Source organism: Oligosphaera ethanolica, from assembly GCF_030814695.1.
In the GTDB taxonomy this organism is placed as follows: domain Bacteria; phylum Verrucomicrobiota; class Lentisphaeria; order Oligosphaerales; family Oligosphaeraceae; genus Oligosphaera; species Oligosphaera ethanolica.
On record NZ_JAUSVL010000001.1, the window covers coordinates 4,840,921 to 4,898,591 of the forward strand.

A 57,671-nucleotide genomic window follows, 5' to 3' on the forward strand; every position below is an offset into this window, starting at 1 on the left:
TGACCATTGTGTTCACCGGCATCGCCGGCCGGGTGTTTTTTAGCGGCGAGGACATGGCGTCGATGGGCTTCAGCGTCGGCTGGATGTCGCCTTGGGCTTGCGCCGTACTGGGCATTTTGGCTGGCATCGTCATTGGCAAAATTGCGGAGTACTACACGAGTTTTGACTTTCGGCCGACCAAGGCGGTCGCCGAAGCGTCCCGCGAGGGTGCGGCGTTGACGATTACGCAGGGCATGGCTTGCGGCATGAATTCGGTGATCGGGCCAGTTCTGGTGCTGGGCACCACGATTATACTGGCGCATACCTTCGGTGGGCTCTATGGCGTGGCGATGGCCGCGATTGGCATGCTGTCCTTCGTGACCGTGACAGTGTCGGTCGATACCTACGGGCCGATTGCCGACAATGCCGGTGGTATCAGCGAGATGGCCCAGCTCAATCATCACGTGCGCGAGATTACCGACAATCTGGATGCCGTGGGCAATACCACGGCGGCCATCGGCAAGGGCTTCGCCATTGGTAGTGCGGCACTGGCGGCGTTGTCGCTGTTTGCGTCGTATATCTACGCCCAAGCCGGTGATCGAGCCGCAGCGCCGGATTTTTCGCTCATCCTGAACATGATTAACACCCTGACGCTTTCAGGCGCGGTAGTGGGGGCGGGCTTGCCCTATTTGTTTTCTGGCATACTGATTGAGGCGGTAGCCAAAGCCGCGCGACGCATGGTGCAGGAGGTCCGCGAGCAGTTCGCGCGCAATCCGGGAATCATGACCGGCGAAGTCTTGCCGAACTACCGCCAGTGCGTGGAGATATCGTCTGCCGGCGCCTTGCGGGAGATGAAGATACCGGCGCTGATTGCGGTGTTGTCGCCATTGGTCTTCGGCTTTATTTTCGGTGCGGAATTTGTGGGCGGGTTGTTGATTGGCACGACCTTGTCGGCGATCATGTTGGCCTTATACACGGCGAATGCCGGCGGCGCCTGGGACAACGGCAAGAAGTACATTGAAAGTGGACATTTTGGCGGCAAGGGCTCGGAAGCGCACAAGGCGGCGGTGATCGGCGACACAGTCGGCGATCCTTTGAAGGACACTGTTGGGCCCTCTCTGGACATCCTGATCAAGATCATGTCGGTGGTGTCGCTGATTTCGGTGTCGATTTTTGCCAAGTATAACATTTACGATTGGTTGACGTCATTCATGCGCTAAAGCCAGGAGGTGCCCCATGCAGACGAATCTGTATCTGACAGTATTTCCCATGGAGGCGCTGATTGCCTCGCAGCTGTCTCCGGAGGCCTTCGCCGCGTATATGTCGGTCGGTGCGCGCAAGGGGTCGGCTGAAGCGCTGATATTCATCTGCATCAATAAAGAAAATGGCCCGTTTTGCTGGGAGGAAGCGCGGCAGAAATGCGTACCGCATGCGGATGGGCGGCCCAAGCGCTCGTTTTATCTGTCCATTCATCGCGTACTGGAAAACCTCGATTTGGAGACCATGGGCGACTTATATTTGGTGACGCGCGATGGTCGTTGCCTGGCCTTGCAGCGGCCGGGCATTGGCGGTGGCGAATGCCAAATGCCGGAGGATTGGGACGGCATTGGCCTCTACAAGGAACTATGCCCAGTACATCCCCTGGTGGTGAGTTGTCGACCACCCGGTGACTTCGGCGCGTATATGACGTCGCCGGACAATCGCGTGTCGGTGCCGAGTCTGCTGTTTGCGGATTTGCGTATTGTCACAACGCCCGAACAAAGCCAGGTGGGCAGCCGCGTCGGTACGCTCTTCGACCGGCGCATGGAGCATCTGAAAAGTTGTATTGAAGAAGTGCAGCAGCGGCGGGACAAAGGCGCGAAGATTGTCGACCGCAGCTACGCATCGCGTTTTTCCTATGGCCTGATCAAGAACGGCGTCTACCTCTGTCGGGGCCAACAGTGTCTGTTCTGGCCTATGCCAAGCCGCGACAGCCTTAAGGAAACGGCTTACGACTGGGGGCGTTCCGCAGAAATTTTCTAAAGAAAAAGGCCCTGCTGGCGCTGAGTTGAGCAGCATGCCAGGCAGGGCGGCGGCGATGAAAACGCAGGGGGCGTTTTAGGCGAATCAGTCTTTGAGGCGGGCGCGGGCGCCGAAGGGGACAACGTATACCATTGTGTGACAGTGACTTAATATTTCGCTTGGAGAACGCCATATTGGCCGGGCACGTCGCGTCTCACCGTGCCCGACAGAGGCATGTCGTGCATCCAATAGCATTGACTCCTATGAAACCTGCTGCCGCAAAGGTCGGCGGAAATCAAGGTCGCATGGCTGGGCAGCGGCTGGCAGTGGGTGTCCTGCAAATTGTCCCCGCTGTTTTCCCCTCCGGGGTGGTTACTGACCGATGGCGTCTCGCGGCCGTGGAGTGGGCGTCTCGCCCACTCCGACAATACGGCTCATTAAACCATCCTCGTCATCCACGCCGACCGTACCCGGCCCGTCTCCCCCTCGCGCTCCTCCACCTATCCCATTTCGGCTCAGCGCCTTGCGGCAGAGGGCTCGTGTCGGGCTTTTTACCGCTGTTTTCGCAGAAGTCATGGCTATTTTGTGGCTAATGAAAGGCCGAAAGCACGCTTATGGCAGGCAAATATAGTTTTCGGATGACCTCGAGCCGTGCGCACAGTGGCTGGAGGCCGCTGCTATTCTGGGCCCGCTATGACTCCGCTGCCGCAAACATCGGCGGAAATCAGGGGCGGATGGTTGGGCGGCGGTTGGCCGTGGGTTTCCTGCAACTTGTCCCCGGTGTTTTCCCCTCCGGGGTGGTTACTCCTATGAAACACGCTGCCGCAAAGGTCAGCCATTGATATTGGATGCACGGCATGCCCCCTCCGACGCGGTGAGACGGGACGTGCCTAACCAATGTGGCGCCCTCCAGGCGCAATTCCAAGTTGTTGTCACACCCCTGGTTGCGGCGCCCTCCGGGCGCCTCACCAGGGTTTATGCATGGTACGGCCCTCCGGGCCGAACTTGGCCGATCAGACGACTTGCTTTGTCCGATTCGGGTCGAAAACCACCATCGTTTAATATCCATGTTTTTGCGCCGTAGGCGCATAACCATGCTTAACCCCAGGCTTTAGCCTGGGGACGCCGCCTGCCAACAGACAGTGCCTCGTAGAGGCACCACAGTTTTGGTTATCAATCACTCCTATGAAACCCGCTGCCGCAAACATCGGCGGAAATCAGGGTCGGATGGTTGGGTGGCGGTTGGCCGTGGGTTTCCTGCAAATTGTCCCCGGTGTTTTCCCCTCCGGGGTGGTTACTGATCGATTACCAGGCAAGGGTAATGCCTCACTCATACTCAGCTGCCACCGGGAAGTCCCGTGCTTTTTTGCCCAAAGTGGTGAAAACCGTCCCCTGTGGCATTTGTGCGTCGCAAAGTGGCTCCAGTTTGAACGAGGCTATCGCAAGCTAAGCCTGCAGCGCTCAAAATAGTGGTGGCGGCTACGGCTAGTGTCAATCACTGATACATATAGCCATGGCGTCGGTGCCTCTTTTTCACATTTGACTATCGGTAAAGATAGACTAGAATAGATTCGTTTAACTTAGCGTTAAATCAAAAAAAATAGAGTGGAGATTGTTTGTGGCTGGTAAGCATGGACAGGTTCGGTTGCAGGATATTGCTCTTGAGGTCGGGGTATCTGTTGTCACAGTTGCGAAAGTACTGAACAACACGGGTGGTAAGAACACTCGGGTCAGCGACCGGGTAGCGGAGAAGATACGTGCTTGCGAGCGTCGTTTGGGCTATCAGCCCAACCAATTAGCGCGGCAGTTGGCGGGTAAATCCAGTGACATCATCGGGGTTGCCATGGACAGCTACGCACCGGCGATATTTCATACGCGGCTGGCGATGATGGAGCAGGTCGCGTCGTCACTGGGCTATCGTTTTTTGGTTGGTCAGGCGCATGATACGATTGACAAAATGGTATCCTTTGCGCGTGATTTTGAATCTTACAATGTAGCTGGGATCATCTGCCTAGCGCATAATTATCCCGGCTATTCATCTTGCATTGCCAGTGCCTATCCAGCGGACAAGACGGTGTTTATGGAGAAGCCGGAGGGTATGGCGCGTCCTTGTTATGTCAGTTTAGCGGTAGAGGACGCCTTTTGCGATGCCGTACAGCACATGGCTGCTCGTGGGCGCACGCGTCCGGTTTTGTTTTTGAAAGGCAATTTGCAGACGAATTATGGCATGGATCTTCGGCAACAAGGGTATCTATCCGGTTTAGCGGGGAGTGGCCTGAATTATTCACGAGTGATCATGCTTCAACCGGAGGACGAGGCGTGTTCGCTTGTGCTACAGGAACGTGTCCGCAGCCTGCTGTGCACTGATCGCCCTGACGCGTTTATTGCCGCTAACGATCATATTGCCGGTGCCTTGCTTCGGGCCTTGTTGAAGCTGAAAGTGAGGGTGCCGGAAGACGTGGCGCTTATGGGTTTTGACAATGTCGATTTTGCGAAATTATTGACGCCTTCCCTGACCACCTTTGATGACCGCAGTGACGTCATTGCGGAGTCACTAGTTACCATGCTGGTAGCTTTGATTCAAGACCCCGATTTGCCGATTGAGTGTCGGCAAAAAAGGGTACGCCCGAAATTGATCGTTCGTGAGTCTACTTGAGTGTCCGTCGACGAATGGGATTCAGTAAGGATGCTAGAAAGGATCATTGGCTGAGAGTATGACGAGGCGTTTCTGTTCACCAGCCATGTAGGCATGGAAACGTTCGTGCTGGGTAAGAAGCACCGACGGCAACAGTAACAGAAACGATTGCTTGCTTGAGAGCAAGATTGCCAATGAGATGATAGCCCGGGGTGTCGATCAAGTCACATGCATGAAGCCAAGGAGGAAAGAGCCATGAAGAAATCCGCTGCGAGAAAAACCGATGTATCGCCATTCACGCTCATTGAGTTGCTGGTTGTGATCGCAATCATTGCAATACTGGCGGCGATGTTGCTGCCGGCATTAAGCAAGGCACGAGAGAAAGCAATGGCTACGCAATGCGTCAACAACATGAAGCAGAACATGATGTGTATCATGTTCTACAATGATGACAATGATGAATGGGCGTGTTACGGCATTAACGTCGCCAACTACCTGCCAACGGCGAGTGATAGTGGATATGGCGCATATTTAGGAGCTGCAAACAAATACGCGCTGGCCCCTGTTATGACCTGCCCAAATGGCCGTCGCTGCTGGGCGGATGGCTACGAAAGAACCAACACGACCCCTAGTGGGGGCATGCCAAATTTCAGCTATGGCGGCAATGGTTATTATCTAAAGGAAAACGGCAAGATATTGCGCTTCACATCCATCAAGAAAGCGTCTGGCCGGGGTATTTTGTTTGAGATTGGCAAGCCGCTTGTTGAGAGTTCGAGCAGCGAGAAGTTGGCGTACGGGGGCAGCAAACGCCATCGTGAAAACATTGCCTTTCGCCATGGCACTGACGCGACTAACATCGCTTTTGCCGACGGTCATGTCGAGAGCAGGCGTTATTTCGCCGTTCCTTCGTGTCCCCCGCAAAACAACTGGGCCTACCGTACATACGATAAGGAAGAATTATTTGCTGATCACAGTGAGATTCCAGACAGTTTCTAAGGCACACAGAAAAAGGGGCGTGGCATGCGTTTTTATGAACTGCTGGGTCGTTTTTTGTTTCTTGCTCTTACTTGTTCAGGTCTTATCGGCGAGGACGTGCATCGCCTGCGCAACCCGACCTTTGCTGCTGGCGCCGACGGCTGGCAGATACATCTTGGTGAGGTTGATGCCGGGGTGTCCCGCGAAGGCGGCGGCGGCAGTTTGCGTCTGCGTTTTCCCGGACCGCCCGCCACTGGGCAAGCCATAGCGCATCAGACGCTCACGCTGAATCAGGACACCCCGAAAGCGATTGTCTTTGGTTGTGCCAGCAAGGCCGAGGGACTCCGAGCCGACGTTGCGCCTTCGCATGCCTTGTATGGGGTGGAACTCTGCGTTGACTTTCAGGATGGTTCGCGGGCCTGGATTTCTCCAGAGGAGAAATTTTCATATGGGACCCATTCGTGGGAGGAGTTATCGTCGGCTTATGTTCCTCCGCGAGCCATCAAGGCGGTGACTTTTTACTGCCGTTTGCGTCACGAAGGCACGGTGTGGTTTGACGATTTTATATTGTACGAGGTTGGTTCACTTGTCGGCGAGGCGATGGCGGGTTGTTCTGTGCAAGAGATTGGTGACGAGATAGTGCTGGAGAATGACTTTGTGCGCCTGGTTTTGGACCCCGGCCGCGGCGGCACCTGCCGTGATTTTGTCGTCAAGGCCGATAGCAGTCGTTTTAGTGGCGAGCAGCATCACGATTATCGCATGTTTACGGATCGTCTGCGGGTAGGTGGCTCTTGTTTCGACCGCGTGTACACGGCGGAGATAATCAAGAACACGGCGGCGGCGGCGGAATTGCGCTTGACTGTTGCTGGTCCCGATGGCTATCCTTTTCTAGACATTATCAAGACTCTGCGCCTGACGAAATATTCCAGTGCGCTGGAGGTTCGCTACGAGTATTACAATCGTCCCGAAGCCATGGGGGACTTAATCATTGAGCCTTATTTTCGCAATGGCTGGAATCTTCAGAGTAGCCCAGGGCAGCAGTATTTGGTGCCGTTGGCCGACGGCGTTCAGGCCTATGGCTGCCAGGGAGGCGATACCTACTTGGCGGAGCCGGTCGCTGGCTGGATTGCCGCGGTGGATGGCCAAGGCCGGGGCATGGTGTGCGAATTTGACTATACTCGCGCCGCGATGTTTTATCTCTGGCGTGGCGGGCAGGACAAGACGACCGCTGAATGGGCTTTTTCGCCAGTGAGCATTCCAGCGGGCCAGCGTTTTTCGACGTTGCTCACGTTTTATCCCGTGACGCCCTTGACTGCGGTTGGCAATGCTGAGAATGGCATTGCCTCGGAGGTCATACTGGGTGAGGGTGACCAATATCGACTTGATTTTGTGGCTTCGCGCTCCTATCTACTGCGTTGCCAAGCTGCTATCGTAGCCCAGGACGGCAGCCAGCAGACCTTGACAGCCTACATAAATCTCCTGCCAGGCAAGCGCACATCGCTGACATTGCCGGCTGCCGGGCCCAAACCAGCGATGATCCGCTACGCGCTTTACGATGGCAAGACAATGGTCTATGAGTCGGAGCACCCCCTGATAGCGGGGTATGTCTTCAGGCCCAAACAGCCCAAGGCTAAGCCGGCCGAAATTCTCCCTTTCAGCATTGAGTTGACAGACTCCGTGCCCAGCAGGCACACGGCTTGGGCGCGACCTTACACGGGAGGAAAGCTGCGGGCCTTGCTTCTTGTTGATATCCTGCACCAGCGCGAAGTCGTCGAACTCAGTCAGAGACTGGACATGGAATGCCGGGTGATTCGAATCAGCATGAATGAGAATATCATGAAGTGGGGCATGTGTGATCGCTACAATGTGTTTTCCTATGCTGACGCCAATCTGAGCTTGAAAAAAGAGCTTGCCACGCCCTATGATGTGATTGTTGTCAGCGGCGGCTTATGGAAACACCTTGATGCTGGCAACACCGCCACTCTGCTATCGCAGCTGGCTCGGGGGACTGGCCTGGTGCTGATTGAACCGGGTGCCCTGCCGGCCGACGTCATGACCGCTGCCGGCATGATGTCGGGCCATGACGCTGAGGTGTCCGAGTATAGCCCGCATTACATCTGCACCGGCATACCTTTGTCGTTGCTGCCACACCGGCTTTCCGGGGGGCTGCGGTTGGCGCCATGGATGCGGACGATATCCCCTCTCGCTGCGGCCGGCGAGAATGCATCACATCGCTGCGTGGTATTTTCTTATGTTGCGTCCGCAGGCCTGACGCCAGTGATACCTTGGTCTGACCCGGAACCCCCGCACCGTTATCAGGATTACTCACTGGGCTTGCTGGCCAGAGCCATGATCTGGGCGTCACGCAGAGAGCCTCAGGTTGTCATGCGTGACTTGGCCTGCGACGGTCATCGCGTCGTCTTTTTCCTAAGCGGCGAGTTGCCTGGAGCCAAAGTCAGGCTGATCATGTCCAATCCAGCCCTAGGCCATCGTCAGGAATGGGAAAGTGCCTTGTCGCTTGGACCCGAAATCAGCCTACCCTTGCCTGAGCACTTCTGGCCTGGTGAATGCATCATCGATGTCATGCTTGTGGGAGAAAATGGTGTCATTGACTGGGGCAGCACGTGTTTCACCGAGGAGCAGCCGGCGAAGTGGACGTCCCTGACGCTTGCCGATGAAATGGTTGCTGTCGGCGGCAGCATTAGTGGCCACGCCACGCATTCCGGTGAGAAGAACTACCAGATGCGTTTTGAGCTGACAGACGCCTATGGCCGCCTGATCGACGCCGTTGCCGCCGAGGGCATGGGAACGACTACTTTCAGCCTGCGGGTGCGCGAGGCCGCCACCGGCATCCTCTCTGTCACGGCAAAACTTTTTGCCGGCAACATCCTGCTTGACCGCAAACAGGTCGATGTGCTGTCGCCGTCCCTGCGTATTCACAACGCCATGCCTTTTGCCACGGGCGACATGGGCTACAAATATAATCTCCGACGATATCTCAATCCCCTGCGCTTTGCCCAATTTCGCGCTGCCGGGGTCAACGAAATACGCTTTTGGCACAATAGTGTTGATGCCGCCTATCGGGACCACTTGCGTTATGCCTTTCCTTTCGACTTTCCGCTGGCCGGCCATCACCTGTGGAGCTTCACCAAAGATTTTGCCGAGCCCTATTCGGCAACCAGGGACAAACGCTATCTCTGCCGGCGTCCTTGTCTGAATGATCCTGACTATCTGGCGAGCTACCGCGAAGGCATTGCCGCCTCAGTGGACAGACTGCTACGCTATTCGCCCGGCAGTTTTGACGTCGGAGATGAAAACTCTTTGACATTGTGGAGCACGCCCTTTGATTTTTGCTTTTCAGAGCACACATTGCGGGCCTTTAGGCAATGGTTGCAGGAGGACTATAGGACTCTTGAGCGTCTCAATCATGAATGGGGTACTGCCTTTGCTGACTGGTCTGAGGTGACGCCGGATACGACATTGGAAAGCCGCCAGCGCGCCAGCATTACGCGTCGATACGCAGCCTGGGCGGATCACCGACGTTTTATGGAATTGACCTTCTGTGGCGCATTTCAGATCGTCAAGGACATCATCCATGAGAAGGCCCCGGGCATTCCTCTTGACATGTCAGGCACCCAGCCTCCCAATGGTTATACAGGCATGGACATGTGGCTGCTTAGCAAGGTAATTGACATCCCAGCGGCATATGACCGGGAGAATTTGGCTGAAATCATCCGTTCGTTTGGTCGTCCTCTGATCAAGCCGTGGTATGGTTATGGCAATGACGGCATAGGCGTTGCCTACCGTGTGTGGTATGACGCTTTCCGCTTCAAAAACTACGGCATATCCTACTACACCTCGACGAACTTGCTGTTACCGGATTATCGTCTGCCGCGGCAGGTTCAGGAGCTTGGCGAGCACGCACGCGATCTCCGGGAGGGCGGCGCGTTGTTGCTGAAACACCTGGAAGACACGCCGGAGGTGCTGATTCATTATTCGCACCATTCCATACATGCTGCGGTGATTGAAGACCGCTATGCTGATTTCACGGCTGCGCGTGAGCTTTGGTGTCAGCTTTTGGATGACATGGCGATACACTACCGTTTTGTGTCCTACGAGGAAATTGAGAACGGCGAGTTAAGCCGCAACAGCGCCCGGATATTGATTTTGCCGCACTCGTCGGCACTATCGGTGGCGGAGGCCGAAGCCATTGAGCGCTTTGCGCGGGAAGGCGGTCTGGTAGTGGCGGACCGGTATGTGGGTATCATGAACAAGCATTGCAGTATGCAGAGCCAGGGACTTTTGGACGGTCTTTTTGGTTTGGTGCGACCCGATCGTGACAAAGGCGAAAATGTTGAGATGGAGATAAGTCGCACGAATATTCTGGGTACTGTCGGCATGACGTCAGGTCCCAATCCTCAGCTTGCGGGTCGGGCGCTGTATCTCAACCCAGTAGGGAAGGGCAAGGCGCTTTATCTCAACCTACATTGGCCGCAGTACACCACTGTTCGCTCGCAGTCGGGGAAAAATGCCGGTGCGCTGGCCTACCGGCGTTTGCTTGAGGGGCTTTTTAAGCCTTTTCGCGTGTTACCCGGGGTGGAAATTCATGGTGATGCCTTCACATATGTTCGCAGCTTTGTCTATCATCAGCTAGCCAGTGATGGCGGCGCCCGCTTTGTCGGGCTTGTTCGTGAGGTGGCTGCGCCAGGGGCAGCAACGACAGTGGCTATCAGGTCGGCGTCCCCCGCACACCTCTACGACATGCGACAGAAAGCTTATATTGGCAAAAGTGATAGTTTCAAGGTGACGTTGGCTAATGCCGAAGCGGTTTTTTTTGCCCTCATGCCCTATGAGATTACAGGAGTCAGCATCACCGGGTCATCATGGTGTCGGTCTGGTGATGAGTTGCGTTTCACGGTTGCCGTGGAAAAACACGGTACAGCTTCCTGTGGTCACTCATTTCAGGTCGATGTTTTCGATCCGGATGGCGTCAAGAACGAGTTGTATTCCGATGTTATCTATGGGCATGAGGGATTGGCGACGCTGGTTTTTCGGACGGCATTGAATGATAAAACGGGAATTTGGCAGGTGACGGCTGCAGACTTTATTTCTGGAAAGACTAGCACTACTGCTTTCACGGTGCAGTAACGCAAGTGCCGAGGTATGGTATCAGACATCAGATCGTAGCAGTAAACATGCAGGCGATCGTTGGATTTGTTGGAAGTACTGTCCGTGGATGCATATGCATCGGGCATGGCCAGCACGTATTTTTCGGTCACGTGCTTGATGGCACAGATGGCACCAACGCCGACACATGAGGTAACAGTACAAACGAATAACGATGGTGATAGCACAAAAAGCGTTATGGCGAATCAGTCTTTGAGGCGGGCGCGGGCGCCGAAGGGGCCGCCGTCGGAGGCGCCGCTGTGGCCGATGGAGTCCGGTGCCAGGCGGTAGTCGCGCTTGGCGGCGTCCATGAATACCGGCAGGCCGAATTGCGAGTGGACATCGACCGGGAATTGCTTCTGCAGTTCGGGGAGCTGTTCGAGCATGATACGGTTGTTCTTGGCGAGGCGGTAGAGTGGCTTGTCGCCGACGTACCAGAGATTGTGGTCCATGGTGATCGTGTCGAGCCAGTCAATGTCCATGCGCATACCGGCTTCCGTTGTCTGCACGAAGAGATTGTCTCTGACGACGAAGTTGCGGGTTTCGGCGCGATTTGAGTAGAACATCAAGTGGGCGCCATTGGGGTTGGGGCGTTGGGCATGGGCCCAACCGTAGCCGGAGTCGACGCAGGTGTTGTTGATGAAGGCGATATTTTCGGTAAGTTGGCGGTTCCAGTATTCGAAGGAGAACTCCGAGTTCCAGATGACATTGTTGCGGTAGGTGATGTTGGTCTGTATGGAGTGGACCGGATTGCCGTCGCCGCGGCCCTGGTTGGTGAGCGCCGCGTCGTAAATTTCCCAGACGCGGCAGTTTTCGACCAGGCAGTCCTTGGCGTTATTCCAGAATTCGATGCCGTTGCCGAAGCGTACGGGGACCCCATTGGGGTGAGTGAACTGGTGGGCGCCGCCGATGAAGTAGATGTCGCAGCCGCGAATGGTGACGCCCTCGGCGGAGCCGCCGCCGAAGCCATGGCTGGCGCCGTAGCGGATGGCGAAGTTTTCGAAGAGGATGTTCTTGCGGCCACCGTGTTCGACGACGTGGCCCTTCATGGCCAGTTCGATGCTCTGGTGGAGTTCCGCGGGGTTGCCGTCGTAGCGCAGATAGACGCACTGCTCGTCGGGGGCGTAATAGTAGTCGCCGACCTTGTCAAGGCTGTCCACGGACCACTTTTTCCAGCCGCAGGTTTTGCCGTGGTCGAAGATGATGTTGCCGACATCGACGGGCAGTTCGAGCCCGCCGACTTTCGTGGCGACTTCGGCGCGAACGACCTGCAGTTGGATTTCCTCGCCGTCGCGGAACTGGTCGCCGAGACCAAAGTGGAGTTTCATGGGTTCGGGGGCGATTTCGCTGATGCGATTGAGGACGATTTCGATGTCCTGCCATTCGTCGCGCAGTTCGGCATCGCAGCGGCCATTGGCGAAGCGGCGCCATGGCGTCTGTTCCTGGAGGACATCGATGTTTTTGAGGCGGATGGGCATTTTGCTGCGACCGCGGAGGGTGATGATCAGCGTGTCGTCAAAGCTGGGGATGACCGGTCCCCACAGTTGGATGTGATTGCGGTGGGTGCCGGCTTTGCTGACATTGAGGGTGACGACCACATGGCCTTTGTCGCCGCCGTGGTTGAAGGCGTGGGCGCGGGCGTCGGCCTCGAAGTAGCAGGCCCAATGTCCGGTGCGGAATTCGCGGTCGAGGGGCTCGCGGGCGCCGATGGTTGGTGTTGTAGTACGCCAGAGGCCCGGCCGGATCTGCTCCCAGAGCGCCGGGTTGTCGGCGGCGATGGAGCCTTGGAAGATGGGTAGCGGGCCGTCGCCGTAGTCGGCATAGCGCAGGGGCTGCTCGTCGTCGCCCGTGCCAGGCTGCAGCGTGCCGCGCCAGAGGCCGCCGCGTTTGAACAGCACCTGATCGCCCGGCTGGGCCGGGTTTTTGTTAACTTTTTCCAGGCTTTTCCAGGCTGCCTGCGGGCTCAGGCCGTCAGCGTCGTCATTGCCGCCATGAGAATCGACGTAGTAGGTCGCCGCCGATGCGGCCACGGACAGGGCGAGGAACAGGAACGGCATCTTCATGAAGGCACCTCATGCTGACAGTTGTGCGACATTTCGTGGCTGGAGAGCCGCCGTGCTTCCGCAGTTGATACACCGGCGACATGCACAAGACGGTAACGCCTTGCCCTGGCGAATAATGGCGCGACAGCGAAAGAAGACCGGTGCTGGCTGCAGCTCACGCGATGGCCGCGGTGGGTCGAGGGCATGCGGAGGAAGCTATGCTGGTGGCGTTGATTATCCCATTGGCCGCAGATAATATGGCCGCAGATACTATTTGCGGTGTTGGCAGCCGTTCCATCTGCGTCACCGCTGTTTCCACTGGTTCTTTTGCACGTCCTGAAAAGCTTGGAACTGCATGATTATGGAAAGAGTCTGAGGAACGAGTGGTTGGCATTTGCGAATAGTGTAGCAGCAAAAAACACTGAGAACAGAGCAGCCCGGCAAGGAGCGACGATGAACAACGATAGCAGGTGCTATGGTAAGAGACGTAAGGTATCCCAATCGCTTAGGCGTTGGCTGCTTCTTTTCACCGGTATGGGAGTCATGGCCATGGACAAACAAGACAAGCAGGAACCGCAGGAATTGAGCTCGCCATATGGCGCGCTTGCCGATTTTGAACGCGAGGTGATACTGAATAAAGGCACGGAACGGCCCTTCACCGGCAAGTACTACAAAAGTAGTGAGCAGGGTGTCTATGCCTGCCGGAATTGCGGTGCGCCGCTCTACAGCGCTGATGACAAATTTCAGTCTGAATGCGGTTGGCCGGCCTTTGACGACGAGATACCTGGCCAAGTGCGCCGCAGCCGTGACGCCGATGGCCGCCGCGTGGAGATCACCTGTGTGCGTTGTGGCGGCCACCTCGGCCACGTTTTCACGGGCGAAGCCATGACGGCCAAGGACACGCGTCATTGTGTCAACTCGGTGTCGCTGGTCCACGAGGGCGCTGACAGTGTGCGGATTCGCCGGGCGGTATTCGCCGGCGGCTGTTTCTGGGGCGTTGAGACGCTGCTGGCGTCTCAGCCGGGCGTACTGGCGGCAGTGAGCGGCTACACGGGCGGCGCTCTGGCCAATCCGAGTTACCGACAGGTCTGCGCCGGCAACACGGGCCATGCCGAGGCCGTGCAGGTCTTCTATGATCCCGCGCGGACGGACTTTCTTAGCCTCTGCCGATATTTTCTGGAAATACACGACCCGACGCAATTCGAACGGCAGGGACCAGACATTGGCTCGCAATACCGTTCGGCGATCTTTTATGCGGACGAAGAGCAGAAACGCACCGCTGCTGCGCTGCTGAGTGTACTGAAGAAGCGCGGCGTCGCCGTGCAAACTGCCCTGGAGCCGCTGGGGCGTTTCTGGAATGCCGAGACCTACCACCAGGACTACTACGCAAAAAACGGCAAACAACCGTACTGCCACGCGTGGCAGCAGCGCTTCAGCAATGATGAGATTGTGGCGCTGGCGGCGGAACTGGGCCTGAAAAGCAAAACTCGCGCCGGCGGCACCGGCGCAGAAACAGCAAAGGGCGAGACCATGTCCATATACGATTATACGGTGAAAACGGCTGCGGGCGAAGATGAATCACTGGGTATTTACAAGGGCAAGGTGCTGCTCATTGTCAACGTGGCCAGCAAATGCGGTTTCACGCCCCAGTACCAAGGGCTGGAAGAACTCTACAAGATCTACGGCGAGCGCGGACTGGTGGTACTGGGCTTTCCCTGCAACCAGTTCAAGTCGCAGGAACCCGGCAGTGACGCCGATATTCAGGAGTTCTGCCGGCTGAATTACGGCGTGAGTTTCCCGGTCTACGCCAAGATTGACGTCAATGGCGACTCTGCGCATCCGCTGTTCAAGTACCTCAAGGAACAGAAAGGCGGCGTCCTCGGCCGGGCCATCAAATGGAATTTCACCAAATTCCTGGTGGGGGCTGATGGGACAGTCATTGACCGCTATGCGCCGACAACCAAGCCGCAGGACATCGCTAAGGACATTGAAAAGGCACTGGCGGCCGTGGTGAAGTAAGTGTTGGGGCCAGCGCGGTGACAAGCGTATGCTGTCATCGGCCAGCCATTGATATTGGATGCACGACATGTCTCTGTCCGGCGCATTGGAGCGCGATGTGCCTGACCAATGTGGTGCCCTCCTGGAGCATTTCTAGTTTGTTGCCACACCCCCTGGTTGCGGCGCCCTTCGGGTGCCTCACCCAGAGTTATGCATAGTGCAGCCCTTTGGGGCGAAAACCGCCGTCACGGCGGCATTTATCCTGGGTGCGCATCGCCCCAGCGGCAATTGCGCGCATGCAGGTGTCGACGCCAAGTTGAAAGTATACCATTAGCGACATTTTTTCTGGCCCCCACTCGACACGTCTTCTTCTCGGCTTTCTGAGGTAAAAAAGCCGTTACTTCCTCTTCTTCCAATGCCACTCAGCCGGGGCCAAGCGAATGCCACATATGGGCACTTTTCCCATTGCCATTCACATTAGGCTTCTGCCGCTTCGCGGTCAGGGATGCCGGGCGCGCCTGGGTCTGCTTGATGCGCTCCGGTTGGTATCAATGAGTGAGGGGGCACATGAAGACGGTGGAGGATTGTTACGGCCGTTTTCAATTCCGGGGTATGGGGGCTATCTTTGAGTATTCCGGCAATGACGGCTGCCTGGCGCGGTCTTCTGTCGGAGCGAGAGAACGAATTGTGGAATAGGGATAATCCCTGCATTAAGAAGGAGAAACACGATGAAGACATTACTCGCATCGCTAGCCGCAATTTTGGTATCGACCTGCGTCATGGCTGAGACCAAGCCAATCAATCTCAGTCTCACCCCGGAAATTGCCGTGCATGACAGCAGCACATTCATCAAGGGCCTGACCTTGAGCATCTGGGGTGAGAATGAGCAGTCCTCTTTGGCGCTGGGTATCGTCAACGGGACGAAGGGCAGCAGTTCTGGCTTCAGCTGGGCGTTTATGCTCAATTACGCCGACAATTACACGGGCGTGCAGTGGGCGCCGGTTAATTACACCAAGGGGAATTTCATTGGCTGGCAGGACGGCTGGGTCAACTACACTGGCGGCAGGATGAAGGGACTGCAGTCGGGCATTGTGAACTACGCGGTGACTGTCACGGGACTGCAATTAGGGATAGTGAATATTGCTGAAACCGCCGATTCCAGTGTGCAGATCGGCTTGGTGAACATCATCCACAGCAACGACGAGTGGTTCAAGGCCCTGCCCGAGGAGTTGGCGCCTGGCATGATCTTCGTCAACTGGGGCTTCTGAGAGACGTTTTGTGCTCCCTTGGCAGCATTGCCGGGAAGCGCATGCACCCATACTCAAACTCTCATGTAATGAGGTGATGGGTTCATAATCGCCAACGCCCGCCGCAGGTAACAGACTTGCGGCGGGCGTTGGTCATTATATCAGTTGATGGACTTCAGGGCGAATGCACTGTGTCCATAGCGGTTGGGCGACTACCGAGTCAGCTGTGCAGACGTACTGCGTTGATCGGCGCGCCTGGCAGGTGACTACAAACCAAGGCAAACAAACGTGGCGGGCACTTAGGTGTCCGCCACGGGGGGAATGCGTGATGCGCAAAGGATAATCATCACGCGGAGTTATTGCTGGTCAAAGCCGGTTATTTTTCCAACGGTTCGCCGGCTTCTTTCCAGCCTGAGAGACCACCGGAGAAGTGCTTGATGTTGGTGTAGCCGAGTTTGCGTGCGGCGTTGACGCCACCGCGGTAGGCCAGGCAGCGGGGGCTGCCGCAATAGGCGACGATCAGCGCGCCTTTGTCTGCTGGCAGAAGGGTCGCCAGCTTCTCTACTGATGCTTCGAAGTCGATGGCACCGGGCAGATGGCCCTTGGCGTAGGTCTGACTGCCGTTGCAATCAAGAAGGACCACGGCTTTGTCGGCGATGGCTTTTTTGAGATCGGCAAGGCTAATGTCTTCGGTCTTGTTTTGTGCTTGGTCGGCTTCCTGGGCATAGAGCGCAACCGAGAGAAGACAGGTCATGACGAGTAATCCACATAATGTTGCTTTCATGATGCACCTCCAAGATGACTTTTTTCGTAACCGGGAGTCCATTCGCGGCCGACGTTCTTGCGTAGAGCGTAGTAGCGGCCATGAAAAGAACGTGCTATTAAGAACCGTCTGCGGGCGACTTGCTCCAAGAATATTTCTTTCGTTGCTCAGCGGTATCAACGCCGCCGTCGCAGCGGCGTCGGCCGGCGGCGCATCATCGTGATGGTACCAGCTCTTATCGGCTGGCGGTCATTGCAAAGCGCCTGCGGGCCTTTACCTTAATCGGGTTGCAGCGCGAGCAGGGGGCGGCAGGCCGCGCGGGGTGGCACTATGCAAGCGGCAAACGCCTTAGGGCAGGCAAGTGGACTGACACGATTATGAAGAGCCTTTTTGATCACGTCCGTGAAAAAAAGATGAAAGACGAGCAGCCCTTGGCTGCCCGGATGCGCCCGCGGACGCTGGATGAGTACATCGGCCAGGAGCACATCTTGGCCCCGGGGCGGCTGCTGCGGCGGGCGATCCAGGCCGATCAGATGTCGTCACTGATTTTCTACGGGCCGCCGGGTACGGGCAAGACCACGCTGGCCAGCGTGATTGCCAACACGACCCGCAGCAGCTTCGTGACTCTCAACGCCGTCATGGCGGGCATCGCCGACCTGCGGGATATCACCACTGCCGCGCAGCGGCGGCTAGGCGAGTTTCAGCAGCGGACCATCTTGTTCATTGACGAAGTTCACCGCTGGAACAAGGCGCAGCAGGACGCGCTGTTGCCGTGGGTGGAAAATGGCACGGTGATCCTCATTGGCGCGACCACTGAGAACCCGTATTTCACCGTCAATCGGGCACTGGTCAGCCGGAGCCGGATTTTTCAGCTCAAGCCGCTGACCGAGGAGCACATCAAAGCGATTGTCCACCAGGCGCTGCTTGATCCCGAACGCGGCTATGGCACTAGGCGGGTCGATATAGCCGAGGAAGCGCTGGCGCATCTGGCCGGTGTCGCCAATGGCGATGCGCGGGCGGCGTTGAACGCCATTGAGTTGGCCGTGGAGACTACCGAGCCTGACGCCGAGGGCAAGGTGCATATTGACATGGCCGTTGCTGAAGAGTCCATCCAGCGCCGGGCGGTGCTGTATGACAAAGAGGGCGACTATCATTTTGACACCATCAGCGCCTTCATCAAATCCATGCGCGGATCGGATCCCGATGCGACGCTGTACTGGCTGGCCAAGATGGTCTATGCCGGTGAAGACCCGCGTTTCATCTTCCGGCGCATGATCATCTTCGCCAGTGAGGACATCGGCCTGGCTGATCCACACGCGTTGCCTTTTGTGATGGCGGCGGCGGAGTCCTTCGACCGCATTGGCCTGCCGGAGGGCCATTTCCCGCTTTCGCATGCCGCGCTGTACTGCGCGACGGCGCCGAAGTCCAATTCCGTGATGGGCTTTTTTGACGCCATGAAGATGGTCGCCAACGAGCGCGAGGGCGAAGTGCCCAATCACCTGCGTGATGCCAGCCGGGACAAGGAGGGCTTCGGTCATGGCGTCGGCTATCAGTATCCCCATGCCTACCGCGATCACTGGGTAGCCCAGCAGTACCTGCCCAGTTCGCTGCAGGGGAAGATCTTCTACGAGCCCGGCGTCATCGGTTTTGAAAAGGACCTGGCGGACGTCGTGCGCCGGCGCCGGGAGATTCAGCTGGCGGCCCTCCGTGAAAATGAGCAGTCGCTGGCGCCGCCGGAAATCCTCAGCTTTAGTCCGGTGGACAAGGCGACCGAGCGCTGGCTGGCTCGGGCAGTGGACGCCCTGGGGCCGCAGTTGGCGGGCATCCGCGAACGGCTTTTCGCCGTGCGGCGACTGCAGCGCCACGAGTTGGTGCTGGATATCACGGCTGACAGCGGCGCCTTCACCTGGGAGGCCTTGCGGCAGGTGCCCGAGGGCGGGGTGTGGTCGCTGGTAGGCAACGAGCAGGCCGCCGGCGTGCTTCGGGATCAAGCGGACAACCTGCCGGATCTGCTGCGGCCCCAGATCGTAGTCGGTCAGCCCATGGTCTTGCCGGCGATGCTCGCTGCCAGCACCGGCGAGGCGATCACCTTCGATTTCGTGGTTGGGCGGAATCTCTTCGCCAATGTGTCCGAACGCGAAGCGCTGGCAAGTGTTTTGGCGGGCCTGCTGCGGTCCGCTGGCAGTATCAGCCTCTGCGAGAATTTGCCGCGGCGCAGCCAGCGCCTGAGCGAGTTTCTCGTGGGGGGCGTCGCGGGCGCGGGCGCTGTGCCCGGTGCTGTCGTTCCGGCGGCTCTTGTGGAACGCTATCGCCGGGCCGAGGAGGCCGTGTACAACGACGCGCAGGACCCCGTGGTGAATTGGGACGTTGCTGAACTCGAAGCGGCATTGGCGGCGGCCGGACTGAAAGTGCATGTGGAACTGACACATTTCCATCGCGAGCAGCCCGTCAGTATGCAGCAACTTGCGCGCTGGTTTGACGGGACGCCTGGCAGCTACGGCGACCGTCTGCAGCGGCATGGCCTGAGCGACGACGATCTGCTGACTAGCCGGCAGCTACTGCAGCGAGTCTTTGTGGCTGGACCAGTGACTTGGACGACTACCGCAGCCTATATCGTGGCCAGCCGGGGCAGTGTGACGCAGCCATGAGCGACGCCATTGAGACAGAGTATCTGGTGCTGCGGAAAGTCCCCTTTGGCGAGGGCGATCTCATCGTCAACGGCATAACGCCAGGGCAGGGCAAAGTGGCCTTTCTGATCTACCATGCCCTGGACAGCGGCAAACGCCGCTTCCCGCATTTCGATCTTTTCCGGTGCCTACAGGTGCGCTATGCGCCGGGTAAAAACGAGCTGCAGAAATGCCAGGACAGCGACTTGCTGGAGGATTTCAGCGGGGTGTCGGCCGACTATGGCAATTTCCAGGCGGCGTGTTGGCTGGCGCGCTTCGCGCTGGACAATGTCCTGCCTGGTGTTCCCCACGAGCATTTTTTTCGGGCGTCGTGCAATGCCTGCCGGGCTTTGGCGGCGCGGGCGCTGCCGCCGGCGGCGATACTCAGCGGGGCCTGTCTGGTGTATCTCTATGAAGCGGGCTGGCTAAGCGACTACCAGGACTCGCCGCAGACCGTCCAACAATGCCAGCGGCTGATCGACATGGCCATGGGCGAAGCTGAGGCGCCGGCGCTGACCGAACGCAACTGGCAGGATATTTTTGCCTGGTGCAAGGGCCTGCTCCTGCAGAGCGACTGCGCGGTCCCTCAGGATTAAGCGTAATAGGTCAGTGTACACCCCGGTGGGGAAAACACCGGGGACAATTTGCAGGAAACCCACGGCCCGCCGCCGCCCAGCCATTCGACCTTGATTTCCGCCGACCTTCGCGGCAGCGGGTTTCATAGGAGTCATTGATATTGGATGCCAGATATGTTGCCGCCGTTACCCCCAGGTAAGCAAGTGAGTTCCATTGCCCCTTTGGCCCCAGTCAGCTTCGCCGACTGGGGCCAAAGGGGCCGAGGAACACGAGCGTAGAGGGCGCGCTTCCCAGGGCGGCGCGCGCCTTCGGCGCCGCTTGCCCTGGGCTGGTATGTTTCGCGCTTTCAGCGCTTCTGCCGCTTCGCGGCGGAAATGCACGACGAGAAAAGGTTGCTTGGTTGAACAAGTGCCATGGATACCGTTAAATGAAGAGCATCGGTTTCATAGGAGCCATTGATAATGTCGGTACGACTGCCTCACTCTGGCTCAGTAAGACGTGACGTGTCAAGCAAATGTGGCGCCCTTCAGGCGCAATTCCAAGTTGCTGTCACACCCCGGGTTGCGGCGCCCTCCGGGCGCCTCACCCGGGGCTATGCATGGTACGGCCCTCCGGGCCGAACTTGGCTGACCAGGCGACTTACTTTGTCTGATCCGGGCCGAAAGCCACCTTTATTCAATGGCTATCTTTTTGCGCCGTAGGCGCTTAACTATGCTTAACCTCAGGCTTTAGCCTGGGGACGCATCCTGCCAACAGGCAGTGCCTCGTAGAGGCACTACTGCTATGGTTATCAATGATTGACCGGATACGACTATGCGAAGGTTTGTGAACACAGGGCCTTGACGGCTTCTGGATCATTGCAGAGATTGGCCAGCAGCTTCTGCAGGGTGTGAATGTCGTTGCTGCGCACCGTCTCATTCGGGCTGTGGTTGCCCGTGGTCGGCAACAGGATGGGATACACCGGTGTGTCGCAGCCCTGCTGGGGAAAGGCCCGGGCGTCCGTGCCGCTGTAGTTGTAGACTTCGGTTTGCAGAGGCAAGCACCAGCGCCGGCATAGCTCAAGGATGCATTCGGCCTGCTGCTGGCCGAGGATGACCGACTTGTCGCTGATGGTCAAGACCGGGCCGTTGCCGAGGAGAACGCCTTGTTCTTCGTCGGCATAGGTGGCATCGAGGCAGATCACCAGGTCGGCTTTGCAGGCATTGGCCAGCACGGCGGCGCCAAAGCCGGTGAACTCCTCCTGGGCTGTCGCTGCCAGGACGATATTGACTGCCTGCGGGCTATTGGCAGACGCCATGCTGGAAAAAGCCTCGGCCAGCAAAACGAGCTGATGACAGCCCAGGCGGTTGTCGAGAAAGGGCGCCGTAATGTCCTCCGGCGTTGCCTTGAACGACGGCGTGAAACAGATGCGGTCGCCGCGGGAGATCGGGGGGTGGCATATCACCTGGAAGTTGCCGGGACGATCGGGCATTGCCCACACCCGCGCCGGGACGGTCCCAGACGCCGTCTTGACGGTGACGGCTGCCCCGTCGGCGCTATCGGCGCTGATGCCGCCGAGAGTGACGGCGACAATCCTGCCGGCATTGACACTTTGGACGATGAATCCCGGCGAGTCCATGTGGGCGCAGATCATCACGGTAAGCCAGTCGTCATGCCATTTTGGCGATGTAGCGCTGATGGCGTAGCGGCCGTGGTGTTGGCAGGTCCAGCCGGCTTGTGACCATTGGCCAAGCAGCAGCTTGGCGACGTCGTCTTCATCGCCGGGCGTGCTGTGGCAGGCGACCAGATTTTTCAGCATATGGCAACAAAATGGCATGGCGAATGGCTCCGTGTCAGTGCAGGGCACAGACGGTGTTGTGGTCTTTGCCGGCGGCGTCTTGCCAGCTGAGGCGGTAGTTGCCGCGGAAGCCGCGGAAGGCCACGTGGCCGTCCTTGTCGGCCTTGACAACCAGGTTACTGCGCCATTCGTGGTTGATCAGATCGTCCAGCACGAAGTACGCCAGCTTGGGCTCCATGTCCCGTGAGAAGATGCCGGACACGGACGGTTCGCCGGGTGCGCCGCAGTCATCGACGGTGTTCCACCAGGTGACGCCCATCATGGCCTTGATGCTGAACCACAGGCGGTAGAGATTGCGGGTGATGACGGCCTGGATGGCCTGGCCCTGCGCGTCGTTGTTGGGCGCGGTGATGGTGATTTCGCTCAGATGGAGGGGCCGGCCGGGTTCGCTGATGGTCTTCATGGTGTCCCACACGGCCTGCGGTGCCTGGATCGGCTTGCCGGCGGCGATGTCCAGGCACTGCTGGGGGTTGAAGAGGTGCATCTGGGCACCAACGATGTCAATCTTGCAGCCGCGGGCCAGCAGGTCTTGCACCTGGTCGCGGTAGTGCTGATTGAGGAAATAGTCGTTGATGTTCAGTTTGACGCCTTTGGGGAAGACGCCGTCGGCGACCTTGAAGGAACGGTAGGTGTAGTCACCGGGCATGAGGCCGTAGGTACTTTTGCAGAGACCACTGTTGGGCTGCATCAGGCCCTTGCTGAAATCCGTGGCGCTTTCATTGACCACGTCCCAGCTGTGGAGGCGGCCTTTGTAGCGCAGAGCGATGTCCATGATGCGCTTGGCAAAAGCGCTGTTGATTTCGCTGGTGAATTCCGGCAGCAGCACTTCGAGTTGTTCGGCGCTGAAGTCCTTGAAGATTTCCGTCGTGGGATTGCGGTCGCTGTTGCCGTCATTGGCGAGAGCGCCGTGATAGCGCGCCGGGAGCTTCTTGAGCAGCCAGGCGGGGAATTGCCACTTGTAATTACCCCAGCTGAGGGTGTGGCCGTGCAGGCGGATGCCCTTGCCCTCGCAGAATGCCACGATGGGGTCTGTGGCTGGCCGGCGCCAATGCGGCTCGTTCTTCGGGTCGCTGATGCTGTTCCAGTACTCCGCGCTGTCGCGGTATTCGGCCGCAAAACGCGGATGGCCCTCTTCCAGCTCAAATTTTTTCCAGTAAAAAGGTATGGTGGCCGAATTGAAGAGCTCGCCGAAGAGGTCCTGGTGGCGGCGGTTGCGTTCGTCACTACCGAGCTGATTGAAGTTGAAGATATGGGCGCCGAAGATGAAGTCGTGGCTGAGCTGCTCGACCTTGACGTCGCAGCCGGGGCAGAGGCCCTGCGGGGCGAAATCGGCATTGGCTTTGCGGTGGGCGTCGATATCACGGTCAATCTGGCGCTGCACGTCGTCATTCCAGAGCTGCCAGTAGGCGTCGCTCATGACCTGGTTGAGATTGTCGAGGCTGGTGGTGGGGCGGGGGTAATTCATGGTTGCTCGCAGAATGGGGTGGTGGACTACATACACTCAATAAAAGCGCGATGATCGCGGCACGGAATGAAGGTACTATAGTGCCGCTGGCCTGAGGCGAAAAAGCCACTGCTGGTAATTTGGACTGCCTAGACAAAAAAAAGAACGCCGCCATCGGAAATGGCGGCGTTCTTTTCAGTCACAAGACGTGATGATAAATCATCACTCCTTGGGCAGTTCGACTTTGATCTTCTCAGCGTCTTTTTTGAGGTCTTCGCCGGCCTTCTGCGCGTCAGCAGCGATGGATTCCAAGGTGGGTTCTTTTTTCTTGCAGCCAACAACGGGGAGAACCAGGGCGGCGATGAGAGCGAGGAACATCAGTTTTTTCATGTGTCCATTCCTTAATTCTAAGACTGTATTTCTGGGACCAACAGGGAGGGAATTCTCTCCCAAACGTGCAGTTAATGTAGAATAGGAATAAGTGGGTTCAAGCGGTTTGAGCGAAAATAAATGCAAGTGGGTGAAACTGTTATGCATCAGTGGGAAGAAACAACGCTCAGGAGGCGGCAAGGTATTGTGAATGATGTTGTGTTAATGGCTCCGGTTTCAGGCGTCATGGCATTGGTTTCAGCAGCAGAATGGTGGTGAGGTCGGCGATAGCGCGTTGCTCTTCGCCTGCGGCGGCCAGTATGCGCAGATCGTATGCTGAGACGGCGTCGATATTCATGGTGAGGGCCTTGCCGGCCGGCGTGTCTGGGCAGGGCGCCAGCTCGGTCCAGTGGGCGTTGCGGAATTCGCCGATGGCGCCTGAGAGACCTGCCGCGTCGTTTTGGCGGTTCAGGGTGGCGTTGCCGGTGGCAAAGGGCAGGCAGAGGATGCGTTGCGACCCGGTGAGGTCGATATTGTCCAGAGCGACGAAGGCCACGTCGCCTTCGCCGTGGCAGATTTGCCGGTCGGCGACGCTGATGTTGCCTTGTGCGGCCGCGGCGATGACCGCGCCATCACGGTTCAGCATCACAAATGCCGTGCGGTCGCCAGCGACGGCGACCGCGATTTCGGGCGTGCCGTCTTGCGCGGGCACAACGATTGTGCGACGTTCGGGGGACATATTGACCACGGTGAGCGCCTGGCCATTGCGCAAGGGCACGTACGACGCCAGGACGGTGCCGTCGTCAATATTGAGGACGAGGCGTTTGACTGTGCTCTGCGAGTCGAGGAAATCGCGGTAGGCGTCGCGGATGGCGTCTGGCGCTTTCATATTGTTCAGTTCGAAGGCGCCGGGAAGCCAGGCGACCTTGCGGTCCTGGCTGAAGACGAGTTTCGTGGCAGCCGGGCCGTCGTCGGTGAGTGGGACGGGCATCGTCGAGCTGAGGATGCCCAGTTGCTCAAGGCGCTCCAGCCGGTTGGCCTGGCGGTCGTAACCGTAGCGGACATCACCGCTGAAGAGGAGTTGCCCGCCATTGCGGACGAAGTCGCGCACTTGTGCGAAACTCTCGTCCTTGGCGGCATAGGCCATCGGCCAGATCAGCGCCGTGGCTTCTTTGGGGAGTCGCGCCAGGTCCCACTCGTGGATGACGGAGAAGGGCACGTTGAGCGTCAGGAGGGCATCGACAGCGAGGCGCAGGGCTTCGTGGATGTCGTTCTGACGATAACCGTAGCGGCAGCCGTCAGGCACGAGCAGGTAGAGTTTGGGCGCGGTATAGACTGGTTCTGCATTGCGGCAGAGCAATGCGAAGTTGCGGTAGGCCTGCAGGACGGGTTTGGCGGTGAGGTCGGCGTGGGTGATGCCCCAGGGGAAGACGCAGTCTTGGAAGTCCTTCCACGACCAGTTGGCGATGAAAGCCGCGCCCATGCCGAAGGCACAGTGTCCCACCGCGAGAAAATGCTTGACTGACGCGTCGGCGGGGTCGCCCCACTGGCCGGTAGTGCGCGCGCTATGGGCCACCCGCGAACCGAACTCGCCGAGGGAGAAGCTTTTGCCGGCGTAGCGCCGGTCCATCATTTTGAGGACGGAGCGGAGGTTTGCCAGGGCGCCGTAGTGATGGACGTTGGTGAAGTCCTGCTCCTGGGAGCCCCAGTATTTGTCTGACGAGGTGAGATTCTGCAGATAGCCCACTGTGTTGAGTGCGTCACCGTCGCCGGCCTTGACGCCGTCGCGGTTTTTGGCGACCCAGCGGCGGAAGATATGGGCGCGGAAGATTTCATTATCGCGGGCGCGAAGATCGTCCCAACCGCTGGCCTTGGCGGCGAAATCGATACCGTCTTCGCCGCCGCGTTGCCGCCATGCCTCCTGTGCCTTGGCGAAAGACCCGTATTGCTCGGCGAGCCACTGGCGGAAAAGCGGCTGAAGGACGTCGTTGTTGGTGAGGCGGGTGCTGGGCTCGTTCTGGGTGTCGTAGAAAATGCCGGGCACATCGCGATAACGGCGGGTCCAGAACGCATTCCAGTCTTGCTGGACAGCGAGTTCTTCGTCGGAGAGGTCCAGGCCCTGCCAGTCATGGAGGGTGAGGAAGACCGTGACCTGCTTGGTCTGGGCGATCTGGACGATGGCGTCGGTCTGGCGCTGGGTCCGTTCCGGGCGTTCGCGCAAGTCCAGTGGGCCGTGGCTGTGCGCGCCGGGGACTTTGCAGAAGGGTGAGAAGTGCAGAATGCGCAGAGTGTTGAGTGCGTAGTCGCGCATGCCTTGAAAGTCCTGTTGCCAGACGAGGGGATTCTCGTTGTCCGAGAACCACATCATGCCGGTGGTGTTAGTGCCGGTGAAGAAGCAGGGCCGGTCATTGAGGTAGAAGTAGTTGTCTTTCTGGCTGACGCTGAGGCCCTGCTTGATGCTTTCTTCCTGCCAGACTGCCAAACCGTTGCTGACGCGGTCGAGGGTTTGGCCATTGCGGCGGAGGACGACCTCGAAGCGATGGAAGTCCTGCGTGCTGTCGGCCGGAACGGTCCAGGTCGCACTCTGGTCGGCCGCGCCATAGGCGGGCAGGGTGTCAATGGGCGTGATGGCGCTTAACGCAGCTTCGTGGATGGCCTTGCCGTCAAGCAGCCATTGGACGCTTAGGCCGTCCTTGAGACTATCGTGAATGCGGAAGTGCGCCGTGAGCTCCACGGTTTCGCCGGGGCGGGCGCAGGGCTTGTCGCAGTCGCTGTGGACGACGTAGGCGGCAGCCAGCAGGCGTTCGCAGGTGGCGACAAAGAGCTCGTCGAGCGCGGGCTGCGTGCCATCGAAGAGATTGCGGTTGGTGGCGGTCACAAAGGCCCAGTTGGAGCCGTTCCAGGGATTGCCGTGATTGAAGACGGCCGCCGCGACTGGGCCGCGATTGCGGCCGTAGATATCCCGCGCCTGCAGCAGCGGCAGGTAGCGGCCGTGGACGCGGGGAAAGACGGGGTTGTTCGAGCCCGTCATGGCGACGGCTGCCGGGCCTGCCAGCGGACCGATGTTGTCCCAGGTCGTGGACACCAGCTCCTGCTCCGGCGACAGGCGCAGGCTGTGGACATGCTCAAGGATGAAGGACGGGTCGCAGACGCCGATCTGATAGGGTGAGAGCTTCATGGTGTCGCCGGCCTGGCCATAGCGCGTGTTGAGGCCGAAAGCGGCTGCGCTGTTCGCCAGCGTGTCGATCTGCGCGGCTAACACGGCCCTGGGTAGCGGCTGCCACTGACCGGGGCCGTAGTAGCTCAAGAGGGTGTCGAAGGGATAGCCGCCAATGGAGAAGAAGGCGCCGCCCTGACGCAGGTAGTTGCGGAACGAATCGGCGGCTTCACGCGGGAAATACGGCGCTTGGGGAAGAATAAGCAGATCGATGGTGCCTTTGGCGAGAGTCTTTTCCTCGGCTAATTCGCTGTCGCTGATGATGACGGGTTGGAAGCCGCGGCGGCGGAGGAGTTCGGCGAGGCGCTGCGGGTCGGCGTGGCCGGGTTCGCGCGGGAAGGCGTCGTCGCTGAAGATGGCGATGCGCCGGCCAGGCGGGTCGACTGGCGTGGCGATAGCTTGGCGGGGAAGTTCTACAGCTGGCCCGGCGCTGATAATCTGCCGCATATTGCGCAGGCGGACGACCTGGTCGCCGAAATTGAAGTTCATGACCACATGGGCCGTACTCAAAAAGCCCCGCTGGCCATTGCCGCGCGGCTGAAAGCTCAGCTGTGCCAGTGACACCGTGACGTCTCGCCATTGGTTCTGAATGGCTGGGATGTTCTTTTGGTCTTCCGGTACGATCCGGGTCATCCAGGCATCGCCATCCTCCTCAAAGAACCAGATGTGCATGACTGCCGCTGGCGCGGCGGATTCCACGAAAAGCTCGAAGGCCAGCGCCGTGGCATTGGGGTCGATGCGGAAAGGCTTGAGGCTGGCGCTGCCCCAGTTGTTGCCGGGCTTACTCGTATAGGCGAAACGCATGACTGGCTGCTTCTGCTCGTCATTGACGACGCTCATGGCCGGAGCGGCGCCACCATCGTTGTGTGGCGCCCACAGGGCCAAGTCGCCGGTGGGGACGGGTAGTTCGGCACAGCAGGCAAGCAGAGCCAGGCACAAGGGGAGGGCAGTCAGGCGGGTAAGCATCGGCGTGTTCTCCTGGTGGTGCCGGCGGCCACACGATGACGGTCGGATAAGTGCCGTCGTTGTCGCGTGGCCGCCATGCTGGATGTGGACCTGTACTGGATGCGTTTCGGATTGTTTTATGGGGGAAGCGTTGCCGGGTGCGGCTCTGCGTGGACTGCGCAGCTTGTTGTTCAGGCCATGACGGGCTTATGCCAGCGCTGGTCTTTGGCGCTGGCATACATGGCTTCCATGACGGCGCTGCGCAACGCGGCCTCGCTAGCGCTGACCAGCGCGGTCTTCTTACCATTGACGGCGTCGAGGAAGAGATCGAAGGCGTGCGGCTGCGCCTCGGGCAGGGCGGTCCACGGCGACTTACCATCGGCGCCTTCGACGTGCTTGCTGGTGAAAAAGAGCTGGCCGTTGCTGATGTGGGCGTGGCCCTCGGTGCCGCTGACCAGGAAGGTGACGGGGTTGGCCACGTCCACCCAGCCGGCGGCGAGGGTGGCGGTGCAGCCGTCGGGGAAGCGCAGCAGGCCTTCGCCGGATTCGTCGCAGTCGCCGTAACGCTTGGTGACGACTTCGATATTGGCGGTGACGCGGTCGGGGGCGACGCCTAACCACCAGAGGATAATGTCCAGCGAGTGGGTGCCGAGGTCGCCAAAGGCGCCGCAGCCGGCGATGGCCGGGTCGGCCATCCAGCGCCAGTCCTTGTCAAACCAGCCGCCAAGAGAGCCGCCGTGGCAATTGGAATGGCGGATGCGGGTGACTTTACCGAAAGCGCCGGCCTGGAGTTGCTGTTTGATGAATTGGTGAATGGGCAGGCCACGCATGAAATAGCCCGTCTGGAACAGCACGCCGGCCTTTTTGATAGCCGCCGCCATGGCCCAGCCATCGGCAGCCGAAAAGCCCAGGGGCTTTTCCACGAAGAGATGTTTGCCGGCTTGGGCGGCCTGAATGACCAGATCGCCGTGGCGGTTGGTCTCCGAGCAGATCACGACGGCGTCGATGCTCTTGTCCTGCCAGATGGCGTCTGGCGTGGCCACGCAGCTGCTCTTGAGCTCGGCGGCGTTCTTCTGCGCGCGGGCGTCGTCGTGATCCCACACCGATACGACTTGGATGTCCGGCCGTGCGACGAGTTTCTTGACGAAATTGGGCGTGTGGATGTGTGCGCAACCGACGAGGGCGATCTTTTTCATGGTCTCTCCTGTATTTGCTGATGACGTGACTGGCAGCACTGACAAGCAGGCTCGGTTTGGGATTGAAGCTCAGAAAGTAAGTCCAGCTGCTCTTCCGCGAACAGCGACAGATCTGGCAGAATGAGATCGGCGTCCTTAAGCACCTGCGGTGGGCATTCCGGGCGCCGCAGGGCGACGCAGAACATGCCGGCGGCTTTGGCGGCGCGCACGCCAGCCGTGGCGTCTTCGAAGACCACGCAGCGCGCCGGCTCGACACCGAGGCGTTCGGCGCCAAGCAGGAAACAGTCCGGCGCCGGCTTGCCGCGGTGGTAGTCTTCGCAGCCGACAAAATGGCCGATGGCGTCCTGCAGCCCCGACTGCTCGATGAACTCGTTTATGCGTCGGCGCGTCGATCCAGAGACGATAGTCACCACCCGCCCGGCGTCAACCAGCCGCCGCAGCAGGGCGATGGAGCCTGGGATGCGGATGTCACGCGCGGCGGTGATTTCGTTGTAGCGCTTTTCGGTGACGGCTTCCATCGCCTGACGGTCGGCATAGGCGTCGGGCCAGCGCGCCTTGACGTCCGTATAGATGTCTTGCCACGACCGGCCGTATTCCAGACGTTCGACTTCGGCAAAAGCAACCGGCACGCCCCGGGCGCGCAGCGCGTCATGAATGGCCTCAATCCACACCCGCTCCGAGTCGATGAGCGTGCCGTCCATGTCGAAGATAAAAGCGCGATTCTGGGCCATGTGAAAGGTACTTCGCTGTTCTGTTGCGGTGGCTTTGCGGCAGATAATGTAGATTGTGAGCTGCGCGTGTCGGCGCGGCCAAACATCCGACTAGTCGTGCGTGGGTTCACGTCGGCAGTCGTGGTTTTGGCAGAATTCTTACACGACGGCCAATATACCGCCCGGAGCCATCGCTGCCAACGCCTAGCAAAGCAAAGGGCCACTGGGGGGCGGTGAGCGTTACCAGTTCAGTGGCAGGGGGTGGTTTTGGGCATTACATTCCGGGGTCGTGTTTTTCGTGGCTACATCGGCGCCGGGCGTGATGTTTTTGTGCGGTGTCGGTAATGCCAGTCAGCCCTTAGCATGTCCGCGAGGAAGGCAGGACTTGATGACTCACAAAACGACGTTGATGGGAATGTGTCTGTTGGCGATGTGGTCGGGCCAAGCTGGCGCGCTGACGCTGCACGTGGCGGTGGATGGCGATGACGCGTGGAGCGGTCGGTTGGAACGGCCCAACGCTGCGCGCAGCGACGGGCCATTGGCGAGTTTGGACGGCGCGCGGCGGGCGGTGGCTGCGGCGCGGGCAGGTGGTCTGTCGCGCAGCGATGCCGTCGACGTGCTGTTTCAGGACGGGCGCTATCCATTGACTGAGCCGGTGCGGTTTATGCCGGCGGACAGCGGCACGCCCGACGCGCCGGTGACTTACGCGGCGGCGGCAGGCGCGAAGCCGCATTTCTGCGCGGGGCGCGAGCTCAGCGGCTTCGTGGTGGATGATCGCGGCGTGTGGCGTCTACGACTGCCTGAGGTCGCTTCCGGCGCGTGGTATTTTGAGCAGCTGTACGTTAATGACCGTCATGCAGTGCGGGCGCGGACGCCTAACGTGGCGTTGCAGCACGAGTATTTTTACATGGTGCGGCCGCTGAAATACGCGATGGATCCACGTAGTGGCAAGATGGACAGTTTGGCCAGTCGCTCTTTTCAAGCCGAGAAGGACGACGTGGCGGTGTTGGCCGGTCGGTCGGCGACGGAGCTGCAGGACGTGGTCGCGGTAGCCTATCACGCTTGGGAATCAAGCCGGCACCGTCTTTACGCAGTTGAGGGCGACAGCGGCAATGTGCACACAACTGGCAATGCCCGCTGGCCCTTTATGCGTTGGAATGCCCGGCAGCGCTACCATCTGGAGAATTACGCCGAGGCGCTGGATGCGCCGGGCGAGTGGTTTCTGAGTCGTGATGGACTGTTGAGCTACATTCCCCTGCTGGGACAGACGCCGGACAATACCAAGGTGGTCGCGCCGCTGGGCACGGCATTCCTGCGTTTTCGGGGCGACGCCGAAGTCGGGCAGTGGGTCGGTAATATCCATTTCCGTGGCCTGCGTTTCGGCCATAGCGGCTACACCTTGCCGCCGGAAGGGCACAGCTCCGGACAAGCTGAAACGGACATTGGCGCGGCGATTGAGGCCGATGGTGCGGAGGGTATCCGCTTTGTCGACTGCGAAGTGTCGTCCATTGGCGGCTATGCGTTCTGGTGGCGCGACCGCTGTTTCCGCAATGAGCTGTCCCGCTGTTATATTCACGATTTGGGCGCTGGCGGCGTGAAGATCGGTTTGGCGCAAGCCAATGCGGATTTCCGGCCGGGCGACGTCACCCAGTTCACGGTAGTGGACAACTGCATCATCCAGCGTGGCGGGCGCATTCACCACGGCGCCATTGGCGTGTGGATCGGCCATGCCAGTGACAACCGCGTGACCCACAATGACATCGGTGACTTCATCTACACCGGCGTGTCGGTGGGCTGGACCTGGGGCTATCGTCCGACGGTCGCACATCGCAACGTCATTGACTTCAACCACATTCACCATATTGGCCAGGGTATTCTCAGCGATCTTGGTGGCGTCTATTCGCTCGGGCATTCGCCCGGCACGACGGTGAGCAACAACCACATCCACCACATTTATTCCTACGACTACTATGGCGCCGGCAGTTCGGGGCTGTACACGGACGAGGGCAGCGCCGAGATGGTCATGGAGAACAACCTGGTGCACCACACGCGCAAGAGCGGCTTCCATCAGCATTACGGTCGGGACAACATCCTGCGCAACAACATCTTCGCATTCGGTCTCGATGGCCAGATTCAGCGGTCGCGCAAGGAAGACCACCGCAGCTTCCTCTTCAGCAACAACATTGTCTACTGGGACAATGACAGCCCGCTGTTCACTCGGCCGACGCTGGACGATATGGTGGAATTCCGCAGCAACCTCTACTGGAACACCGCTGGCGACGTGACCTTCAATGGCAAGAGCTTTGCGGAATGGCAAGCGCTGGGACGCGGGGAGGGCGATGTCATCGCCGACCCGCTCTTTGTCGATCCCGCTGCTGGCGATTATCGCTTGCGACCGGGTTCGCCAGCGGCGAAGATCGGCTTCAAGCCCTTTGACTACACGCGTGCGGGAGTCTATGGCGATGATGCCTGGAAAGCCATCGCGGCGTCTCTAGAGGTGGCTCCCTTCGAGTTCACGGCGCGGCCGCCGGAACGCCTTAGTCCCGCTGTTCACGACTTCGAGGATGTGGCGCCGGGGGCCGAGCCCGACGGGCAGGTTTTCACGGAGAATCGCGGTGACTCGATCGTAGTAACCACTGAGCGCGCGAAATACGGGCGGCATTGCCTGAAGATACAGGACGTGCCGGGATTGAAGCACCGCTTCAATCCCCACTGGTGTTTGCTGGACCGCTGGCAGAGCGGCACGTTGCTGCTGTCTTTTGACATCAATCTGGAGGCGACGATGGTGCTCTATGTGGAGCTGCGTGACAACGAGCAGCCCTATCGCACGGGACCGAGTCTGCAGTTCCGCGAGGGCGTGCTGTCCGTGCGCGAAGCCGGCGCAGCGGAAGGCGAATATCGCGAACTGACGACACTGCCGATTGATAGCTGGTTCCGCATACAACTGGAAACGCCCCTGGGTAATGCGGCTGCGCAGGGCAGCACGCTGGTGATGATCGGGCCGGATGGCCAGGAGCAGCGTTGGCATGTTCGGCATGTCGATGACGATTGGCAGGCTGTGACCTGGCTAGGCTTCGTCGCTGACGGCGATGTCAAGGCGGCGTGCTGGCTGGACAATGTGCGCGCCAGTAAACGCGAATGAGGCCGGCGCGCCGCGCCATGTGCGGCGGCGCTCTGGCAGGGTAATTGAGAGCAGGATACTAACGAGGACGAGCTTATGATCGTAGTAACAGGCGGCGCAGGGCTGATTGGCAGTGCACTGGTGTGGACATTGAATCAGCAGGGCCGGGATGACATCGTCATTGTTGACCATCTCGGCGAGAGCGAGAAATGGCAGAATCTGCGCGCGTTGCGCTTTCAGGACTACCTGGAGAAGGATGAGTTCAGACAGCTGTTGCTCAGCGGGCGCTGGCAGCGGCCCGTCGAGGCGATTGTGCATCTCGGCGCCTGCTCAGATACCACGGAAGTCAACGCCAGCTATCTGGCCGACAATAACTTCGCGTATGGGAAGCTCCTGGCTGAATATGCGGTGGCCAAGGGCAGCCGCATGGTCTACGCGTCCAGTGCGGCGACCTACGGCGATGGCGAAAGCGGGTTTAAGGATGACGAAGCCGGCATGTTTGCGCTGCGCCCACTGAACAAATACGGCTATTCGAAGCTGTTGTTCGATCAGTGGCTGTATCAACGGGGCTGGCTGGGCAAGTTCACGGGCAATGGCGCGTCCTTTGTTGGGCTGAAGTACTCTAACGTATTCGGGCCCAACGAGTACCATAAGGCTCACATGCGCAGCATGATCCTGCGCGCCTATGAGCAGATCAGCGCGACGGGGCGCGTCGGGCTCTTCAAGTCCTACCGGCCGGATTATGCCGATGGCGAACAGGTGCGGGATTTTCTCTACGTCAAAGACGCCGCGTTGATGACGCTGTTCTTTTTGCAGGACGGCCGCGACACCTGCGGCATCTTCAATATCGGCTTTGGGGCGACCCGGTCGTGGAACGACTTGGCCCGGGCGGTCTTTGCGGCCATGGCGCTGCCAGAGGACATCCACTACATCGACATGCCCGAGGCCCTGCGCGCGCGCTACCAGTACTACACTTGTCTGGAGATCGACAAGATCCGCCAGGCCGGCTACAAGCGGCCCATGCTGAGCCTGGAAGACGCCGTGGCCGACTACGTGGCGTACCTGCGCGACGGCCGGCACCTCGGGGACTGACTCTTTTCTATCCGCAGATGGCGCCGATTAACGCCGCCGGTAGAAAGACGATGCAGATTATATCTCACGCGAAGGCGCGAAGGCGCGATGAAAGGGCGGACCCATGTGTCCGCCCCATAGATGGCGCCGATTAACGCCGCCGGTAGAAAGACGATGAGATTATATCTCACGCGAAGGCGCGAAGGCGCGATGTAGGGGCGGACCCATGTGTCCGCCCCTTGAATTATCTCACGCGAGGCGCGACGAAGGCCATTTTCTCGGCGGATAGTATTGACTTATTTGCGGAGGGCGCCGGGGTGGCAGCCGTAGGCGGCTTTGAAGAGACGGTAGAAGAAGCTGAGGTCATTGAAGCCGCAGGCGTAGCAGATTTCGGAAATGGTCAGCGACTGGTCGTGGATGATCAGCTGGCGGGCGACGCCGAGGCGTTGATTGCGCATGGCCTCGCCGAGCGAGCAGTGGTAATGCCGATTGAAGACCCGGCTGAGATATTGCCGGCTGACACCGAGGCGGTTGGCGAGGGCGTCGCCGCTGATGTCGTCGCGAAAATGTTCGCGGATGAATTGCGCGGCCTGGTCGGCGATGGCCTTGCCGTGGCCACGGTGGCTTTTCTGGTCGCTCTGTCTGGCGATGAGACAGAGCAGTTCCAGCAACTGCAAGCGCAGAACGGCTTGGTAGTTGGTCTTGGCCTGGTTGAATTCCTTGAGCATGGCACGGATAAGCGCGGCGGTACTGCTGTCGGCTTTCTGGATGTAGAGCCGTTCGCGCAGTTCGCGTTGGGCAGCGGGTTTGGCGTCGGGCTGGAGAATTTGCAGGAAATCCGCCGGTTTATCGAGCAGGTCGGTACCGAAGGCGATAAGCTCGGGCAGGAAGATGATATTGCAGATTTCGATGCAGTCGCTGGGGGCGATGCTGAAGCTGGTGACGTCGTCGGGATGGATGACAAAGAGCGTGTCGGGCTGGAGGTCGTAGGCGACACCGTCGATGACTTCGGCGCCATGGCCGGCGATGACGTAGATGATCTTCCAGAAATTCCGGCAGTACTGATGGGGGTAGCTCTCGCTGTTGTGCCGGATAGTGAAGATGCTGAAGGGAAAGTCGTCTTTCCAGAATTGACTGGCAGTCAGGCGGACAATGGGCAGGTCGATGGGCGATGACATGGGCGGGACTCCGCGATGAACTCGAGGTTAACCGAAAAGCATAGTTAGGTTTTCGAGGGGGAGGAAAGAGGCATTGCCCCTTTTCGCCCCCTCGCGCTCTCCTACCTATCCCTTTTCGGCTCCGAGCATGGCCTGAACTTTTCACCACCGTTTATGCGGCGAATATGTCTATATTTAAAGCCAAAAGATAGCTTGGTGAAAGCGATTACGACAGACATAAATCGCCTGGGGCTTTTCGGATGGCCTCGAACTTGGACAACAGGACGGCGTAACCCGCGCGGGAGCGTGGCCGGTTACGCCGTCCTGGCAGGGCGCGGTGCCCCTGGGCTGGTTCGTGTCGTTATTTACTGGCGGCGGGCGCGGCGGAAGCGGCGGGAGCGGCAGCGGCCTTTGCTTCGGCGGCAACCTTTGCCTCGGCCTCAACTTTGGCTTGTTCGATGACCTCTACTTTTGCTTTTGCTTCGGCCTCGATTTGGGCGGCCTTTTCGCGTTCAGCGGCCTGTTGTTTACGGACATTGCGGTAGTGGCAGCCGCCGGCGCAGAGGAGGATGATGAGGATGGCGATCAGGGTATTGCGCAGCCAGAAGCTGCGGGGCGTGCCTACGGCGTCTTTGGGGAAGATACCGAAGTTACTGAACTGATTGCGCAGTTTGGAGTCCAGGCGCATGCGCAGGTTGATGGCCCAGCCGCAGCCTTCGAGGATGGAGCTGAGGTCCTGGCGGTTCAGTTTGATGACGGCGATGAGGATCACCGGCAGCATCAGCGCCAGAATGGCGCAGAGCACGCCAATCCAGATTTGCAGGCCGGTCATGCCGGACACTGTTTTGGTGATGAAGGCCAGTGCCGACCCCAAGGCAGCGAAGGCAACGCTGGCGCCAATGAGCATCGTACCGCCGGGCATCTTGCTGTCACTTTTGGGCGTCGTCGCCGCCGGTGCGGGGGCGGGCGCGGCGCCAGGGGTGAGCGCCTTGTTGAGGCTGCCTTGGAGATTTTTTTCCGCAGCGCCTGACAAGCCTTCGATCTTGCCTTCGATTAGTCCCCACAGACGACTGAAGGGCGCGTACATTGCTTCGCGGATACAGACGGGATTTTCGACCACCTGGAGGACCTTGGCGTCGTAGTCTTTTTTGTTGATATCGTAGAAGACGCCGCGTTTACCGGCGACGAGATTGCCCTTGCTGCCGGAGGTGACAGGGACGACCACGATCATCTTGTCGGTCGGGCTCTTTTCGACTTCAACGTAGAGAGTAAACATCTGGCTGCTCTTGGCCAGCAGCTGGTGGTTAGCGATGGTGTCGATCTTCAAGGCGACATTGAACCAGCGACCATCAATGACCAGCGACCCGCACTCAAAGAGCGCGTGGCTGTTTTCAGCGTAGAGATCGCGGAAGCAGACGAAGTTGTTGACGAAACGGATGAGGTAGCTGCGATAGAGCAGGAGTTTCTCGACTTCCTTGGCGGCGCGGACGGTTTCGGCCACGGCCTTGTCCATCACCAGGAGTTTACGGACTTCCGCGATGAGGGCGTCGTTCGCGAGGTAGGCGCGGAGCTTGTCCGCAGGAATTTTCTCGACGATGCCGCCTTTTTTTGCGGCGAGGTAGGCCATATAAGGCGCGAAGAGGTCTTTGATTTTCTGCCAGTCGGCGGGAGTGAGGGTCGTGGTCTGATCGCCGAGAAGCGGCTTGATGATCTTGTTGACGACGTCTTGCCACCAGCCTTGGTAGAGCGGGTTGATCTTGGTTATATCGAGGGGCAGCAGCGATTCGGCGTTGGGTGGCGCGAAGGGCAGTGCCTGGAGGTAGGCGTTGACCTCGTCTTGATTGGCCGGGTCGAAGGCGGCAACCTTGGCGTCGGGGGCCATGGCCTTGGTTTGCAGGCGGCCGTCAAAAGCCAGCAGGCGGCTGAGTTCGAAGACCTTGTCGATCTTGGCGCTGTGAGTCTGCAGCAGGGCGCTGAGGGCGGGCGTGTCGGCGCCGCAGGTCATGATGGCCGTGGTATCGCAGCCGGCGGGAATCTCGCCTTGGGCGAGCCATTCGAGGAAGGGCGGGATGGCCGCCAGGAAGTCGTTGAGTTCTTTCTCGCTGGCGCCCATGGAGCCGTCGATGTCTTTGGTGCCGCCGGTGGCGGCGACGATATCGGCGAGGATTTCCTTGACCGCGGCGTTGTCGCCGGCGGATTTGGCGGTGAGGACGCCGTCGCCATTGAGGGCGCGAGCCTGCACAGTACTGAGGAAGGAGCGAATTTGCGCCAGGGAGATGGTGCTGGCGTCGCTGCTGGCCAGTTCTTTGTGAATGTACTTGGCTGATGCGGTGAGGGCCTTGCCGCTGTCATCACCGGCGTTGATGTCGGCCAAAGCGAGCTTGCCGTCGAAGTCGCTGGTGATTTTGCTCTTGTCGGGGAGTTGTTTGAGCAGCCAGGTAATGGCGGCCTTGATGTCTTCGCAGGTGACGCGGCCCTTGGCGCCCTGGTCCAGGGCGGTGATGAGTTGCGGGTCGCAGTGGAAGACATGGGACGGGGCGCTGGTGGCGCCCCAGAGGGCCTCGTCAAGTTGGAGGACTTCGGACAGGTCTTGGCCATTTTCAATGACCATCTGGTACGATTTGCCGTAGCGTGCGAACTTCATGGTTGGACTCTCCCCTCTGCAAATGTTTTTGTGTTTTTATAATACACCGTGTTTTTGCCCGGTTAATCAATCCAGTTTGACGGTCGTGTTGTATTGGGGCACGACGCTGTTCCAGCCGAAATCGTCTTTGAGCAGCTTGGCGAAGGTTTTGGACGCGTTGACTTCGCCGTGAGTCACGAAGACTTTGCGGGGTTTATTGCTGAGGGTTTTCAGCCAGCGGCAGAGTTCCTGCTGGTCGGCATGGGCGGAGAAGCCGGTGATCTTGGTGATACGGGCTTTGACGTCGTATTCTTCGCCGAGGATGCGGACCTTCGGGGCGCCATCAAGGATGATGCGGCCGAGGGTGCCTTCGGCTTGATAGCCCACAAAGAGCACGGTGCTTTCGGGCCGGGAGATATTATGGCCGAGGTGGTGTTTGATACGGCCGCCGGTGCACATGCCCGAGCCGGCGATGACGATGGCCGAGCCGCGGATGTGGTTGATGGATTTGGACTCGGCTACCGAGCGGACCATGGTGACGCCGGGCATACGGAAGGAACGCATCAGCTTGGTGGTGTCGGTATCAAAGAGGTACGGGTGACGCTTGAAGACTTCGGTGACTTTGATCGCCATGGGGCTGTCCACGAAGATGCGCAGGTGCGGGATGCGGTTGGCTTTGAGTAGCTGGGCCAGATAGTAGATCAGTTCTTGGGTGCGTTCGACGGCGAAGCTGGGAATGATGATGTTACCGCCGCGTTGGTCGGTGTCATTGATGACCTCGGCGAGTTCTTCGGGGATGTCCGCCTGTTCGCCGTGGCGACGGTCGCCGTAGGTTGATTCGCAGACGACGTAGTCGGCGGGTCCGAGGGCCTCCGGGTCGCGCAGGATTGGCATATCCCAGCGGCCGACGTCGCCGGAAAAGATGACGCTGCGGCTTTCCTGGCCCTGGGTGACGGTGAAGCGCACGCAAGCGGCGCCGAGGATGTGGCCGACTTCGAGGAATTCGGCCTGGATGCCCTCGTCGAGATCAATGGGCTTGTTGAAATCCCATGGCACGAGTTTGGGGAAGACGGCTTCGGCGTCTTCGACGGTGTAGAGCGGCACATCGGGAAAGGGGCCTTGGCGGCCTTCGCGCAGATGGCGTTTGCGTTTGAATTCGGCGTCTTCCTCGTTGATCTTGGCGCAGTCAAGCATGATGATCTTAGCGATATCGACGCTGGCGCGGGTGGCGTAGATGCTGCCGGTGAAGCCGGCTTTGACCAGTCGCGGGAGCAGTCCACAGTGGTCAAGATGGGCGTGGGTGAGGACGACCGCATCGACCTTTGCCGGCGGGAAGGGGAAGTCCTGCCAGTTCCGCTCTTTCAGTGATCGTTCCTGGTAGAGACCGCAGTCGATCATGATGTTTTTATTGTTTGCCCGCAGCAGATAACGCGAGCCGGTGACATTTTGCGTGGCGCCATAAAAACTGATGGCAAATTCCATGATGAAGAACTCCTTCAACGGTTATGGTTGGCAGACTTCACGGTTGGGGAGCGCCGAGCAGGCCCTCGTGGAACCACACGGGCTCGTAACCGTGGTCGGTGAGAAAACGCAGGGCGCAGTCCAGGCGTTCAGCGTGATCAGGAACGAAATGATGGTAGAAGGGCCAAAAGTACTGTTCGTGGGTCAACAGGTCAATGACCTCCGAGCGGGATCCGGCGGCGATGGCGGCCGACAGGCAAGGAAGAATGTCGGCCAGTGGTGTGCTGTTGAGGACCAGGTCGATTTGGCTGAGCATGATGCCGCTGGCGAATTCCATGAGGCGGCCGCGGCTTTCGACCTGGGCACAGCGCCAGTCGTCTAAGCCGTAGCTGACTGCGTAGTGCTGCTCCTGGCGGCGGAAGTAGCCGCTGAGGGCAGTCGTGCCGCGTTTGGCTATAGCGGGCAGGACTGACGGGAGCAGCTCGCCCCAATGCACGATGGTTGGCGGGCACCAGCTGGCCGGGCCGGCGAAGCGCACAATTTCGTCGTGGATGAGATCGATGTCGGCCAGGACTTTTTCCGCGCGGGCGTATTGGTAGGGGCGATCGGGGAATTCCGCGTAGGCGTGCCACGTCATGCGCAGCCAGGGGCTGGCGGCTGCGAATTGCGCGCGCCAGCGATCGGGCAGCATCTTCAGGGTGAAGTCTTTTTCCGGGCTTTCGTAGAAGAGATTGAGGCTGAAGCGGGTGCCGTAGTTGTCATGCAGGCGTTTGAGGATGGCCAGATAGTGGTTGCTGAAGATGTCCGCAGGCTGTTGCCGGCAGAGCTCGCGCAGGAAAAAACAGTTGTCGTCAATGGCGAAGCGGTAGCGCTTTTGCGTTGACTGGTCCCAGATGACGCTGATGCGCTGTTCGCTCTGGCCTTGGTGGCCGCTGGCGGTGGCGACAATGTCGTTGCAGCGCTGGCGTAGTGGTATCTGCGCCGTAAAGCCATCGCCTTGGCGTTGCGCGGCGACGCCGTTTACTGTCACGTTGCATGCTAAGGGCGCCGTGCCCCGGACGGTGATAAGCAACGCGTCGCCAGCGGCAACGCCGTCGCGATGGTTAAGCAACGCGCCATGTACCGGCTCATGTATGTTCAGCATAGACACCTGGGTGATTGAGGTGAACAATAATGTTGTTAGCTGGCCAAATATACACCGGAAACTAGGAATAAAACGCAGGTGGGGAAAAATCTGCCTGGGTCTGGTCGTCTGTCTTCTGTCGCGGACCGATCGGACCGATCGGACCGATCGGACCGATCAATCGTCGGATCAGTCGGATCAGTCGGATCAGTCGGATCCGTCTGATCCGTCCGATCATCATTGGTCACGGCACTTCGCCGGCGATGGCGAAGCGTCGGATAGCTTCGGCGAGGCCGTCGTGTTCGTTATCGGCGACTTGAGTGAGGGCGGCATTGCGGGCGTTGTCGGTGGCGTTGCCCATAGCGACGCCGAGGCCGACACCGGCGAGGAGCTCAGCGTCGTTGTCGCCATCGCCTATGGCCATAGCGTCGGCCAGCGAGCAGCCGAGGTAATCGCAGGCGATTTTGGCGGCGATGATTTTGGACGCCTGGGGGTTGGAGACATTGAGGATGCCGCGTTCTGAGAAGGCGGCGATGATGTCGATGCCGGCGCGTTTGGCTTCTTGGGCGAGGTGATCGCGAAAGACGACGAGTTCATCGGCGCGGGTGTCGGCGAGGAAAATAAGTTTATCGACGACGAGTTCGGGACAGCGCAGTTCTGCCTCTGGCCTGGTATTTACCCACTCGTTATTGCGTTCGATGAGCCACGCGGCCTGCGGTTGGGTATGGCAGAGCACGTGGTCGGCCGAGAAGAGCACGGGTTCGAAGCCGGCCTGCAAGCCCTGGTCCATGAGCCAGTTAACGAGATCGGGGCTGAGGCGCTGATGGGACAGATGGCGCCGCCCCGCCGGCAGGATGACTTCGGCGCCATTGTTGACGACTTGCGGCGCGCTCAGGCCGAGGTCGTCAATCCAGCCGGCGATGGCGCTGTACATGCGGCCGCTGGCAAAGAGGAAGGGAATACCTGCAGACAGGGCACCGCGTACCGCGTCAATGACGGGCTGCTGCAGCTGTTTTTGATTGTTGAGGAAGGTGCCATCAATATCGGAGATGATCACGCGGCAATGACCGCTGTAGGCAAGGGCGCGGCCCTTGGAGGAAGAAAGTGACATGAAGGGGCCTTTTCTGTGCTTGAGCTGGTAGCCGCCAGCGTTTGGCGGTTTATCTTGATGAGGTTGTGGTAGAACTGGGTAAGAGGGGAGTGTTTCCGGAAACAGCGTGCGGGACAATGTAATGCGGATCGAAGACATCGACAAGAATTTTGCGAGTGAGTCCATTGACGGCGTCGATCTGTTTTTTCTGGATGCGTTTACGGCGCCGATGGAACTCGGTGGTTTTCCGTTTTGGGCTCATGACCGGGTGTATTGCCGGTTGCCGGTGTCGTCGCTGCCGGAGCAGAGTGCCGGTGTGCGTGGGCTGGCCTGGCATTGTTCAGGCGGGCAGGTGCGTTTTCGCACGGACTCGTCGGCGTTGGCGGTGCGGGTTGAGCTCAGCTCGGTGGCGCACATGAATCACATGCCATCCAGCGGCCATTCGGGGGTGGACATGTACATCGGCGCTGGCGCGGCTAAGCATTATGCGAAGACGGCGATGCCGGTGGCTGGCCAGAGCCGCTACTGCGCATTGCTGGCGAAGGGCGTTGCGGGTGGCGAGCGGGACGTGACCCTGAATTTTCCGCTCTATAACGGCGTCAAGCGCCTGGAGGTCGGTTTCAGTCCGCAGTCGCGGGTCAGTGCGCCGACGCCGTTCAAGGTCGGCAAACCGGTGTTGTTTTATGGGTCGTCGATCACCCAGGGCGGTTGTGCTAGTCGTCCCGGCAACTGCTATTGCCACCACTTGGGTCGGCGCCTTGACGCGCCGATCATCAACTTCGGTTTCAGCGGCAATGCCCGCGGTGAGCTGCCGATGGCAGCGATCATTGCCAGCCTGGATTTGAGCGCGCTGGTTCTTGACTACGACCACAACGCGCCGAATGTAGACCATCTGGTCGCGACGCACCAGTCCTTTTTCCGCACTATTCGCGAACGCCGGCCGGATTTGCCGGTGGTGCTGGTCACTCGGCCGGATGTCGATTTGGCGCCGCAGGAGTCCGAACGCCGGCGGGCCGTTGTGCGGCAGACCTATGATGAAGCTTGCGCGGCGGGTGATAGCCGCGTGTATTTTGTGGACGGCTTTACGCTTTTTGGCCGCAGCGACCGTGACGCCTGTACGGTTGACGGCTGCCACCCCAACGACCTCGGCTTTGTGCGCATGGCCGACGGTATTGAACCGGCACTGCGCGCGGCTCTGGGCGCGTCCTGAAAAGTCCATCCGCACCGTATTGAACAGCAATCACCGCCATCGTTGAATATGAGCGGCTGGCCATCGGGCCGAAGAAGACAGCAACAGAAAGGTACGACTATGCACCATCTGCGTTTCCGCCAAGTTCACCTGGACTTTCACACCTCGCCGGTCATTCCCTGTATTGGCCTGGGTTTTGACAAGGATGAATGGCAGGCGACGCTGCGTGCCGGCCATGTCGATTCTATCACGCTCTTCGCCAAATGCCACCACGGCTGGCACTACCACCTCACGCAGGTCGGCAAGCTGCACCCGAACCTCAGCTTCGATCTGCTGCGGGCGCAATTCGACGCCTGCAAGGAAATCAACATCAACGCACCGATTTACCTCTCGGCTGGGCTGGACGATGCGATCCTCGAAGATCACCCCGAATGGCAGTGCCAGTATGTGGACGGCACGACGCTGTCGGCTTCCGTGGCCAGCCCTCTGCGGCCGGGCTTCCATCGGGTGTGTTTCAACTCGCCCTACACGGACTACCTGGTGGAGCAGATCAAGGAGACGCTCAGTCTTTTCCCGAACTGCGACGGCATCTTCCTTGATATCATCTCGCAACCGGATTGCTGCTGCGTGAATTGCATGCGGATCATGCATGAAAACGGCCTCAATCCCCTGGTGGCGGCTGATCGGCAGAAGTGCTCGCGCATGGCTCTGGAGCACTATTATCAGCTGACGACGCAGGCTGTTACGGCGGACAATCCCGACATGCCGGTGTTTCACAATTCCGGGCACATCACGCCTGGGCGCCGCGAGCAGCTCAAGAAGTACTTCTCGCACCTGGAGCTGGAGTCGCTGCCGACGGGCGGCTGGGGCTACGATCACTTCCCGCTGTCCGCCAAGTACGTGCAGACCCTCGATTTCGATTTTCTGGGCATGACGGGCAAATTCCACACCACCTGGGGCGAGTTTGGCGGCTTCAAGCATCCCAACGCCCTGCGCTACGAATGCGCCGCGATGATGGCCTTCGGGGCGAAGTGCAGCGTCGGCGACCAGCTGCATCCGTCAGGAAAGCTTGACGAGAGCACCTACGATCTTATTGGCGCCGCTTACGCCGAAGTAGAGGCGAAAGAGCCGTGGTGCGACAATGTGAGCAATGTGGCGGAAATCGGCCTACTCACGGCGGCGGCCGTCAACGGCTCCAGCGCGCGGGACATCCCCGGCGACATTGGCGCCGGCCGGATACTCCTTGAAGGTCACTTCCTTTTTGACGTGATTGACGGCGATGCCGATTTCAAGAAATACCGCGTACTGATTTTGCCTGACGAAGTTGCCATCACCCCGGCTTTGAAGAAGCGGCTGGATACCTATTTGGCCAAGGGCGGCAAGCTCCTGCTGTCCGGCGCCAGCGGTGTCGACGCCGATGGCGCGTTTATGTTCGATATCGGCGCCAAGACGGACGGTATCAGTCCCTACCGGCCGGATTATGTGTTGCTGAACGACTTGGTTCGTCCGGCGAGCGTGCGTTCGCCGATGGTGATGTATCTGCCGAGCCGCCGTTTGAAAGTCACCGAAGGCACGAGCTTGGGCGATATCTACGATCCCTATTTCAACCGCACGGACCACGGACATTTCTGTAGCCACCAGCACACGCCGAATCAGCCGCAGGAGTCGGGCTATGCGGCTGGTGTCAAGCACGGCAACATCCTGTATTTGGCGCATCCGGTGTTCAGTATCTACCGCGGCTGGGGCAACGTCCCGCTGGCGGAGTACGCGCGCAATGCCATTCGGCTGCTGTTGGGCGAGACCCAGCTGGAGACCAATTTGCCGTCGACAGCGCGGGTGAGCTTGATGGAGCAGCCAGCAGAGAAACGCGCTGTGCTGCATTTGCTCTACGCTAACACCATCAATCGTGGCGGTCCCCTCAATGTCAATGGCGTGACCAGCCGTGGTGCCATTGAGGTGATTGAGGAACTGCTGCCGTTGCATGATGTGAAAGTCACCATCAAGCCCCGCAAGTCGGTGAAGAAGCTGACCTTGGAGCCGCAGGGCACGGGCGTGCTTTTCAGCGTCGCCGAAGATGGCCGCATCAGTTTCAAACTGGATCAGTTCACCTGCCACCAGATGGTGGTCATGCACTATTAATCCCGCCGTGGCGCGTATGCGGCAAACAGAAGGACCGGCAATGATTCGTGTAGCACAATGTTGGGATGACGGCGTCCTCAATGACGCCCGACTGGCTGATATCTTCCGCAAATACCAGGCCAAGGCAACCTTCAATATCAACCCCGGTCTGCGGGAACCAAATACGCGGACCAACAAGTGGAAATATCAGGACTTCGAGGTACAGGGGCTGTCGCTGGCGGAAATGCCGTCGGTCTACAAGGGTTTCAAGGTCGCGTCGCATACCATGCGTCATCCGAATGCCGACAAAATCCCCGTGGCCGATTTCGTCCGCGAAGCGGTGGACGCCCGCAAATACATCGAAGATCATTTCCAGCAGGAAGCGCCCGGCTTCGCCTGGCCCTGTGGCGTGACGACGGACGACACGGTCAAGGCCCTGAGCGATTGCGGCTTTGCCTATGGCCGCACCACCAAAAACGTCGAGTCAGTACTGCCCGTGGCGGAACCGCTGCGACTGCACTCCAACTGCCATTTCCTCAACCCGAACTTCTGGGACATCTTTGCCAAAGCCCGTCCCAGCGGCGTCTTTTACTTCTGGGGACACAGCTATGAGCTGAAGAACGACGAGGCCAAGTGGGCCGATTTTGATGCGAAAATAGCCCGCTTGTCCGCCGAACCCGACGTGCAGTGGATCGACGTCATCGACATCGTGCGCTGAGCGGACGGAGTGGTCTGATCGACAGTCTTTTATCGCGGACGGATCGGACGGATCGGACGGATCGGACGGATCGGACGGATCGGATAGCTGATCGGTCTGATCGGTCAGATCGGTCTGATCGGTCTGATCGGTCTGATCGGTCTGATGAACACGACAACAGAAAGGGCCAGCATGAAAACGCGTTATTCCTGTGTCATGTGGGTTATGGCGGTGGCAGGTATGGCCGTGGTGTCGGCGCAGGAGCCGGCGTGGTCGGGGCATTGGACTTTCGATGGCGTGTTGGCCGATCAGAGCGGTCACAGCCGGCATGTGTACATGGCCACGCCCGAGTATGCGGCGAGCGCTTCCGGTCAGGCATTGCGCTTCACTGCCAACACGGCGACGATCATGGACGCGCCGGAGTTGCGCTTGGCTCCGGGTTTTCGTCTGGCTTGCCGAGTGCGTCTGGAAAGACTTCCCGAGGGCAATTCCTGGTCGACGCTTGCGATCAAAGGCAGTCATAGCAAGGGCGAGTACTATTTGCGGGTCGATCCGGCCAATGAAGGCCAGAGTTTTGCTTTCTTCATCAACGGCGGTGGCAAGTGGGAGCCGCGCGTGCGCTCCAATATCAAGGCCGAGGTGGGCGTGTGGTACGACCTTGAGGCCGGCTGGGATGGCCAGGACATTTGGCTGACGGTCAATGGCGAGACGACTCGGACAGCCCGTCAGGGCGATGTCAAGGTGACCTACGAGCCAATTCAGCTAGGCGCTTTTGATGGTTTGTTGGACGAACTGAGCATCAGCAGCCCCATGAAGAGTACGGGCGTGGGCTGCTGGCATTTTGCTGGCGACTTGAAGGACGCGTCCGGCCTCGGTCACGATTTTGTCAGTACGGCCGAGGCGCGTTTTGCGTCGGTCGCTGCCGGTCAGGCGCTTGAGCTGGGCGCGGCGGAATTCAGCGTGGCCAGTAACAAAGACTTGCAGCTGGCACCGGGCTTGCGCATCGCCTGTGCCGTGCTCTTCAATGAGATTCCCGAAGAGCCCACGCCAATTGTGCTTAAGGAAAATGAATACATGCTGCGGGTGAACCCGAAGTCCGAAGGCAGCAACTTCGCCTTTTTTGTGTTTATGAATGGCAAGTGGGAGCCGCGGGTGTCGTCGAAAGTGAAGCCGCAGCCGGGTATGTGGTACTATCTTGCCGCTTCTTGGGACGGCCTCAGCCAGAATATCGAGGTCAATGGCGACGTGAGCACCATTATGCGTTCGGGTTTTGCCGAGCCGGGTGACGAGCCGCTGACGCTCGGGACCTTCAATGGGCAGGTCGACGAGCTGCTGATTGAAAATCCTCGGCCAGCGGTTATTCGCATGACCGATTTGACGACTGACAATATGCTGTTACGCAGCGGCCGCCAGGAACGCTTGAGTGGCGTGATCCGCAACTATGGCCGGCCATTAGCTGGTTGCGAGGTCACCCTGAGTCTGCCGGAAAGCGTCGTCTGTGAGAGTGCCACCACGCTGACGTTGGGGCCGCTGGACAGCAACGCCGCCGTACCCGTCGAATGGACTTTGAGAAGCATTGAGAGCAAGAGCGCCACGGCCGCCATTCGCATGGTCACGCCGGATGGCACGGTTGAGTCCGCAAGCAAAATGCTGGCATTTTTGCCAGAGACTGATCCGGACTTCTCGGCGCGCGTGTGGAATCCGCCAGTCGGCAACGTGGCGGGCGCCCGCAGCTATTACGTCGACGCGATTGCTGGCGACAACAGCCGCGATGGCACGGCGCCCGAGACGGCCTGGCGTGATTTCACGCCGGTGAATGGGCGGACGCTGGGGCCGGGCGAACGGCTGTTGATTCGTCGCGGCAGCGTGTTACGGCAGGAGTTGCAGGTGTCCGCGCAGGGAACGGCCGAGGCGTGGGCGGAAATCAGCACGTATGGCGAGGGGCCCCGGCCGGTTATTCGCCGGGATTGGCATATCAACGACCGCTGCGTGCTCATCAGCAATCCCGATTATTTGGCGATACGTGGCCTGACGGTCTGCTATGCCGGCAAAGGTCTGACCGTAAACTACTCCGGCACGGGGCATCGCGGATTGCTGATTGAAGACTGCATTGCCCACCACATCGAGGGCCTGTACCGTTTCAATGCGCATGGCATACCTGAATGGCGCGATGGTCGTGGAGCGCCTGGCGGCGTCACTGGCGGCATTGGCTTCGGCGGCGCGCCGGGTTCAGACATCGTTTTCCGGGACTGCGAAATGTTCCAGTGTTCATCGGGCTTCCGCGCTTCAGGCCAGAATGTGTTTATCGACCGCGTGTTTTGCCACGACAACTTTACGCACAACACCTCGCCGCATCCGTTTCTGACCAGCGTCAGCCGGGCGTATTTGCTGAACAGCATATTTGACGCGTCGGGCTGGCATGCTCACGCCGGCACCATGGGCATCATGCTGGGCGGCACCAACGGTCTGATCATCCGCAACAGCCACTTCCTGAACCAGCCGGATTCGGGCTCTCACGATCAGGGCGGCATCGACTTTGAGGCTGGCGGCGACGGTAATCTGATTGACCGTTGCACCTTCCGCAACAACGCTGGCGCGGCCATTGAAGTGCTCGGTTTGCGGACGCCGCAGACCCGCAATGTCGAGATCGCCAACAGCCGTTTTGACCGCAACAACGTCGCCCACAAGCTCGGGCCGTCGGAAATCTTCATCTGGGGCGGCTCGCAGAATCCCGTCGTTTGCTGCAGCAATGGCATCATTCGCAACAACGGCTACGTCCTGACGCCGGACGTGTCGTTCTTTGTCAACCAAGCGCCAAAGCTCACGCGCTGGGCGCTGGCGGACAACACGGAATACGCCAGCTGGGAAGAACTGGACGCGGCCATGCCGTTCAACAACCCGCCGGTCATCAGCATTGATCCGGAAATCTGGACCGACCAGCGGCAGGTGACGATAAGTGCCGAGGTAAAGGACGACGGCCGGCCGGTGGGTGGCCAGCTGGTATGCGTCTGGGAGCAGATTCATGGCCCGGGCAGAGTCGTCTTTGCCAATGCCGCCGCGACCACGACCACAGCCGAATTCAGCGCGCCTGGCGATTATCTGCTGCGCTTGAAGGCCGACGACGGCGAGCATTGGCGTAGCGCCATGACCACCGTGCACGTCCTGCCTGCCGGCAGCGCCGTCGCCCGCGCCTGGTCCTTTGCCACGCCGTTGGACAAGGAAGGCTGGAGCGAAGCGAATCTAGGCACCAAAGACGAGGCTTTCGGCGAGGGCTTTACGGGTTGCATTTCCAGGCCCGTGCATCACGTGGGCGGCGGGCATTACGTCTTGGCCCTATTGGAGGCCGGCGATGCCCATATCGTGTCTGCCGACAATCTTGCCGTGGAGCTCGCCGCGAACCGCTGCGTGGGCATCCGTTTCATGAACAGCACACCGGCTACACGTATGCGCCTGCGCTTCACCACGGAGGCATCGCCGGAATGGTCCGACCAGGCCAGCCAGGTCTTTGAGGTCGTGCCTTCCGACAACGAAACGCGGCTCTATACCATCGACCTGACGCAGAACGCCGCCTGGCGCGGCACGCTCAAGCAACTGCGGCTTGACTTCTCGGCTGATGGCACCCCGGTCACCGGCAGTTGTCGCGTGGACTACATCTGGGTCGGCCGCGACAAATAGGCGCCGAGCGAGAAGTAAAGCTGGTTTTTGCGAGGGGGAGGAAAATACCCTTCGCTTCGCTCGGGCCGCCGCTACGCGGCTATCCGACTATCCCTGCACCGGTGGTGCAGGTCTGCGGGTCGCAGACCCTTTCCGCCCCCTCGCGCTCCCCCACCTATCCCATCTCGGCTCAACGTCAGTAGCAAAAGGGTTGTTCGATAATTACGTTTACAACTATACCCAGGCACGCTGAAAGCGTGCGACATCGCAAACAAAAAAGGTGAGGTTCCATTGCCTCTTTGGCCTCAGTCAGCTGCGCCGACTGGGGCCAAAGAGGCCGAGGAACACGAGCGCAATAGGCGCTGTACCCAGGGCGGCGCTCCGCCTGCGGCGTCGCTTGCCTTGGGCTACGATGACACGCGCCCCTCTGGGGCGCTTGCCGCTTCGCGGCCAGGGAAATGTTGGCCGGCGACAAGGTATGACATGAAAGAGCGTTTGCACTGCAATGTGTAAACGTAATTTGTGAACGGTAGCTAAAGGGCATGGGCAGAACTTGTCTCTGCTGTGTATGTGGCGAGCTTGTCTGCTGTATAGCCAAAGAAGGCCGAGCGAAAACGGTCACGACAGCCGAAGATTACCCGGGGCTTTGGGGTCGGTTTGGGTTAGCCGCGGCAGTGGCTGAGGTACTCAAGTTCCTTGGGCAGGGGGATATTCACTCCCTGATCAGTTTCACCGTAGCCATTCTTGGCCAGGATCTCAATGTCCTTGAGCACTCGGCGATCGCCTCGGAAGCACACGGTGACATTGTAGTTGACATCGACGACGCGAATGCGCTGGAAAGCCGTAATGACGGCGCGCAGGGCTTCAATAAAACTGCCGTTGAAGGTCTTGAGTTCCTCCTCAATGGGCATGGAGAAGGAGTAGATGCGCAGCAGATTCAGCGTTGCCAGCTGCATGATGGCCGAGCGCACTGCCGCAACGCGATCTTTCCCACCATGGGTGAAGGAGTCGGACTGGTGACTGAAGTCGATGTCGTGGAGCTTGGCAAAGATGTGCTCGCGCTTGAGCTGGTTGATGCGTTCGTTGGTGCGCTGGATTTCGAAGGGGAAACGCGCATCAATGACGCTGTCGTCTTCGCTGATGATGGTCACGTCGCTGCCGTAATGGCGAACGATGGCGGCCACGAGCGACGAGGGGCGGACGTGGAAACCAATGAAGGGCGGCACGGCAATGTCGCGCATTTCCACTTCCGCATAGCGGGCGAGCATCTGCTTGCACAAATCTCGCGCAGTTTCAAGGAAGGTGTGGGAATAATAGGCGAGATACTTGGTTAGAATGGTGAAAAACCACTCGCCTTCCAGGCAGCAGCCGCTTTGCCGGCAGTAAAGGAATTCGCGGTTGTTTTTCACATGGCGTTCGTAGAAATGAATGAAGATGGTGGTGACGCGGGTGAGATGCAGCGCGGCGCTGCTGTGGCCGCGGAAACGCCGCAGGTCGGGATCGGCGTCTTCCGTGCGGCTATCGCCGATGAACGTGTCGTAGAGCGACTGCAGATTATGGATTTTGCTCTCCATTTCGCGCAGCGAAGCCTCGTTGAGCAGCTCGAAGTTGAGCGACTCAAAATCGGTGGGATTGCAGGCGGCGATTTTGGCCAGGAAGCGGGCGTCTTCGGTGCGATGGAGAAAGCTCGTGGCCAGGTGGGTAATGCGTTCCTTGATACTTTCGGCGCGGCGGCTCTGGCGATCGCGTGGCAGACGGCCTTTGGGGAGCCGTTCGTTGAAGTTGAGCTGGCGTTTGATGGGCGTAGGGGCGATGCCGAGCTTTTCTGCCTGGACCAGCAGCAGCCGCAGGCCGCAGGAGATCGTGCAAGTCACGTAGTTGATCGCATCACGCGTGTCGCTAGCAAAATTTTGTTGCTGGCTGGACAGTTGGTAATGGGGACTGCTGTGGTAGATGTGTAGCAGTTCGTAGCCCGCGATGCTGAAGTTCTTCAGCACGGCGATCTGTACCCGGAAGGGCAGCCAGAGCTGGTTGGTGCGGGCGCCGTACGCGTCAAGAAATTCTTCCAGGTGCGTCGATTCCGCCTGGATGATGCTCAGCAGGGGGCGGGTGAGAACAAAGCTGTCAGAGTCAGTTTTCTGAAAGTGCTGGGAGATGTGCAGGATTTTTGCGGAACGTGACGCAATCAGTCGAGCGAATGTCTTGTAGGTGATCGGCTGCAGGGCGCTGGATTGTGTTGGCGATATGTCCATGGTCAGTATACCTCCGAGTGGCTAGGAGGCTCTCGGTGCCACTATTGTTACAGGCGTTGCACCTGATGTATGGGTGAAAAGATGACACTCATGTCATCATTAGTATTATAGCGCTTTTTGACCTGCCGAACAAGACACCGGGGGGGATATATGTGACCGGCGCCGTGCCGTCCGGATGATCGGCTATTTTTTTCGCGGACGGTTTAGTCTTTGGGCCCGTCTTGGAGGAGAGCCAATGGCCAGGTGCGGATGACGCAGAGTGCGGGGATGAGTGCGGCCGCGAAGGATAGGCCGAGGGTGATAGCCAGTCCCTTGCCGAGTTTGAGCCAGGGCAGAGCGAGGTTCCAGCCCATACCGCCGAAGAAGCTGAGGTGCGTGGCCATCTGGGCGCTGCAGAGGCCGGAGAAGATGCCGAAGGACAGACTGAGCACGCTGGCGGCCAGGCCGATCATGAGGGCTTCGCCGAGGATTAGCCGGGCCATGGCACCGCCGCTCAGGCCGACGGCGCGCATGACGCCCATTTCCCAACGGCGTGAGCGCAGGGCGGCGGCGGCGGTGTTGGCCACGGCCAAGGCGGTGACCAGCAGGAGTAGCATGGGTAGGCGCAGCATGCCGGCGACTATCGTCTCGGTGCGACTGAGGATCGACTGGCGCAGGTCCGTGGTGCTGGTGAGGCGGATGAAATCACGCTGGCTGGGCACGTCGCCTCGGCCGGGGATGTGGTAGAGCTGGCCGGCGTTGCCGCTGGCAATGCGCTCCAACGCCTTGGCTATCTGCTGCTGATCCGCGTTGGACTGGATATCAAACCACAGGTAATTCACCCGCGACAGATTGAAATCGCGGCGGACGGAACGGCTGTCGGCGAAAATCATTGCCGCAGTACGCGCGCTATGGCGCCTGGTTCCAGAGAATTTGGAGAACCAATGCCAGCCTTTAAGGTCGATAATGCCGGCGACGCGGTATTCCACCAGGGTTGTCGGCGCGTCTGGCGGGATGACGGCGAAGATGTCGCCGATGGCGAGCTGGGCACTGTCGGCGAAATGACGGGGGATGAGACAGGCATTGGTGCCGGAACGGAGGTCCGCGATGGCTTTCTGGGGATTGCTGCCGCGGCTGAAAGAGAAGGGCAGGAGAGGAGCGTCGCCGGCGTAGGCGCGGGTACTGTCCAGACCGAAGAAGACCACGTTGTCCTGACGGACGACATTTTGGCGTTGGCGGCTGCCGGTGAGATCTTTGGCCAGCTGTGCCTGTTCGACGGCGACGGGCAGGCAGCGTTCGCTGTCAATGCCGGTGATGGCCAGCACGGCGCCCATGTCGTCGTCTTTCAGGCCGCCGGGGATAATGGTGGCGAACATATCGGGCAGCCAGTCGCCGGGCAGAAACGGTTTGAGCATGGATGCGCTCCAGATGATTGCTGTCATGTACAGTCCCAGACCGACGCTGATGGCCATGACGGTACCGGCACCTCGCCAGAGATTGGCCCGGCATTGCGAAACGAGGAAGGGTGGTTGGAGACAGAGCAATCGCGCCAGCGGTCCGGCAAACAGGCGTTGCGTCAGGCTGTACATGGCTGGCGCCAGCAGGACGAAGGCCAGGGTCATGGCTGGGCAGCCGGCAAAGCCGTAGAGACGGATGCGCAGTTCTTCCGGCATGCCGGGTAAAAATACAATCAGGGGATTGACGGTCAGCAAGATCACGGCCAGCAGCAGCAGGCGACCAGGCAGCGCGCGCTGCCTAGTGGCGAGCGGTGGTGTGATGGCGTCAAGCGGTTTGACCCGGGTGGCGCGCCAGGCCGGGTACAGCGAGGCTGCGAGCGAGCCAGCGAGGGCACAGAAACCCGTGAGGAAGATGGTCCAGAAGCCGATATGCCAGTCCGCAGCGGTGCTGTTGCGCCCTGATTCGCTGGTCAGCGACGGCAGCCACAGCAGCAGCAGGCGACCCGATATCAGTCCGCCCAGCCAGCCGATCAGCCCGTAGAACAGCCCTTCGACGAGAACGACCTTGGCCAGTTGCGAACGCGCCAGGGCGACGGCGCGGAGAATGGCGAAGTGCCGGACCCGTTCTTCGACGCCCATGCTCAGGCTGCTGAAGATGATAAAAAAAGACACGAGCATGGTGATGCCCGTTGCCGAATAGGCCTGCATGCGTAAGTGGCTGTGGGAATCACCAGCGCGGAGGGCCTGGGCGACGTCGTCGTCGTTGAACAGGCGAGCCTGGGCAGCGTCGAGTTGTTCGCGCCAGATGGTCGCGAAGTTGCTTGACTGGCGTTGTTGATCGGTGAGCATAATCAGCGCATAGGATGCCTGGAGGGGGCCGCCGGCGATACGTTCGCCATCGATCCACGACACAAAGATGCTGTCCGGTCTCGGCAACACCAGCTGTTCGCCTTTCGCTGCCAGCGTGTGCAGCTTGCGTGGATTGGGACCGTCGCCCATAATACCCTGCACCTGCAGCGTGAAGCTACCGGCGCTGGAACCAAGCGGAAAACGCTTCCCGACCTGCACGCCCAGGCGCTTGGCCAGTGCTTCGCCCAAAACGCAGGGAATTGCCCGCGTGGTTGAAGCCACGGCCAACGCCTGTGCATCGCTGTCCAGCCAGCGACCGCTGTCCATGGCCAATGGTGGTATTTCCGCCTTGCAGGCGACAACGACGGCGCCGCGCGTTGGCAGGCCGTAGGTCGGTGGGGCTATTGGCGCTGCCCCGGAAGCCCCGTCGTCGGGCCGTCCGCCATCGTGGCGTCCTCCGTCTGGCTTGCGTCTTTCTGATCGTGTGGCTCCGCGGGGGCGGCCGTTGTCGGGGCGTTGTCCTTCTGCTTGGAGATTGACATCGACAGGGGCGAAGGTAGCGATGGTGTGTACGGAGGGCGAGGCGTTGAGGCGTTCGATGATCTGGCTAGAGATGGTCGGTTTGAAGCTGCCGCTGGCGGAGAGCAGGAGATCGTAGCGGCCGATGACGTCTTCTGGTTTGTCGGCGGTTTCGGCGAGGATGCTGTCGTAGCCGGCGACCATCCAGGCGACGATAGCTGCCGAGGCAACCATGGCGCTTGCTGTCAAGATGGCACGGACGGGGTTGCGGACCATGTTGGCCCATGCCAGTTTACAGGTCATCATCATGTACTTGTTTCCCTTGCTTCCTGCTGCGGGGGCGCTGTGGCTGCGACGTGGCCGGCCGTCAGGCTTCCTGGTATGCGCGCGCTAAGTCCATGGCTGTCATTTCGTTAGTGACAGAAATCTCACGAGTGAAATTACCATCGCGCATGACGAGGACGCGATCGGACCAGATGGCGACAGCTGGCTCGTGCGTGACTAGGACGATGCAATGCTGGTCGTTGCGGCAGCAGTTGCGGAGCAGCTGGCAGAGGGCCTGGCCGTTGTCGCTGTCGAGGTTGCCGGTGGGTTCGTCGGCAAGGATCAGGGCCGGGTGGGGCAGCAGGGCGCGGGCAATGGCCACGCGCTGTTGTTCACCGCCACTAAGCTGATTGGGGTAGACGCCCAATTTATCACCAATACCCAGTCGTTCAGCAAGTTGGACAATGTCATCATGCCTGGCTTGGCGGCCATCGGCCAGCATGGGCAAGGCGATGTTGTCATGGACATTGAGGGTGGGGATCAGATTGAAGGCCTGGAAGATGAGACCGATGTTGCGCCGGCGCATGGCAGTCAGGCGCCGGTCACTAAGCCCGGCGATGTCGTCCCCGTCAATCTCGACCTTGCCGGCGCTGGCGGGGGTGAGGCCGGCGATGACGTGCAGGAGGGTGCTTTTGCCGGAGCCGCTCGGGCCCATGATAGCGACCATCTCGCCGCTGTTGGCGTGCATGGACAGGCCTTTAAGAACCTGAATCTGTTTGTTTCCCTGCTGGAAGCTCTTGGCAAGTTGCTGGACGGCCAGAGGTGTCGTGCTCATACTGTGTTGCTCTCACAATGGAGGTGAATGGGTGTCGTGCTGGCTATGCTGGAAACCTTCAGCAACTGCCGTGCCAGGCGGCATAGGCAGGGCGCCAGAGCCTGGGACCAGGCAGGTGACCCTGCAGGTGTCGGCGCCTGCACCGTGGCAGGGCAGGCGTGGGGGCTCTATACAACAAAAAATATCGGGCAGGACGCGGGAAGCGGCAGTAAAGTAGCACGGTTGACGCAGAATGATCGGTCGTGGCGATAATTTCCAGACACTATTTTCTGACGGCGAGACTAGCGCGAAATGCAAAGACAAGGAGTGCGCTCATGTCCACAATCAAGCGAGTGATGACGGTGTTGGTCTATGCGGTCTTGGCCGCTACTGGCTATTGCCAGGGACAGGGACTCTATTACGTGGCGGTCAATGGCAAGGACGCCTGGAGCGGGACTTTGCCGGCGCCCAACGCCACCGGCAATGACGGCCCCAAGGCCAGCCTGGCGGCTGCTCGTGACGCCAGCCGGGTCATGGCGGGGCTGGAGCGACGCATTGTCCTTGGTGAAGGTCGCTTCTTCCAAAACCAGCCTTTGCAGCTGGACAGTCGCGACAGCGGGCTGGTGATTGCCGGCGCCGGCGTGGACAAGACCATCGTCTATGGTGGTCGCCGTATTGAGGGCTGGCGCCAGGCAGGTGAGCATTTCTGGCGGGCGGAGCTACCGAAGGACCTGCCCGACTGGTCATTCCGGGTGCTGTTGGTCAACGACCAGCTGCAGGCGCGCGCGCGTTTTCCGGAGGAGGGCTATCTGGAGCACGAAACGGAGTTCAAAGTGCGCTGGATGAGCACGGCCGGCGGCGGCTGGGAGCGCAAACCGACGGAGAAAGAATGCATCCAGCTGCAGTACCGCCAGGGCGACATTCCGGCGACGCTGGCGGTTGCCAATGCCGAAGTGACAGTCTGCCACATGTGGAGTGAATCGACGGTGCTCCTGGCGGGGCATGACCCAGCGACGCGGACCTTGACTTTTGCGTCCCGGACTGAGTATCCCGTCGGGTCCTATGGTGTCCATCGCTACGCGCTGTGGAATATCCGCGAAGGCATGACGCGGCCGGGGCAGTGGTACTTGGACCGCACGGAAAGGGCCGTGTATTACTGGCCGGCCGAGGGCGTGGACATGGCGACCGCGATGATTGTGGCTCCCACCGTGGAGAGCATTTTTGACGTCCAGGGCACGGCGAAGGAGCGCGTCAATGGCTTGAGCATCAGTGGGATGACCATGTCGGCCACCCATGCCCCCATGCGTCCAGCTGGCTTTGGCGCTGCCAGCTGGCCCGGCGCCGTGCAACTCACCTACGCGGACAAGGTGTTGGTTGACGCCATCGCGGTCTGCAATGCTGGCGGCTGGGGTGTGCGCGAGTGGAACGGTCAGGGACTGGTTGTGAGCAACAGTTTGTTCCATCACCTCGGCGGCGGCGGCATCCGCTTCGGCAGCGCCGAACGCATTGACAACAACCGTATTTACCATATCGGCTTGGTCAGCGCCAGTGCCATCGCCCTATCGGGCCGCTGTGAAAAAGCGCTAATCCGCCGCAATGTCATTCACGACACGCCGTATTCGGGCATGAGCGTCGGCGGTGTCAGCACCATCATCGAAGAGAATCTTCTCTATCGTTGCATGCAGGTGCATCGCGACGGCGCGGCCATCTATGTCAGCAGCTCTACGGACTGCATCATTCGCCGGAATCTTGCCCGGGACATGGTGCAGATCGGTCAAGGCTACGGCGTGTCGGCCTATTACCTGGACGAGAAATGCCGCAATTGCGTCGTGAGTGAAAACGTCGCTATCAATATCCCGCATCCCTCGCAGAATCACATGACCTTGAATTGCGAGTTGCGGGACAACGTTTTCATCAGCGAGGGCGACATGAAAATCGCCTTCAGCCGCTGTAACGGCCACGTGGTCAGCGGCAATACCTTCCATATTGGCGGCAAGCTCAATGTCACCGAACCGGATGCTATCAGCACCTGGGCCGACAACGTTATTTTCGTGCGCAATGAGACCGAAGGGCGCATCATGGCGGAAGTCCCGCAGCCTGAAAAGGCTGTTCGGGACAAACCGCGCTACTTCCGGCCCCAAAATCACGACAGCGTGCCCGTGGTGGACGGCAAACTGGGTGATGGCGAGTGGCCCAATGGCGGCCTGGCTTTCAATGAACGGATTAACCAGCGCGGCGTCCGCGGCGCGCCCACCAGCGTGAAAATCCTGGCCGACGACGAGTTCCTGTATTTCTTCAGCAACATCGTCACCATGTTCCCTGATCAACGCAAACTCGGGACGACCTGGGGTGTTGACGAGGGCGTCGAACTGGTGCTTGAAAGCCGCGATGGCGACAAGCGCCACTGCTACGTGCTGCGTGGATTTAGCGATGGTACGTTGCAGTCCCTGACGCTTGCGGGAGTAAC

General features: G+C 59.6%; 35 protein-coding genes (2 of these 35 only partly in view). 16 read left to right on the forward strand and 19 right to left on the reverse strand.

Translation table 11 applies throughout. The annotated features are described in order from the left end of the window. Both J3R75_RS16805 and J3R75_RS16810 read left to right on the forward strand, forming a co-directional pair. Nucleotides 1–1,199: the 3' portion of a sodium-translocating pyrophosphatase gene (locus J3R75_RS16805; protein WP_307264027.1), read on the forward strand. Its footprint begins 985 nt before the window's first position; 1,199 of the gene's 2,184 nt are visible here — the last part of the coding sequence; the start codon falls outside the window, past its left edge; its stop codon occupies nucleotides 1,197–1,199. A gap of 16 nt (nucleotides 1,200–1,215) precedes the next feature. After that, nucleotides 1,216–2,001 carry a hypothetical protein gene (locus J3R75_RS16810; protein ID WP_307264030.1) on the forward strand — a complete coding sequence of 262 codons (786 nt, stop codon included), beginning with the start codon at nucleotides 1,216–1,218 and terminating at the stop codon, nucleotides 1,999–2,001. Nucleotides 2,002–2,147: 146 nt separating this feature from the next. Here J3R75_RS16810 and J3R75_RS16815 read toward each other — a convergent pair whose 3' ends face one another. Beyond that, nucleotides 2,148–2,408: a hypothetical protein gene (locus tag J3R75_RS16815; RefSeq protein WP_307264033.1), complete on the reverse strand. Its 261-nt coding sequence runs from the start codon at nucleotides 2,406–2,408 to the stop codon at nucleotides 2,148–2,150. Between the two features lie 249 nt (nucleotides 2,409–2,657). Next, nucleotides 2,658–2,834: a hypothetical protein gene (locus J3R75_RS16820; protein WP_307264035.1), complete on the reverse strand. Its 177-nt coding sequence runs from the start codon at nucleotides 2,832–2,834 to the stop codon at nucleotides 2,658–2,660. A 764-nt stretch (nucleotides 2,835–3,598) separates the two neighbouring features. Between J3R75_RS16820 and J3R75_RS16825 the strand changes: the two genes are divergently transcribed. After that, entirely contained in the window at nucleotides 3,599–4,636 is a 1,038-nt protein-coding gene (locus J3R75_RS16825) for a LacI family DNA-binding transcriptional regulator (protein WP_307264037.1), read from the forward strand. Between the two features lie 234 nt (nucleotides 4,637–4,870). After that, the gene (locus J3R75_RS16830; RefSeq protein ID WP_307264040.1) at nucleotides 4,871–5,611 is read left to right on the forward strand and encodes a prepilin-type N-terminal cleavage/methylation domain-containing protein; all 741 of its coding nucleotides are present in this window, start codon (nucleotides 4,871–4,873) and stop codon (nucleotides 5,609–5,611) included. Nucleotides 5,612–5,686: 75 nt separating this feature from the next. On the opposite strand, the gene J3R75_RS16835 is transcribed toward J3R75_RS16830, so the two are convergent. Further along, nucleotides 5,687–5,959, reverse strand: coding sequence for a hypothetical protein (locus J3R75_RS16835; protein WP_307264042.1), 273 nt, complete (start codon nucleotides 5,957–5,959; stop codon nucleotides 5,687–5,689). Between the two features lie 177 nt (nucleotides 5,960–6,136). Between J3R75_RS16835 and J3R75_RS16840 the strand changes: the two genes are divergently transcribed. Beyond that, a complete protein-coding gene (locus J3R75_RS16840; protein WP_307264045.1) occupies nucleotides 6,137–10,738 on the forward strand; it encodes a beta-galactosidase in 4,602 nt (1,533 codons plus the stop codon). Nucleotides 10,739–10,962: 224 nt separating this feature from the next. Here the strand turns inward: J3R75_RS16840 and J3R75_RS16845 are convergent, their stop codons facing one another. Further along, entirely contained in the window at nucleotides 10,963–12,819 is a 1,857-nt protein-coding gene (locus tag J3R75_RS16845) for a right-handed parallel beta-helix repeat-containing protein (RefSeq protein ID WP_307264047.1), read from the reverse strand. Nucleotides 12,820–13,347: 528 nt separating this feature from the next. On the opposite strand from J3R75_RS16845, the gene J3R75_RS16850 reads away from it, so the two are divergent. Both J3R75_RS16850 and J3R75_RS16855 read left to right on the forward strand, forming a co-directional pair. Continuing rightward, complete coding sequence (locus tag J3R75_RS16850) at nucleotides 13,348–14,817, forward strand: bifunctional methionine sulfoxide reductase B/A protein (RefSeq protein ID WP_307264050.1); 1,470 nt, start codon at nucleotides 13,348–13,350, stop codon at nucleotides 14,815–14,817. Nucleotides 14,818–15,524: 707 nt separating this feature from the next. Then, on the forward strand, nucleotides 15,525–16,064 hold the full coding sequence (locus J3R75_RS16855; protein WP_307264053.1) for a hypothetical protein: 540 nt from the start codon (nucleotides 15,525–15,527) through the stop codon (nucleotides 16,062–16,064). A 355-nt stretch (nucleotides 16,065–16,419) separates the two neighbouring features. Here the strand turns inward: J3R75_RS16855 and J3R75_RS16860 are convergent, their stop codons facing one another. Further along, nucleotides 16,420–16,827, reverse strand: a complete 408-nt coding sequence (locus J3R75_RS16860) for a rhodanese-like domain-containing protein (protein WP_307264056.1) — start codon at nucleotides 16,825–16,827, stop codon at nucleotides 16,420–16,422. Between the two features lie 356 nt (nucleotides 16,828–17,183). Between J3R75_RS16860 and J3R75_RS16865 the strand changes: the two genes are divergently transcribed. Continuing rightward, nucleotides 17,184–19,454, forward strand: coding sequence for an AAA family ATPase (locus J3R75_RS16865; protein ID WP_307264058.1), 2,271 nt, complete (start codon nucleotides 17,184–17,186; stop codon nucleotides 19,452–19,454). Continuing rightward, nucleotides 19,451–20,068, forward strand: a complete 618-nt coding sequence (recO, locus tag J3R75_RS16870; RefSeq protein ID WP_307264060.1) for a DNA repair protein RecO — start codon at nucleotides 19,451–19,453, stop codon at nucleotides 20,066–20,068. The genes J3R75_RS16865 and recO overlap by 4 nt, the downstream gene beginning before the upstream one ends. Before the next feature lie 791 nt (nucleotides 20,069–20,859). Here recO and J3R75_RS16875 read toward each other — a convergent pair. From J3R75_RS16875 to J3R75_RS16900, 6 genes are all read right to left on the reverse strand, one after another. Further along, nucleotides 20,860–21,864 carry a M20/M25/M40 family metallo-hydrolase gene (locus tag J3R75_RS16875; RefSeq protein WP_307264063.1) on the reverse strand — a complete coding sequence of 335 codons (1,005 nt, stop codon included), beginning with the start codon at nucleotides 21,862–21,864 and terminating at the stop codon, nucleotides 20,860–20,862. Between the two features lie 16 nt (nucleotides 21,865–21,880). Next, the gene (locus J3R75_RS16880) at nucleotides 21,881–23,350 is read right to left on the reverse strand and encodes an endo-1,4-beta-xylanase (RefSeq protein WP_307264065.1); all 1,470 of its coding nucleotides are present in this window, start codon (nucleotides 23,348–23,350) and stop codon (nucleotides 21,881–21,883) included. 201 nt (nucleotides 23,351–23,551) lie between these two features. After that, nucleotides 23,552–23,719: a hypothetical protein gene (locus J3R75_RS16885; RefSeq protein ID WP_307264067.1), complete on the reverse strand. Its 168-nt coding sequence runs from the start codon at nucleotides 23,717–23,719 to the stop codon at nucleotides 23,552–23,554. Nucleotides 23,720–23,942: 223 nt separating this feature from the next. After that, nucleotides 23,943–27,881, reverse strand: coding sequence for a type 1 glutamine amidotransferase family protein (locus J3R75_RS16890; protein ID WP_307264071.1), 3,939 nt, complete (start codon nucleotides 27,879–27,881; stop codon nucleotides 23,943–23,945). A 170-nt stretch (nucleotides 27,882–28,051) separates the two neighbouring features. After that, complete coding sequence (locus tag J3R75_RS16895; protein WP_307264074.1) at nucleotides 28,052–29,056, reverse strand: Gfo/Idh/MocA family protein; 1,005 nt, start codon at nucleotides 29,054–29,056, stop codon at nucleotides 28,052–28,054. Next, entirely contained in the window at nucleotides 29,053–29,787 is a 735-nt protein-coding gene (locus J3R75_RS16900; RefSeq protein WP_307264077.1) for an HAD family hydrolase, read from the reverse strand. The genes J3R75_RS16895 and J3R75_RS16900 overlap by 4 nt, the downstream gene beginning before the upstream one ends. A gap of 367 nt (nucleotides 29,788–30,154) precedes the next feature. Between J3R75_RS16900 and J3R75_RS16905 the strand changes: the two genes are divergently transcribed. Both J3R75_RS16905 and rfaD read left to right on the forward strand, forming a co-directional pair. Further along, nucleotides 30,155–32,908: a right-handed parallel beta-helix repeat-containing protein gene (locus tag J3R75_RS16905; protein WP_307265546.1), complete on the forward strand. Its 2,754-nt coding sequence runs from the start codon at nucleotides 30,155–30,157 to the stop codon at nucleotides 32,906–32,908. Between the two features lie 75 nt (nucleotides 32,909–32,983). Next, a complete protein-coding gene (gene rfaD, locus J3R75_RS16910; protein ID WP_307264080.1) occupies nucleotides 32,984–33,979 on the forward strand; it encodes an ADP-glyceromanno-heptose 6-epimerase in 996 nt (331 codons plus the stop codon). A gap of 275 nt (nucleotides 33,980–34,254) precedes the next feature. On the opposite strand, the gene J3R75_RS16915 is transcribed toward rfaD, so the two are convergent. The 5 genes from J3R75_RS16915 to J3R75_RS16935 all read right to left on the reverse strand — a co-directional run bounded on the left by J3R75_RS16915 (nucleotide 34,255) and on the right by J3R75_RS16935 (nucleotide 41,433). Continuing rightward, on the reverse strand, nucleotides 34,255–35,136 hold the full coding sequence (locus tag J3R75_RS16915) for a helix-turn-helix domain-containing protein (RefSeq protein ID WP_307264081.1): 882 nt from the start codon (nucleotides 35,134–35,136) through the stop codon (nucleotides 34,255–34,257). Nucleotides 35,137–35,476: 340 nt separating this feature from the next. Beyond that, nucleotides 35,477–37,759 carry a hypothetical protein gene (locus tag J3R75_RS16920; protein ID WP_307264084.1) on the reverse strand — a complete coding sequence of 761 codons (2,283 nt, stop codon included), beginning with the start codon at nucleotides 37,757–37,759 and terminating at the stop codon, nucleotides 35,477–35,479. A 66-nt stretch (nucleotides 37,760–37,825) separates the two neighbouring features. After that, complete coding sequence (locus J3R75_RS16925; protein ID WP_307264088.1) at nucleotides 37,826–39,220, reverse strand: MBL fold metallo-hydrolase RNA specificity domain-containing protein; 1,395 nt, start codon at nucleotides 39,218–39,220, stop codon at nucleotides 37,826–37,828. A 37-nt stretch (nucleotides 39,221–39,257) separates the two neighbouring features. Continuing rightward, on the reverse strand, nucleotides 39,258–40,343 hold the full coding sequence (locus J3R75_RS16930) for a hypothetical protein (protein ID WP_307264091.1): 1,086 nt from the start codon (nucleotides 40,341–40,343) through the stop codon (nucleotides 39,258–39,260). A 223-nt stretch (nucleotides 40,344–40,566) separates the two neighbouring features. Then, complete coding sequence (locus J3R75_RS16935; protein ID WP_307264094.1) at nucleotides 40,567–41,433, reverse strand: HAD family hydrolase; 867 nt, start codon at nucleotides 41,431–41,433, stop codon at nucleotides 40,567–40,569. Nucleotides 41,434–41,554: 121 nt separating this feature from the next. On the opposite strand from J3R75_RS16935, the gene J3R75_RS16940 reads away from it, so the two are divergent. The 4 genes from J3R75_RS16940 (at nucleotide 41,555) to J3R75_RS16955 (ending at nucleotide 49,091) form a co-directional block, all read left to right on the forward strand. After that, entirely contained in the window at nucleotides 41,555–42,622 is a 1,068-nt protein-coding gene (locus J3R75_RS16940; RefSeq protein WP_307264096.1) for an SGNH/GDSL hydrolase family protein, read from the forward strand. Nucleotides 42,623–42,721: 99 nt separating this feature from the next. Continuing rightward, on the forward strand, nucleotides 42,722–44,740 hold the full coding sequence (locus tag J3R75_RS16945; protein WP_307264098.1) for an alpha-amylase family protein: 2,019 nt from the start codon (nucleotides 42,722–42,724) through the stop codon (nucleotides 44,738–44,740). A gap of 40 nt (nucleotides 44,741–44,780) precedes the next feature. Then, nucleotides 44,781–45,437 carry a polysaccharide deacetylase family protein gene (locus J3R75_RS16950; RefSeq protein ID WP_307264101.1) on the forward strand — a complete coding sequence of 219 codons (657 nt, stop codon included), beginning with the start codon at nucleotides 44,781–44,783 and terminating at the stop codon, nucleotides 45,435–45,437. A gap of 171 nt (nucleotides 45,438–45,608) precedes the next feature. After that, complete coding sequence (locus tag J3R75_RS16955; RefSeq protein WP_307264104.1) at nucleotides 45,609–49,091, forward strand: LamG-like jellyroll fold domain-containing protein; 3,483 nt, start codon at nucleotides 45,609–45,611, stop codon at nucleotides 49,089–49,091. 641 nt (nucleotides 49,092–49,732) lie between these two features. Here J3R75_RS16955 and J3R75_RS16960 read toward each other — a convergent pair. The 3 genes from J3R75_RS16960 to J3R75_RS16970 form a co-directional block, all read right to left on the reverse strand. Further along, nucleotides 49,733–51,322, reverse strand: coding sequence for an HPr family phosphocarrier protein (locus J3R75_RS16960; RefSeq protein WP_307264107.1), 1,590 nt, complete (start codon nucleotides 51,320–51,322; stop codon nucleotides 49,733–49,735). 203 nt (nucleotides 51,323–51,525) lie between these two features. After that, the gene (locus tag J3R75_RS16965; protein WP_307264110.1) at nucleotides 51,526–54,435 is read right to left on the reverse strand and encodes an ABC transporter permease; all 2,910 of its coding nucleotides are present in this window, start codon (nucleotides 54,433–54,435) and stop codon (nucleotides 51,526–51,528) included. A 58-nt stretch (nucleotides 54,436–54,493) separates the two neighbouring features. Further along, nucleotides 54,494–55,225 carry an ABC transporter ATP-binding protein gene (locus J3R75_RS16970; RefSeq protein WP_307264113.1) on the reverse strand — a complete coding sequence of 244 codons (732 nt, stop codon included), beginning with the start codon at nucleotides 55,223–55,225 and terminating at the stop codon, nucleotides 54,494–54,496. Nucleotides 55,226–55,539: 314 nt separating this feature from the next. On the opposite strand from J3R75_RS16970, the gene J3R75_RS16975 reads away from it, so the two are divergent. Then, nucleotides 55,540–57,671, forward strand: partial view of a right-handed parallel beta-helix repeat-containing protein gene (locus tag J3R75_RS16975; RefSeq protein WP_307264116.1) — the 5' portion only. Its footprint extends 820 nt past the window's final position; the window shows 2,132 of its 2,952 coding nt (coding positions 1–2,132); it begins with the start codon at nucleotides 55,540–55,542; its stop codon lies beyond the right edge, outside the window.

Coding starts and splice junctions, on each gene's coding strand:
- J3R75_RS16810 (WP_307264030.1), top strand. CDS start 1,216: ATGCAGACGAATCTGTATCTGACAGTATTTCCCATGGAGGCGCTGATT.
- J3R75_RS16830 (WP_307264040.1), top strand. CDS start 4,871: ATGAAGAAATCCGCTGCGAGAAAAACCGATGTATCGCCATTCACGCTC.
- J3R75_RS16835 (WP_307264042.1), bottom strand. CDS start 5,959: ATGCGAAGGCGCAACGTCGGCTCGGAGTCCCTCGGCCTTGCTGGCACA.
- J3R75_RS16845 (WP_307264047.1), bottom strand. CDS start 12,819: ATGAAGATGCCGTTCCTGTTCCTCGCCCTGTCCGTGGCCGCATCGGCG.
- J3R75_RS16850 (WP_307264050.1), top strand. CDS start 13,348: ATGGACAAACAAGACAAGCAGGAACCGCAGGAATTGAGCTCGCCATAT.
- J3R75_RS16855 (WP_307264053.1), top strand. CDS start 15,525: ATGAAGACATTACTCGCATCGCTAGCCGCAATTTTGGTATCGACCTGC.
- J3R75_RS16860 (WP_307264056.1), bottom strand. CDS start 16,827: ATGAAAGCAACATTATGTGGATTACTCGTCATGACCTGTCTTCTCTCG.
- J3R75_RS16865 (WP_307264058.1), top strand. CDS start 17,184: ATGAAGAGCCTTTTTGATCACGTCCGTGAAAAAAAGATGAAAGACGAG.
- recO (WP_307264060.1), top strand. CDS start 19,451: ATGAGCGACGCCATTGAGACAGAGTATCTGGTGCTGCGGAAAGTCCCC.
- J3R75_RS16875 (WP_307264063.1), bottom strand. CDS start 21,864: ATGCCATTTTGTTGCCATATGCTGAAAAATCTGGTCGCCTGCCACAGC.
- J3R75_RS16880 (WP_307264065.1), bottom strand. CDS start 23,350: ATGAATTACCCCCGCCCCACCACCAGCCTCGACAATCTCAACCAGGTC.
- J3R75_RS16885 (WP_307264067.1), bottom strand. CDS start 23,719: ATGAAAAAACTGATGTTCCTCGCTCTCATCGCCGCCCTGGTTCTCCCC.
- J3R75_RS16890 (WP_307264071.1), bottom strand. CDS start 27,881: ATGCTTACCCGCCTGACTGCCCTCCCCTTGTGCCTGGCTCTGCTTGCC.
- J3R75_RS16895 (WP_307264074.1), bottom strand. CDS start 29,056: ATGAAAAAGATCGCCCTCGTCGGTTGCGCACACATCCACACGCCCAAT.
- J3R75_RS16900 (WP_307264077.1), bottom strand. CDS start 29,787: ATGGCCCAGAATCGCGCTTTTATCTTCGACATGGACGGCACGCTCATC.
- J3R75_RS16905 (WP_307265546.1), top strand. CDS start 30,155: ATGACTCACAAAACGACGTTGATGGGAATGTGTCTGTTGGCGATGTGG.
- rfaD (WP_307264080.1), top strand. CDS start 32,984: ATGATCGTAGTAACAGGCGGCGCAGGGCTGATTGGCAGTGCACTGGTG.
- J3R75_RS16915 (WP_307264081.1), bottom strand. CDS start 35,136: ATGTCATCGCCCATCGACCTGCCCATTGTCCGCCTGACTGCCAGTCAA.
- J3R75_RS16920 (WP_307264084.1), bottom strand. CDS start 37,759: ATGAAGTTCGCACGCTACGGCAAATCGTACCAGATGGTCATTGAAAAT.
- J3R75_RS16925 (WP_307264088.1), bottom strand. CDS start 39,220: ATGGAATTTGCCATCAGTTTTTATGGCGCCACGCAAAATGTCACCGGC.
- J3R75_RS16930 (WP_307264091.1), bottom strand. CDS start 40,343: ATGCTGAACATACATGAGCCGGTACATGGCGCGTTGCTTAACCATCGC.
- J3R75_RS16935 (WP_307264094.1), bottom strand. CDS start 41,433: ATGTCACTTTCTTCCTCCAAGGGCCGCGCCCTTGCCTACAGCGGTCAT.
- J3R75_RS16940 (WP_307264096.1), top strand. CDS start 41,555: ATGCGGATCGAAGACATCGACAAGAATTTTGCGAGTGAGTCCATTGAC.
- J3R75_RS16945 (WP_307264098.1), top strand. CDS start 42,722: ATGCACCATCTGCGTTTCCGCCAAGTTCACCTGGACTTTCACACCTCG.
- J3R75_RS16950 (WP_307264101.1), top strand. CDS start 44,781: ATGATTCGTGTAGCACAATGTTGGGATGACGGCGTCCTCAATGACGCC.
- J3R75_RS16955 (WP_307264104.1), top strand. CDS start 45,609: ATGAAAACGCGTTATTCCTGTGTCATGTGGGTTATGGCGGTGGCAGGT.
- J3R75_RS16960 (WP_307264107.1), bottom strand. CDS start 51,322: ATGGACATATCGCCAACACAATCCAGCGCCCTGCAGCCGATCACCTAC.
- J3R75_RS16965 (WP_307264110.1), bottom strand. CDS start 54,435: ATGATGATGACCTGTAAACTGGCATGGGCCAACATGGTCCGCAACCCC.
- J3R75_RS16970 (WP_307264113.1), bottom strand. CDS start 55,225: ATGAGCACGACACCTCTGGCCGTCCAGCAACTTGCCAAGAGCTTCCAG.